This window comes from Pseudomonas sp. MHK4, assembly GCF_054600775.1.
Window position 1 is genome coordinate 1 of the sequence record NZ_BAAIAK010000019.1, and the last position, 52,691, is coordinate 52,691.

Consider the following 52,691-nt stretch of genomic DNA (forward strand, 5'->3'; position numbering starts at 1 on the left):
GGCGCGGTTGCAGGGTGATTTCGTAGCGGGCTTCGTCGCGGGAGCTGGACAGGCGCTGGAAGCTGTTGACCACCCCATACAGGCTGCGCAACGGCTTGTACTCGGGCGCTGGCAGGCCGGGGTAAGGGGGCTTTGGCGGCAAGGGATACAGACTGAAACGAGCGTCCTTGTTGAGTATTTGTTCGGCGCTGAGGTCCTGTTCGACGCAGGTGAATTCGATGCGGTAGGTGAAGGGCTGGCTCAGGTGTTCCTGGCCTTCGAAGGCCAGGACGTCGAAGGCGGCGTCGAGCCGGTGGATGGTGAATGTGTGGCGGCTGTGGTTGAAGAAGATGCGCGGTTGGGTGCTCATGGTCAGGCCTCCTCGACGATGCCCGGCATCGCTTCCAGTGTGTCGATGAACTGCAGCGTGATGCCTTCATCGTCGCTGTAACCCAAGGTCACCCCTCGGGTTCGTTGACGGCTCGCCTGGCGTTGCAGCAGTTGCTGGCTGAGCACCGGCAGGATCTGTTGATTGAGCAGGCTGTCGATGTTGCGCGCGCCGGTATCGGGCAGCAGGCAGGCGGCAACCAGGGCCTGGTTGAGAGCACTGTCGATCTGGCAGGTCAGGCCGTAGTGGCGTTGCAGGCGCGTGGCGACGCGGGCGAGTTTTTGCGCGACGATGCGCTGCAGGGCGTCGACTTGCAGCGGGCGGTAGATCAGGGTCTGGAAGCGCGCGAGCAAGGCCGGCTGGAAGTGTTCGCGCAACAGTGGGCGCAATAGCTCCTGCAGGGTGCTGTCCGTTGCGTCGGGGTGGTGATGCAGGCAGGTTTGCAGCTCGTCGCTGCCCAGGTTCGAGGTCATGAGAATGACGGTGTTGCGAAAATCGATTTCGCGCCCCTCGCCATCGCGCATGAAGCCGCGATCGAAGACCTGGTAGAACAGATTGAGGACGTCGCGGTGGGCCTTTTCCACTTCGTCGAGCAACACGACGCTGTAGGGACGCCGGCGTACCGCTTCGGTGAGCACGCCACCCTGGCCGTAACCAACGTAGCCCGGTGGCGAGCCTTTGAGTTGGCTGACGGTATGGGCTTCCTGGTACTCGGAGAGGTTGAGGGTGATCAGCGACTGCCCGCCACCGAACAGGCAGTCGGCCAGTGCCAGGGCGGTTTCCGTCTTGCCGACGCCGCTGGTGCCGACCAGCAGGAACACACCCAACGGCGCCTGCTCCTCGGTCAGGCCGGTCTTGGCCGCGCGCAGGCGCTGGGCCAGTGCTCCGAGGGCATGATCCTGGCCGACGACACGTTCACTCAGCTGCTGCTCCAGTGCCAACAGGCTGGCCTGTTCGTCCTTGAGCAGGCTGCCCAGCGGCACGCCGGTCCAGTCGGCGATCACTTCAGCCACACTGCGCGGGTTGACGTCCAGAGAGAGCAATGGCTGGGCGCCCTGGACTTCGGCAAGCTGCTGTTGCAGTCGATTACAAAGGGTGATCTGCAGGGGGGCAGCCTGACGCGCATCAAGCAGTTGGTGGGTCAGGTCGAGCTCGTGGCGGTATTGCCGCACCAGCTCACTGTGCTGGCCTTGCAGGTCGACAAGTTGCGCATCGATCGAGGCAAGGCGTTCGTCAAGGCTACTGCCACCCAGTTGTGCATCTTCTTCCAGTGCTTCTCGTTCAAGCCCCAGGGCCGCCTGCCCGGCCTTGTTTCTGACCAGTGCCTGGGGTTCGCAGTCGAGCCCCATGCGCACCCGTGCACTGGCGGTGTCGAGCAGGTCGACGGCTTTGTCGGGCAGCTGTCGCCCGGTCAGGTAACGCCGCGAAAGCGTGACCGCCGCCTGGACCGCCGCATCCTGAATGTGCACGCCATGATGGCTGGCGTAACGCGCCTTCAGGCCACGCAGCATGAGACAGGCATCGTGGTCATTTGGCTCGTCGACCTTGACCTGCTGGAAGCGTCGTTCCAGTGCGGCATCGCGCTCGAAGTATTGTTTGTATTCGCTCCAGGTGGTGGCGGCGATCGTGCGCAGCTCGCCACGGGCGAGTGCGGGCTTGAGCAGGTTCGCCGCGTCGGCACCGCCCGCCTGGTTGCCGGCGCCGATCAGGGTATGGGCTTCGTCGATGAACAACAGCACGGGTCTTGCCGACTGCTGCACGGCATCGATGACGTTTTTCAGGCGCTGCTCGAATTCACCCTTGACCCCTGCCCCCGCTTGCAGCAACCCCAGGTCGAGGGTACGCACGCTGACCGGCTTGAGGCTGTCCGGCACATTGCCCTCGGCAATGCGCAGCGCCAGTCCTTCGACCAGTGCGGTCTTGCCAACGCCCGGTTCGCCGACCAGCAGCGGGTTGTTCTTGCGCCGGCGACTGAGGATATCGATGACCTGGCGGATCTCATCGTCACGACCGAACACCGGGTCGATCCGCCCCTCCCTGGCCTTGGCGGTGATGTCCTGGGTGAACCTGTCCAGCACGGCCTGCAAGGCCTCGTGGTGGCCGGAAGCGGATGAAGGCGTCGCCAGCAGATCAGACGACACTTGTGCCTGATCAATGGCAGCCGCTTGCTGCACCTGGGGACGCTCTTCAGAATGTTGATCAAGCAGCGAAAACAAATGCTGCAACTGGGTTTCGCTGACACTGAATAGCGGCCAGGCGGCTTCACAAGCCAGCAGGTCGGGAGACTCCAGCAGTGCGCCGAGCAAGTGGGCCGAGCGCAGGTGGTCGTGGCTGTCCAACGATGCACGCAGCCAGGCGTTGCTGATCAGTTGCTGTAACTTGCCACACAGCTGCGGCTTGCCGTGCACACTGCGCGGCAATGTATCCAGGTGTTCAAGCAGTCCGCGCCAGAGTGCGTCCATATCCCATTCGTAACGACGGGCAATGAGTGTCAGGTCGCCCTCGCCCTGTTCGAATAATTTGAGCAGCCAGTGCTCGATACTGATGTAGCCATGGGCGCGACTTTGGCACAACGTCGCCGCCGCGCTCAGCGCCTGGGCACAGTAGGGATTGAGACGGCGAAGCAAGCGGGAGGCGTTCTGTACCATGGGGGTACGTCCTTGTTGAGTGTAAGACGGGTAATCGAGGAGCTCGATGGGGCTGGTTGAGTGCCCGCGAACGGACACTCAACACGCAACACCGGAACCCGCAGGCATGAATGCCTACAGGCTCAATGTGTTAAGCGGACTGACGTTCATCCCAGGCATCGGTGTGGCTGATGTTGCCCTCTTCGAACTTCCAGGTGACCTTCTCGTAGCGCAACTGGACGTCTTCCAGGTGATTGTGTTTTTCCTTGGTCGGGTCCTTGACGTCGTACATTTTCGTCATGACGCTTACGACTTTTACGTTCTCGAGCAGAACGGTGTAGTAAACGACCTCCTGGCCTGCTTCATTGATGCGATACCACTTGAACTCGGCGCTCTTGAAGGTCTGTCCCTGGGATGCGCCCTTAAGCAGGTAGACGCTGGCGGCATCGATTTCCTTGGTGAACATGAACGGAGTGTGAATCCGTGTGCCTGTCAGCTTGCCGGTGTTGTTGTCGGTGGGGATGGTCAGGCCATGATCCTGGGCCAGCACTTCGATGCTGCCCTCACGCCCTTGAACATCCACCGAACCCTTGATGTCGGCGTCGCCGTCATTTTTCAGCCACAGGTAAACGGGAATTGCCATGTGAAGCTCCTTCTGAACATGAATGCCGCGTTATGCGACAGGGGGTTGCAAATCCGGCCCCGCAGCGGGGAACACGCAAGCCCCCGGCTCCGGCACCAGACGAATATCGACTCGGCGATTGGCGCTGCGCCCGGCATCGGTGTCATTGCTGGCGATGGGCTGGCTGGCACCGAAGCCCTGCACCGCAAAGCAACTGGCGGGGATACCGCCCATGTGCTGCATCCAGTCGTGCACGGCGGCCGCCCGAGCCCGGGACAACTGCAGGTTTTGCTCGGCGCTGCCGGTGGCATCGGTATGGCCGCTGATCACGATCAGCCAGCCAGGCTGGGCCTTGATGTCGACCAGGGCGTCGATCAGGACTTTGGTCGAGCCGGGCTTGAGCCGGGCGCTGCCGGTACTGAACAGCGACAGGCTGTCCAGGCGCACCGGCTTAGGATTGCCCGCAAGCCTTGGGGCCAGCGACGGATGACGGTGACCGGCAATCGTCGACTGCAGCCTGGCGCGCAATCGCTCGCCTCGGTAGAGTCCCAGTCCCAGCGACAGGGGAGCGCCGTGTCGGTAGTAGCTGTCCAGGCGCAGGGCATCCTCGCGCAGCACCGCAAGTGCCTGCTCGCGCAAGATGAATTCAGGCCGATCCGGTTGTCCTGTCACGGGGATGGCGTTGTAACGACGCAAGTCGTCGCTGACCTGACGGACCAACAGGGTGTTCTGCCAGGCCGAACTGGCCAGGGCCGTAGTCCCGGCAATGGCGAACATCCACAACGCGATGCCGCTCGCGCGGCGCAATGGAGCGCGTTGAGTCTGCGACGGCAGCAGCGCCAGCAAGGTGTCGGGAAAAGGCATTGACGTGCCCTGCCCTGGCTGCGCCTGCCTGGTGTCAAGCAGTGCTGCCTTGTTGCGCAGCCATTGCTGCCACAGGTTGCCCGCGATTGACTGCGCGAGCGCCGGTACGAAGGTGATGGCACAGACACTCGGCAGGCCATCGGGATCGCGCACATCACGGGGGGCCAGGTGGGGCATTACCGCGTGATCCAGCCACGCCACGACACTGTCGAGTTTTATGCAGGTGTGCATGCGGGCTGCGCGCGTTGCGCTGTCTGAAGGCTGGCTTTGCCAGTCGTCAAGGCTGGTGCAGGTTCCGGCCTCGCGCACACTGGGGCTGACTTCACCTGCCTCCCAACTGAACCAGGGGCCTTGTGCGGCCGAGACTTGCACATAGCTCGTCAACAATAGCGGCAACGCAACGCCGCCCTTTCGAATGAGGCCGACCTGATAGCGCAGTGCTCGCGCCTGTCCAGCCAACACGGCGGTGTCGGCGTGTTCAGCCGGGTTGACGATGAACATGACGCTGAGCTGCCCACTCCATTCAGGACGCAGCGTCATCAGACTGGCGGTGACCGCAGGCAACTGCTCAAGCCCGGGTACCCGCACGTAACAACCGTGGCGGGTCGTGCGCAATGCCAGTTGTTCCACCGGCGTCGCGCCGAACAATCCCGTCAGGCCATCGCCACAAACCAGGACGACCGGTTGACGGTAGGCGGCCGGGGGCAGCGAGGTATTCTCGGCCAGGGTCAATAATGCGCACGCCCGGCGCCCGGTCCGGTTCCAGGCCATGGTCACGACGCCCACAACGACCAGGACGGCCATGGCGCGCAGGCTCCAGGTCAACGGAACGACAATCAGCAACGCCAGTAAGAGCGCACCCGCCCATAACCAGAGTCCGCGCATCAGTGTCGGCGTCATCGGTCCCACCTCAAGCCTCACCGGGCAAAACCGAGCTGAGGAGACTGGTCAACAGGTGGTCAAGCCCCCACCAGCAACCGACAAACAGCAGACCCACAAGCAGACCATGAGCCAGTGGCGAATGCGGCCATAGCGCAATGCGCAGTCCCTGTCCGAATGTCTTCTTTGTCGCCAAGGTCTGGCTGAGTGCCAAGGGGGCGACCTGCGCCTGGAACGCGCTCAGCAACTGTTCGCGCTCAGGGTCGTCGGCATCGCGGTAACGCCCCTGGAAGCCCAGCATCAGCACCCGATGGAACGCCGTCAGCACCAGTGGATCCGGAGCGGGCTCGCGCAAGACTTCGCGCATGTCTTCATACAGGAACTCGCCCGCCTGGTGCCGATTGAAGAACTTCGCTTGCAAAGGCTCTTTCGTCCAGGCATCGCGAGCCTGCTTATCGACACGCAGTACGGTTTCATCGAGCAGGGCGCACTGGGCATGGCTGATGTGATCGATGCTGCGCGGACTCAGGCCGGCATGCTCAAGCATCTGGCGTACATGTTCGACCTGCTTTACGCAAAGGTCCTTCAGCGTCGGGCCATTGTGGGCCGATGCCCCCTGGCACAGTTCCACTACCAGCAGGTAGCTGTCCTGCAGCAACGCGTCGATATCCACCGCAGGTGCGGTGGGTTTTCTTGAGGTTTTCAGGTTCATGTGCGCAACACCGCAAACAGTTCAAGTTTCACCTCGGCCAGCGTGCTCGGGACGTAGAAGACGCAGACTCCTACGTCCATCACCGCCTTGCCCTTGGCATGGTCGAGATCGAGGGCGAAATACTGGTTCTCCAGCCGCAGCGGAATGGCTGCCGGTACATGGCTGAGCGACTGCAACGGCACGCCATCGAGCGCGGCGTTGATCAGTTGATCGACATCGTCCGGCGTGCCGATCTTGCACAAGCGCGGGAACTGACTCTGCACCTGTGCTGCCGGCAAGCGGCAACGCACTGACAGATAAAAATCAGCGCCCTCACGCTCGCGCAGACGTGGATCATTGAGGCTGACCTTCCAGCGGTTGGCGCCGTTCTCCTCCATCTCAAGGGCAATGACCCGCGAAGGCAGGCTGGCCTCAAGCAAGGTAGAGATCAGACGCAACAGTGGGGGAAAAACGCTTTCGAGCTGCTCATGTCGATAAGCCGGAATCTGCTCGATATCGTGTTCCAGGGAAAAGGTCAGCAGGCCGCCGGCCAACTTTGCCAGTTCCCGATACACCGGCTCGGGATGCCGTGCCGGGTGGGCCTTGAGATCAGCCAGGATCGGCTGGTAGGTGTTCAAGACATTGAGCAGCCAGAACAGCGACACATCGGCCACGGCAAAATCGGCCATGCGCTGGTTGCTTTCACGACGCATGCCCATCAGCCGTTGGCGCTTGGCAGCCAACTGGGTCAGCAGATTGTCCAGCTGCGCCAGCATCCCCGGGTGAGCCGCGAAGTCGAGCAATGGCGGTACATAAGCGTTATCCAGACTCCATGCGCCCTGCCCGTCCCGTATCAGGCGCGCGATCGGGCAGGTCAGGTAATCGGCATTGTCGTCGTGGGCAAAACGCAGGCTCAGTACGTGTTCCAGCACGCCAATCTGTTGCGCCTCGCCATCGTACAAATCCTGCACGTTGCGCCAGTCCTGGCGATAGCGCGTCGGGCGCTCGACCTTGCTGTTATCGAGCAGGCAGTTGTTGCCATTGGCCTGTTCCAGCGGCAGGGCCAATAGCACCGTAGCGTCCTGCATGTCACTGGAAAGCAGGTGGTTTAACTCCAGCGCCGAGGGCAGACGATCCACCTGATCGGTATCGATCAAGGTGCCGTCGGGCATGCGCAGGCACAATCTTGTGGCCTTGAGCTTGCCCAGTCGCAGGGTCTCCTGGTCAAACGCCACTGCCTGGATACCCCAGGGATGCACCAGTGACAGATGAGCCAGGCGTTGATTGGACCAGGCTTCCCAGCGTGCCTGTTGCTGGAACTGCTGGGGGCACAGCAGCGCCCCCGCAGACCATACGGGACGGTCGATTTTCAAGACCTGGATTCCGCTTTGAGCTTGGGCATCTGCGAAACCAGCGACAAATTGACGTCCATGCCTTCCACCTGGAAGTGCGGCACGGCATACAACTTCACACGGAAGAAACCCGGGTTGTCCTCGATGTCTTCCACGGTCACCTTGGCATCACGCAGCGGATGCGAGGCCTGCAGGTCGTCGCCCGGATCGGTCATTTCGGTGACCAGCCCGCCGATCCACTTGTTCAGTTCCAGCTCCAACAAGCGCCGGTCCTTGGTGGTGCCGATGTTCTCGCGCTGGATCAGCTTGAGGTAATGGGCAATGCGCGACAGCAGGAAAATGTAAGGCAGGCGTGAGTTGATCCGGCTGTTGGCAGTCGCATCGGCGGTGTCATACAGGGCCGCTTTCTGGGTGGAGTTGGCCGAGAAGAAGCACGCGTAGTCGCGGTTCTTGTAATACGACAGCGGGATGAAACCGAGGTCGGCGAACTCGAATTCGCGAGTTTCCGGAATCATCACTTCCGAAGGAATCTTCACCTGGTTGCCGGTGCCCAGGTCATACAGGTGGATCGGTAGATCGGTGACCGCGCCCCCTGACTGCGGCCCGCGGATCTGCACGCACCAGCCATTGGCGATGAAGCTCTTGACCATATTGGCGGCAAAGGCGAACGAGGCGCTGGTCCACAGGTATTTGTCGTGGTCAGGGCCCTTGACGCTCTCGATGTAGTTGAAGCTACGCACCGGGACGGTGTCCGGACCATAGGGCAGGCGTCCGAGGACTCGGGGCATGATCAGGCCGATATAACGGGCGTCGTCGGTGTCGCGGAACGACTTCCACTTCAGGTATTCAGCGCGGTCAAAGTAGTTGCCGATGTCCTTGATGGCGGCCACTTCTTCCATCGAGCGCTTGCCGAAGAAGGCCGGGCCGACGGTGCCGATAAATGGCATGTGCGCGGCCGCGGCGACTTTGGAAATGTTGCGCAGCAGGGCTATATCTTGCGGATTGCGATCGAACTCATAGTTGGAGATCGCGGCGGCAATGGGTTCACCACCCGGTGTGTCGTACTCCTGGGTATAGGTATGCACGTACAGGCCGCTTTGGGCGATTTCCGGAGCGTCGTCGAAATCCTGGACCAGATGATCCTTGCTGATATCGAGCAATTCGATGCGAACGTTCTGGCGAAAATCGGTTTGGTCGATCAGCGATTTGACCCCGCGCCAGGTTGACTCGACACGCTGGAAATCGGGGTGGTGCATCACGGCATCGAGTTGCCGACTGATTTGAGCATCCAGGGCTGCAATGTGTTCATCAAGCAGGACTTTGTCCAGGCGTTCGACTTTCTGTGAAGACTGCCCGAGCAGTTTCAAAAATACACTGACTGCCGCCGTCACTCGCTCATCGGTAGATACCTCGGAAAGTGCCTCGGTATTTTGAAATATCTCGATACTACTTAGGCTGTCGACCGGACTAAGGTTGATTTTTCCAAACAGTGCGCCATATACGCCTTTATTTCCTTCGGACAACACTGTAGCGCCGCGCGATTGCGCGTTAGAACTTTCGATGGACATGAAGGTAACTTCCCTTTAAACGAACCGAAGTGGATTAACGATTTTCTTCCGGCGCCAACGCGGCCAATTCGGCTCGCAGTTCGTCACTTAGCGCATCGTCCTTGAGGATGCGCTCCAATTCATGACGGAAGGTGGCATTGTCCAGCAGGTTCGACTTGAGGTCGCGCAACAGGTTGCGCATGGCCAGCAGCGCACGCAGGTGAGGGATCTGCCGTGCCACCTGCTCCGGCTCGAAGTCCTTCATGCGCTGGAAATTCAGCTCGACGGAGGTGTCGCCACCATCATCGACCAGGGTATTTTCCACGGCCACTTTCAAGACCGGCGAAAACTCCGCCAATACACTATCGAAGTTGTTTTTGTTGATTGAAACCTTGCTGCGAGCGGATAAAGGACGCCGCTCCTTGCCATTGCTGTAATCCCCCCATCACCATCAGCTTCAGTGGTAATTCGACTTTTTTCTGCGCACCGCCGGTATGCAGATCGAGCTTGATATTGACCCGGGCCTTGGGCACTTCGTTTTGAAAACTGCTTGAAGACATAACACCTCCCGATTATTTTGCGATAGCCAACGCCATCGCTAAAACCTGTAGGACAGGAACTCGAAACTCTAGCCAACAGAATAAAAGTTGCCGTACTACAACCTGTGAATTCCATGTCAAAATGAGTGAATTAATACACCTACGGGAACTATGTCTGTTCTCCTACAACGACAATGAACTATCTCACTCGCACATTCCACCCCCCTCCTGAACTTTGGGAAATTTCTTACTTATTTCCGGAAACGCCCTACAAGAAACCCCTGGAAACAGTCATTTTGCGGGACGCAATCCGACGCTTTTCTTCTCCGACCGGGCTGCACCCTCTCCTCCAACCCGCCCGGTCAAACCCCTCTGCATCAATTATTTATACTCAAATGCCAGCTTAATAATATTTTACCGATATCCGGCTGATCCCTAGTCTTGAGCCCAGGAAATGGCAGGTCGACACCGACCGTTAACCAACTTCGAAGGGCAAGCAGATGACCATTGAAAAAACAATAATAGATACCTTGATTGTCGGCGCCGGCCAGGCCGGCGTAGCCATGAGTGAACACCTGAGCAAGCTCGGTGTGCCGCACCTGGTGCTGGAGCGCAACCGTATCGCCGAGCGCTGGCGCACCGGTCGCTGGGATTCGCTGGTGGCCAATGGTCCGGCCTGGCACGACCGTTTTCCAGGCCTGGAATTCGACGATATCAGCCCCGATGGTTTTGCCCCCAAGGAGCGCGTGGCCGATTACTTCGAAGCCTATGCTCGCAAGTTCAAGGCGCCGATCCGCACCGGCGTGGAGGTGAAGAAGGTCGAACGCAACGTCGGTCGCCCGGGCTTCACCATTGAGACTTCCCAAGGCGTGATCGAGGCCAGCCGCGTAGTGGCTGCCACGGGCCCGTTCCAGCGTCCGGTGATCCCGCCGATCGCCCCCAAGGATGCACAACTGCTGCAGATCCACTCCGCCGACTATCGCAATCCCGGGCAATTGCCCGAGGGTGCCGTGCTGGTAGTGGGCGCAGGTTCCTCGGGCGTGCAGATCGCCGATGAATTGCAGCGCTCCGGCAAGCAGGTCTACCTGTCGGTGGGCGCCCACGATCGTCCGCCCCGCGCCTATCGCAACCGTGATTTCTGCTGGTGGCTGGGGGTGCTGGGCGAGTGGGACCAGGCCGCGATGAAACCCGGCCGCGAACACGTGACCATCGCCGTCAGTGGTGCCCAGGGTGGCCGCACCGTGGACTTCCGTGGCCTGGCCCATGCCGGCATGGTGCTGGTGGGCCTGACTCAATCGTTCAACGGCAGCGTGGCGACCTTCCAGGCGAACCTGGCGGACAACCTGGCCCGGGGCGATGAAAACTACCTGGCCCTGCTCGATGCCGCCGATGCCTACATCGAACGCAACGGCCTGGACCTGCCGGAAGAACCGCAAGCGCGCCATACCTTCCCGGAACCGGACTGTGTCACCAAGCCGATTCTGGAACTCGACCTGGCCAAGGCCGGCGTGACGTCGATCATCTGGGCCACCGGTTTTGCCGTGGACTACAGCTGGCTGCAGGTCGACGCCTTCGACGACAACGGCAAGCCGCAACATCAGCGCGGCGTATCCAGCGAGGCTGGCGTGTACTTCCTCGGCCTGCCCTGGCAGTCGCGCCGTGGTTCGTCGTTCATCTGGGGCGTGTGGCACGACGCCAAGTATGTGGCCGACCACATTGCCATCCAGCGGACCTACCTCGAGTACCGCGATGCCGACCAACGCGAGGCCCAAACCGCCCCGGCCGCGCACAAGACCACTGTCAGCGCTTGATACCCGCACGGCGCGTACACCGCGCCGCCCCCCTATTTAAGGAGTTTCAAATGACCACGCCAACCCATACCCGCATTCGCATGTTCAACACCAAGGAAACCTACCCGAACCAGAGCCTGGACAACGACCTGTGCCAGGCCGTCCGTGCCGGCAACACCGTGTATGTGCGCGGCCAGGTCGGCACCGATTTCGAGGGCAACCTGGTTGGCCTGGGCGATCCGCGGGCGCAGACCGAGCAGGCCATGCGCAACGTCAAGCAACTGCTGGAAGAAGCCGGCAGCGACCTGAGCCACATCGTCAAGACCACCACCTACCTGATCGACCCGCGCTACCGCGAACCGGTGTACCAGGAAGTGGGCAAGTGGCTCAAAGGCGTGTTCCCGATTTCCACCGGGCTGGTGGTGACGGCATTGGGTCAGCCGCAGTGGCTGATGGAGATCGATGTGATTGCGGTGATTCCCGAGTAGGAGCGAGCTTGCTCGCGAAGGCGCCAGCAAGAACACCACTTCCCCCAGGCTAGACAAGGACCCGCCCCATGACCTTTTCCATCGCCGCCCGCTGCCCCGACACCGGTCAATTCGGCATCGCCATCAGCTCCTCGAGCATCGCCGTCGGCGCCCGCTGCCCCTGGCTGTTGCCCGGTGTGGGCGCCGTCTCCACGCAAAACATCACCCTGCCCTCCCTGGGCCCGGAAACCCTGGCCCTGATGGAGCAGGGCCTGGCACCCGCCGAGGCCCTGGACAAGGTGCTGACCCGCAACGGCTACAGCCAGTACCGGCAGATCACCGCCATCGATCACCTCGGCCGCACCGCGCATTTCAGTGGTTCGCAAACCCTGGGCAACCACAATGCCGTGTCCGGCGAGCAATGCGTGGCGGCCGGCAACATGCTCGCAAGCCCTGCGGTGATCGAGGCCATGGTCCGCGCCTTCGAACAGGCCGAAGGCCAACTGGCCGACCGCTTGCTGGCGGCGATGCAAGGTGGCGTGGCGGCCGGTGGCGAAGCCGGGCCGGTGCATTCGGCCGCGGTCATGGTGGTCGGCGAGCTGACCTGGCCAATCGTCAACCTGCGGGTCGACTGGGCCGATGAAGACCCGATCGGCCAGCTGCAAAAACTCTGGCAGGCCTACCGTCCGCAGGTCCAGGACTACATCGATCGCGCCCTCGCGCCCGACCGGTCCCCTGGCTACGGCGTCGCCGGAGACGATCGATGAGCGCCAGCCGCGATCTGCTCGCAACGCTGGTGGCGTTCGACACCACCAGCCGCGAATCCAACCTGCAACTGATCGAGTTTGTCCGCGACTACCTCGCAGGCTTCGATGTGCCGTGCCAACTGGTCTACAACCAGGAACGCAGCAAAGCCAACCTGTTCGCCACGATCGGCCCGGCGGACAGGCCGGGCATCGTGCTCTCGGGGCACACCGACGTGGTGCCGGTCGACGGCCAGCCCTGGACCGTTGCGCCGTTCCAGCTCACCGAGCGCGAGGGCCTGCTGTACGGTCGCGGCACGGCGGACATGAAGGGCTACATCGCCTGCGTGCTCGCCCTGGTGCCCGCGCTGGTGCAGGCGTCGTTGCGCCTGCCGGTGCATATCGCCCTGTCGTACGACGAGGAAGTCGGCTGCCTGGGCGTGCGCTCCCTGCTCAAGGCCCTCGAACAACGTCCGGTCAAACCGCTGCTGTGCATCATTGGCGAACCCACCGAACTCAAGCCGGTGCTGGGCCACAAGGGCAAGCTGGCGATGCGCTGTGACATCCACGGTCACGCCTGCCATTCGGCCTACGCCCCGCTCGGGGTCAATGCCATCGAATACGCGGCCGAGCTGATCGCTGAACTAGGGCGCATCGGCCAACGGCTCAAGGCCCCGGAGCAGCATGATCCGCGTTTCGATCCGCCGTTCTCCACCGTGCAGACCGGTGTGATTGGCGGCGGCAAGGCCTTGAACATCGTGCCGGCCGACTGCCGTTTCGACTTCGAGGTTCGCGCCCTGCCCTCCCACGACCCGCGCCAGGTGGCAGAGGAACTGCAGACCTATGCCGAGCAGCAGCTGCTGCCGCGCATGCGCGCCGTAAGTGAGCACAGCGAGATCCGGTTCAGTGAGTTGTCGGCGTATCCCGGCCTGGCCACCGATGCCCGCAGCGAAGCCGCTGAACTGATCGCTGCATTCTCCGGCTCCCGGGAATTCGGCACGGTGGCGTTCGGGACCGAGGGCGGTCTGTTCGATGCGGCGGGAATCCCGACGGTGGTGTGCGGCCCGGGCAGCATGGAGCAAGGCCATAAGCCCGATGAGTTCGTCAGCCTGGAACAACTGCACGGCTGCGACGCCATGCTGCAACGGATGCTGTTGGCGATCAGCAACTGATCCCTGGCCCGACTCAGGTGTAGAGTCGGGCCAGTTCTTCCTGGCAGTAATCGACGAACAGCTGCACCGGTTTGGTCAGCTGTGCCCGGCGCAACCACGCCGCGGACAACCCCGAGCCGGTGACGTTTTCGGCCAGCGGCACGCACACGACTTTTTGCCCGTCATAGGTGTATTCGGAAAACGGTTTGGTCACCAGGATCGAGAAGCCGAAACCCCGGCCGACCATCCCGCGCACCATCTCGATCGACGGCGAGCTGAACACGATGTTCGGCGTCAGCCCGCGCTCTTCGAAAATGCTCACGAAGTAGGTCCGGCTGGGCACCACGTCCAGCAAAATCATCGGCTCCAGCACCAGGTCGTGCAGCGAGACTTTCGCCTGCTGCGCAAAGCGATGGTCGGCGGGCAGCAAGGCGTAGGGTTGCTGGGCCGGCATCAGCGCCACGGTCTCGATGGTGCTGTCCAGGTCATGTTCGTAGACCATGGCCATGTCGATGCTGCCGGCGGTCAGTGCCTGCACCAGCTCCTGCTGTTCACCGTCGCGAATGCGTATTTCCACCCCGGGCCAGCGCACCTTGAAACCTGCGATCAGGCGTGGCAGGTACAGCGGCGCCACGGTTTCAAAACAGCCGATGTCGATCTGCCCCGCCACCACGTCATTGTCCGCCAAGGCATTCTGCTCGAACTCATGGGCGACCCGCAGCAACTCCTGGGCCTTGCGGTAGAACCGCGAGCCGCTCGGCGTCAGCGACACCCCCTGGGCGTGATGGCGGATGAACAGTTGCACGCCAAAACTCTCCTCCAGGTGCTTGATCGCCGTCGACACCGATGGCTGCGCGATATAGAGCTTGCGCGAGGCCTCCGCCACGCTGCCGCAGTCGGCCGTGGTGACGAAATACCTGAGCTGGCGCAGGTTGTAGGCGGCCATGGGAACCTCCGGAAAACAGAACATCAGGGTCAAGGGATCGGCAGCGCACACAAGGGTTTTGTGCCGGCCTGCGGTCAAGGCTGAACATACCGGAGGCGACCGCCGGCGCGGCATATATTTTTTAAGGTTTGAAGCAACAAACTTACTAATTTATCTATCCCGAGCCATTGCACATGATCGCTCCAACAAGAAAAGCGTCGTTCGCGCGACGCTCACCGAAGTACGTCCACGTACTCACTTTGCCTTGGAGTTCGTCATGGTAACTACTGCAACAACGAGCGCTCCGCTCATCGAGAAACACACGATCGGCTACGTGCCGCCGCAAGATCGTCATGGCAAGACGCGCGACCTGTTCACCCTGTGGTTCGGTGGCAACATCGCGCCCTTGCCCATCGTCACCGGCGCCCTCGGCGTGCAGCTGTTTCACCTGAACCTGGTCTGGGGCATCGTCGCCATCCTCGTCGGCCATCTGGTCGGCGGCGTGCTGATGGCGCTGCACTCGGCCCAGGGCCCGCAGATGGGCATCCCGCAGATGATCCAGAGTCGCGCGCAGTTCGGCTCCCTGGGCGCACTGCTGGTGGTGCTGATCGCGGGCGTGATGTACATCGGCTTCTTCGCCTCCAACATCGTGCTGGCGGGCAAATCCCTGCACGGCGTGGTCGACAGCGTCCCGGTGCCCGTCGGCATCGTCATCGGCGCCCTGGGTTCGGGCATCATCGGCATCATCGGCTATCGTTTCATCCACGTGCTCAACCGTATCGGCACCTGGGTGCTGGGCATCGGCATCGTGCTGGGCTTCGCCTACATCCTGACCCACGTGCAGACGGACGACTTCCTCACCCGTGGCAGCTTCAACATCTCCGGCTGGCTGGCGACCGTGTCCCTGGCTGCGCTCTGGCAAATCGCCTTCGCGCCCTACGTGTCCGACTACTCGCGCTACCTGCCGGCCAACGTGCCCGTTGCAGCGACCTTCTGGACCACCTACCTGGGCACCGTGCTCGGCTCCAGCCTGTCGTTCGTCTTCGGCGCCGTCGCCGTACTGGCCACGCCCGTCGGCATGGACACCATGGACGCAGTCAAACTCGCCACCGGTTCCATCGGCCCGCTGATGCTGGTGCTGTTCCTGCTTAGCGTCATCAGCCACAACGCTCTCAACCTGTACGGCGCGGTACTGTCGCTGATCACCCTGGTGCAAACCTTCGCCTACCGCTGGATCCCCACCGCCAAGAGCCGCGCCGTGCTCTCGGTGATCGTGCTCGGTGCCTGCTGCTTTGCCGCGGTCGGTGCCTCCGCTGACTTCATCGGCCACTTCGTCGACATGGTGCTGGTATTGCTGGTAGTGCTGGTGCCGTGGACGGCGATCAACCTGATCGACTTCTACGCCATTCACAAAGGCAAGTACGACATCGACTCGATCTTCCACGTCGATGGCGGCATCTACGGGCGCTACAACCCGCAGGCGCTGCTGGCCTACGCGATCGGCATCGCGGTGCAGATTCCGTTCATGAACACGCCGCTGTACGTCGGACCGATTTCCGAGCACATCAACGGCGCGGACTTGTCCTGGTTGGTGGGCCTGCTGGTCACGTCGCCGTTGTACTGGTGGCTGGCCAACCGCGACAGTGCCTACAAGCGTCGGTTGTCGAGTGGAAAACTCGCCGCCAGCCTGTAATCAGATCCACAAGCCTGCTCGCGACAAGGCCCTGACAATGACCAACTGTCAGGCCTTTCGCGAGCAAACACCGTTTGAATAGAACCACACTTGATACCTTGCTGATGCATCCCCCCGATTGCGCTGTTTCCCGCGCGTCACCTCACCGCCCAACTTAGCCGATGCGCTGCAGGAACCTGGAGTGAAGCCCTGGCAGGCAAATGCGCTGATAGCCACCTGACATCCGACGAACGTTCGATTCTGATCTGCAAAACCTGTAGGACATTTCCCTTTGTGGTGAGGCCGCTAACCGTCGGCGCACTGCGAAGTGGCTGTAATACCTACACACCCATTTCCTAGGACACACCCTATCCCCATACCCTCAAACCCGCGCCACCCCACAAAACCGGATACATCACCACAAAACCCCGCGCCACCCCGCACCTGGAGCTGCCAAAGGCTGCGATCTTTTGACCTTAAAACGCCAAACCCCGTCCTACACCCCCGATTGCAGCCAACAAAACCACCCCCTATATTCGGGCCCGTCGCTGACAGAAGTTGGCGATAGGGTTTCGCAGCCCTTAAGATTGATACTTTGTTCCGTCAAGCACGGCCGGCTCCCGGCTGAGTATCGTTTTATGGCGGTTGTGCGCGGGAGACCTTCGGTCTGCCGGGACATGGTGTTAATCCTCCGGTCTGCGAACCCGTGCATAGCTGCCACCCATTTGTTTCGCAGCAAAAAGGTGGCGATTCTACTTTTTATTAGGATTGACACCATGACGACTGAAAACCCGCCACGCCGCTTCATCCCCATGACCCAATTCGCCACCAGCTACCCCGTCCTCCTCATCGACAACCAGGCCCCAATCCGCGAACTCCACAACTGCGTCAGCGAACGCCTCAACGCCGTCCTCCAATACATCAACCTCATGGCCTGCACCAGCCTGCCCGACTACGCCGAAAACGACATCAACACCGTCACCAACATCGCCCGGATTCTGCTCCAGGATGTACGGGATGTGTTTGGGGTGATTGAGCAACGGGGGTTTGAGGTGCCTAAGGTGCAGTGATCAATTTTCAGCTCGAGAACCCGCGTTTAATGCGGGTCCTTCCCTTGTCGTGGTCTTGATTCCCACGGCGATTGCGGCTTGATTCGTTGACGACGTGCAGCAGGAAACTGGCGTCCAATCTACTTGTTTCCGGGAAACATGGCTGTCACTAGTGGCTGACTGATTCGGCAAGGAGCGGACTCTGCAAATAGTCTATAGAATCAGGCCCAATTGAGAAGAACACGGCATGAGCACTGATTTCGGGCACCTGACCTCAAGAGTTTCTGGGCCGGAAATACTGTGACAGAGGAAAGCTGAGGATTAGCGATGAAAATTGAATACCTCGAGATCACGGGCTTCAAGAGCGCGGCACATGTTGTCCTGAATGACGTACCAGCCTTTACGGTTCTGGCCGGCTCGAATGGTGCTGGCAAGAGCAATATCACTGATGCGCTCGATTTTTTAGGCGCGGTAGTAAAGCGAGGCGCCACTCAGGCAATCCGGGATTTCGGTGGATTTCAACAAATTCACTGCTTCAAGCACCGAAAGGAAAAACGCACGACCATTTCCTTCACCCTCAGAATAAATCTTGAGGAAGTGGCATTCGACTACAACCTGTCGATATCCGAAATACACCGCGAGCCTCGAGTACTTGAAAGCCTAAAGGTTAATGGTGTTCAAGTTATTGACCGCAAGAGCAGCGATCAGACACGTATCGCCTTGACTGACAGCGAAAACCTGCAGCACTTCCCTAAATATGCGCAGGACATGAGTGCACTGATGCTGCTAGGCAATTCGCCGATATATCGAATGCTTACCAACATCCAGGTATTTCGAATTAACCCTACAGAAGCCAAGGAGCCAGATAGCTCGACAGCAGATGCTACGACTCTTGATAGTCATGGTCGGAACGTGGCCACCATGCTGTCAATTCTGGAGAAGAACGAGCACCTTCGAGAACAGGTTCTCGAGTGGATCGAATTGATCGTTCCCGGGATGGAGAACGTATCCACCGAGAAACAGCGACTGGATGGTTCTACAGTCATCACCTTCAAAGAAGAAGGAACGAAAGCTCGCTTCCCGGCGCGTCTGATTTCAGATGGGACAATTTATGCTCTCTGTATCATGACTGCTGTACTTAGCCGAGCAGGGAAATCCGGCATAACAATCATAGAGGAGCCAGAACGGGGCATTCATCCGAAGGCTATTGGCGAACTTGTACAGTTGATGCGTGAAAATGCATCAGTTGATCACCCGGTTTTCATCACCACTCATAGCGAGTCTGTGGTACGCAACCTTGATCTTGAAGAGCTTTGGCTGGTGAATAAAGACGATGGCAAGACCAAAGTCAAACGTGCTTCAGAGTCGTCCGTAAATAAAAAAGACATTCCGCTTGATACGGCGTGGCTTACCAATCTTTTTGATGGGGGTCTGCCATGGTGAGAGTCGGATTCATCGTTGAAGGTGATAGCGAAAAAATCGTTGTCGAATCGGCGGACTTCCAAGCGTTCTTGCAAGAAAACGAGTTTTTGCTGGTTAACCCTGTAGTCAATGCCAAAGGTGGCGGTAACCTCTTGCCGCAAAATATCGATGCTTATCTAAACCGTCTGGATCAGCAGGCGGTAGACATCATCGTTGTGCTGACCGATCTCGAAGACGAAGAGTCAGTTGATCTGGTGCGAGAACGCATCTCAAATCCACGGATAAACATTATTTTCGTCGCAGTCAAAGCTTTGGAGGGATGGTTTCTAGCTGATTCGGTTGCAATGAACAAATGGCTAGGCATTGATGACTTCAATGAATTGCAACCTGAGCAGACACTCAACAAGCCATGGGATCGTTTGAAGGAACTATCAAACGCGCTGGGCAAGCAAGGGCCAGGCAACAAAACCGCATTCGCAAAAAAGATGACCAAGCACTTCGGTTTCAGCATCCGTCAGGCTGCATCGCACCCACAGTGTCGAAGTGCGCAGGAGCTTGTTCACTTTTTCACAACACAGCGCTGAGCGGCCTGGCTTAGTTCCAGCGCCCGATCCCCGCCGGGAAAGGCGGTGGAATATTCCCCGAAATCAAGCGCCCGGGAGCACGTTGACTGCGCTGATTATCCGTCTCCCATTTTCGCAACCGCAAATTAAATGAACCCTGCGTGCACCTGCCCACCTAACTGAAAGACTATCAGGAGGTGACTACATGCAGATCGAAACGACGTGGATTGTATTGGCAGCCGTTCTTCTGCTGATCGAGTTGTGGGCCATCAACCGGGTGCGCAAAAGCGCGGGGAAAGCGAGCAGCAAAGGTGTGTGGATGGTGGTGATTGTGTTCGTGCCGCTGATCGGGCTGATCCTGTGGGCATTGGCGGGGCCCAAACACATCGCTCATCACCCGGATCCAGCACAGGCCAGACAATAAGGCCGGGGCAATGCGTTAACGCTCCCTGACTGAGCGAAATGCATGGAACCACAGGCCACATCGGGGTTTCGAAACTCTATCAGCGCTGATCCTGGATCAAACAAGGCGCCATTGGAGAGGAAATCCCGATGAACACTAGGCTTCTGCTCTTGCTCGCTAGTCTCTGCCCTGCCCTTGCGTTCGCCGAAGGCTGCGACGTGCTGACCCGATCCCAAAGCGCTTCCATCCCTGCGGTCGAAAGTCATAGTTGCTATGAATACGAAGGCATGCCGGTCAATTCCATCGACTGGTCATGCAGTAACGAGAGCAAGGAGATGCTGACCAGCACCAAGAAGAAAGTCGAACATTGTGACGATCATTACCAGGCCACCTGCATCGCCACCCTGACCCAGGAATCGTTGGCCAATCCTCATTCAACCAGCAAGGACAAGAACAGTCAGTCGGTCAACATTCCCGACAATGCCCAGGTCACGACCTATTACTACGGCGCCGAGCACATCGCCCAGGCCAAAATTGATTGCGAGTCGGGCGGTGGTCACTGGAAGGCCAAATAAAAAAACCGATGCCTGAGCGGGCATCGGTTTTTTATCAAGCGCCATGGATGATGCGCCGCCAGATCACGTCACGCCGTTATCAGAAGTTCGCCGGCGTGTTCGCGCTGATGATTTCCGCCTCATCCTGGCCGATATTGCGAAACTTGTGCGGCAAGGTCGTCGGAAAGTAATACCCGTCCCCGGCATTGAGCACGCTGATCTGCCCGTCCACCGTCAGCTCGACGGTGCCACGGGTCACCAGACCGCACTCCTCGCCTTCGCAATGCACGATCGGCTCTTCTCCGGAGCTGGCGCCCGGTGCGTATTGTTCGCGCAGCAGACGCATCTGCCGGCTTGGCACGGAGGCGCCGATCAGCAGCAGGCGCAGGCCGTGGCGGCCGAGGTCAGGCTGTTCGTTGGCGCGGAAGACGTATTGGTGTTCGCGCGGCGGTTGATCGAAGGTGAAGAAGTCGGCCAGGGACATGGGAATGCCCTCCAGCAGCTTTTTCAGCGAGCTGACGGAAGGACTGACGCGATTCTGCTCGATCAGGGAAATGGTGGCATTGGTGACGCCGCTACGCCTGGCCAGCTCGCGCTGGGACAGTTTGTAGCTTTCGCGTACTAATTTGAGTCGTGAGCCCGTGTCCATGACAGCCTTATGTGTTTGGTACGCAAGGGTAATGGGGGTGGATAGCAGGCGTGGATCGCGCCGTTTTCCGGTCCCGGAAACGTGAAAGGCGGCTATTAAATCACGTTTGCTGGTGTTGCTGTAGGAGCCGGCTTGCCGGCTCCTACAGGGGAACCTGGTGTTTCAGGTAAAAAGCCGGCAGTACCTGATTGGGGTGCCTGCCGGCGAGGTAAAGCTTAGATCCCGAAACGGTCGCGCAGCGAGTAGTACACCGCGCCCAGGGCAGTCAACGGCGCCGAGAAGGTGCGCCCGCCGATCATCGGCATGTGCGGCAGCGAGGCGAAGGCGTCGAAGCGTTCGGCGTCGCCGCGGATCATTTCGGCGATCAGTTTGCCCGCCAGGTGCGAGCAAGTAACGCCGTGGCCGCTGTAGCCCTGCATGTAATAGGCGTTTTTCTCGATACGGCCGAATTGCGGCATGCGCGACATGGTCAGCAGGAAGTTGCCGGTCCAGCGGAAGTCGATCTTCACATCCTTCAATTGCGGGAAGGTCTTGAGGATTTTCGGGCGGATCAGTTGTTCGATGTCGTCCGGTTCACGCGCGCCGTAGACCACGCCGCCGCCGTAGAGCAAGCGGTTGTCGGCGGTCAGGCGGTAGTAGTCGAGCAGGTAGTTGCAGTCTTCGACGCAGTAGTTGTTCTTGATCAGGCTGCGGGCCTGCTGTTCCGACAACGGCTCGGTGACGACGATCTGCGAACCACAAGGCATGCTCTTGCTGGTCACGCGGTTGTCCAGGCCCTGCGGCAGGTAGGCGTTACCGGCGATCAGCAGGTACTTGGCCTTGACCACGCCTTTGGCGGTGCGCACGGTGATCGGTTCGCCGTAGGTGATTTCCACCGCCGCCGATTGCTCGTAGATCTTGCCGCCCAGGCCGATGATTGCCGAAGCCTCGCCCAGCGCCAGGTTCAGCGGGTGAATGTGCCCGCCTTGCATGTCCAGCAGGCCGCCGACGTAGGCGTCGGAGCCCACTTCGCGCTTGATGTCATCCTTGCCAAGCATCGTCAGGTTCTTGTTGCCGTAGCGTTCCCAGCCCTTCTTCTGCTCGGCCAGGCCCTTGAGCTGCTTCTTGTTCATCGCGGCAAAAATGCCGCCCGGGCGGTAGTCGCACTGGATGTCGTAGTGCTGTATGCGCTGGCGAATGATGTCCGCGCCTTCGAAGATCATGCTGCCGAGGACTTCGGCGGTCTTGTCGCCATAACGCTCTTCGATGACGTCGACGTCGCGGCTGTAGGAGTTGACCAGTTGGCCACCGTTGCGACCGCTGGCGCCGAAACCGACTTTGGCGGCTTCCAGCACGGTGACGCTGTAGCCCGCTTCGGCGAGGAACAGTGCCGAGGACAGGCCGGTATAGCCGGCGCCGATCACGCAGACGTCGCAATCCACCGCGCCCTCAAGTACCGGGAAATCGCCGGTGAAGTTGCGGGTGGCGGCGTAGTAGCTGTTTACATGTGCTTGTTTCATACGATTCTCCGATGGCCGCCGCAAAGAGCCGGCGACCGCCGCTTTATTGTTATTAGAGCTTGATCCAGGTCGCCTTGAGCTCGGTGTACTTGTCGAACGCGTGCAGCGATTTGTCCCGGCCATTGCCCGACTGCTTGAACCCGCCGAACGGCGCGGTCATGTCGCCGCCATCGTACTGGTTGACCCAGATGCTGCCGGCACGCAAGCCACGGGCGAAGGTGTGGGCCTTGCTCAGGTTGCTGGTCCACACACCGGCGGCCAGGCCGTAGATGCTGTCGTTGGCAATCGCCAGGGCTTCTTCAGTGGTGTCGAAGGTAATCACCGACAGCACCGGGCCGAAGATTTCTTCCTGGGCGATGGTCATGGCATTGGTCACGCCATCGAAAATCGTCGGCTCCACGTACTGGCCACCGGTGTCTTCGAGGGTGCGGCTGCCACCGGCGATCAACCGGGCGCCCTGCTCCTTGCCGATGTCGATGTAGCGCAGCACGTTGTCCAGTTGACGCTGGTCCACCACCGCGCCGACGGTGGTCGCCGGATCGAGCGCGTGCCCCGGTTTCCAGCCTTGCAGGGCTTCCACCAGCAGCGGGATGAACTGCTCGCGGATCGAGCGTTCCACCAGCAGGCGCGAGCCGGCGGTGCAGACTTCGCCCTGGTTGAAAGCAATGGCACCGGCGGCGGCCTGCGCGGCGGCGCGCAAGTCCGGCGCATCGGCGAACACCACGTTGGCGCTTTTGCCACCGGCTTCCGCCCAGACGCGTTTCATGTTGCTTTGCCCGGCGTAGATCATCAGTTGCTTGGCAATCGCCGTGGAGCCGGTGAAGGCCAGCACGTCGACGTCCATGTGCAACGCCAGCGCCTTGCCCACGGTGTGGCCGAAACCTGGCAGCACGTTGAACACGCCCTTGGGGATGCCCGCATCCAGCGCCAGCTGCGCGATGCGAATGGCCGTCAGCGGCGACTTTTCCGAAGGCTTGAGGATGAACGAGTTGCCCATCGCCAGGGCCGGGGCGAATTTCCAGCTGGCCATGATCAGCGGGAAGTTCCACGGCACGATGGCCGCCACGACGCCTGCCGCTTCGCGAGTCACCAGGCCCAGCTGGTCGTGGGGTGTGGCGGCGACTTCGTCGTAGATCTTGTCGATGGCTTCGGCAGTCCAGCGGATCGCGTTGGCGGTGGCCGGAATGTCGATGGCGATCGAATCGCCGATCGGCTTGCCCATGTCGAGGGTTTCGAGCAGCGCCAGTTCTTCCTGGTTGGCCAGGATCAGGTCGGCGAAGCGGATCAGGATGCGCTTGCGCTCGGCCGGGGCCAGCCTGGACCAAACGCCGGATTCGAAGGTGCGGCGAGCCACGGCGACGGCCAGGTTGGCGTCGGCTTCGTCGGTGCTGGCGACGTTGGCCAGGAAGCGACCGTCCACCGGGCTGATGCATTCGAACGTCGCGCCGCTGGCGGCTGCGCAGTATTGGCCGTCAATGAATGCACGGCTTTCGATTGTCAGGGACTGGAAGCGTTGCTCCCAGTCGCTGCGAGTAGTTGTCATGGTTGTGACTCGACGCAGGAAATAGGTGATTGCTGGACCGATGCCAGTCAACTCAGGATTTGTAATGCGGTCCCCTGTGGGAGCGAGCCGGCTCCGGGCGGCGATCCGACGATGACGGAGTGTCAGACGACATTGATGCTGACTGATCCACCGCTATCGTCGGATCGCCGCCCGGAGCCGGCTCGCTCCCACAGGTTTTGCATTTGGCTTCAGGCCGTCAGACGGTATGCAAGTACCAGTTGTACTCAAGGTCGGAGATGGAGTTCTCGAACTCGGCCAGCTCGCTTTCCTTGCACGCCACGAACACGTCGATGTACATCGGGTCGATGTACTTGGCCATGACTTCGCTGTCGTCCAGCTCGCGCAGGGCATCTCGCAGGTTGTTCGGCAGGCTCTGCTCGTTCTGCTCGTAGCTGTTGCCTTCCACCGGTGCGCCCGGCTCGATCTGGTTGACCAGGCCGTGGTGCACGCCGGCCAATACCGAGGCCATCAACAGGTACGGGTTGGCATCGGCACCGGCCACGCGGTGCTCGATGCGCACGGCATCCGGGGAACCGGTGGGCACGCGGACCGCCACGGTACGGTTGTCGACGCCCCAGCTCGGCGAGTTCGGCACGTAGAACTGCGCGCCGAAACGACGGTAGGAGTTGACGTTCGGGCAGAGGAAGGCCATCTGCGCCGGCAGGGTCTCGAGCACACCGCCGATCGCGTGTCGCAGCGCGGCGTTCTGCTCGGGATCCTCGCTGGCAAAGATGTTGTTGCCTTCCTTGTCGAGAATCGAAATGTGCACGTGCAGACCGTTACCCGCCTGGCCCGGATACGGCTTGGCCATGAAGGTGGTGTCCATCTCGTGGTCGTAGGCGATGTTTTTCACCAGACGCTTGAGCAGGACGGCGTAGTCGCATGCCTTTATAGGGTCGGCCACGTGGTGCAGGTTGACTTCGAACTGCGCCGGGGCGCTTTCCTTGACGATGGCGTCAGCCGGGATGCCCTGCTCTTTCGCGCCTTCGAGGATGTCCTGCAGGCAGTCGACGTACTCGTCGAGGTCGTCGATCAGGTACACCTGGGTCGACATCGGTCGCTTGCCGGACACCGGCGAACGTGGCGACTGCGGACGACCGTTCACGTTGTCCTGGTCGATCAGGTAGAACTCCAGTTCAAACGCGGCGCAGATGGTCAGGCCCATCTCGTCGAACTTGCGCACGACATTGGCCAAGACTTCCCGCGGGTCGGCGAAGAACGGCTGGCCTTCGAGTTCGTGCATGGTCATCAGCAGTTGCGCGGTTGGGCGCTTCTGCCAGGGCTCGATGCTCAGGGTGCCGGGGATCGGGTAGCAGATCCGGTCGGAGTCGCCGATGTCCAGACCCAGGCCGGTGCTTTCCACCGTGGAGCCATTGATGTCCAGGGCAAACAGGGACGCCGGCAGGTTGATGCCTTTCTCGTAAACCTTATGAAGACTGGTGCGTTCGATGCGCTTACCGCGCACCACACCGTTCATATCCGCAATCAGAAGGTCGACGTACAAAACCTCAGGATATTTCTTAAGGAATGCGTTTGCTTCGTTGAGTTGAACGGTACGCAGAGGGACCGACATGATGCACCTATTTTTTACTGTTAATTATTATGTTCACCGCCCTTTCACGTAGCCAGTCAATCCGAAAGGCAAAGTGAAGTCAATAGCGAACACTTGGCCTTTCAACGTTTATTTTCGGGCCTCCCAGAGGCACGGGAGTGCCAAATCATCCCTGGAACACAGGTAAATCCTCAGTTTCAGACGATCGACGTTTAGAATTTTTTACATGAGAGTTGTTAATTAAAATCAACAAGGCTAAGCTCCGGAAAAGCTCGTTCAAGTGTGAAACTTCGAGGTGATAAAAATGGCATTCAAGCCATTGATCGGCGTTACTGCATGCGTCAAACAGATTGGCCTGCACCCCTACCATGTCAGCGGCGACAAGTACTTGCGTGCTGTCAGCGTTGCGGCGCTGGGGCTGCCTGTCGTCATTCCTTCCCTGGGCGAACTGACCGAAATCGAGGACCTGCTACCGCAGCTCGATGGTCTGTTGCTGACCGGCTCGCCGTCGAATGTGGAACCCTTCCACTATCAAGGCCCCGACAGCGCGCCCGGCACGGAACACGATCCCCAGCGGGATCGCACCACCCTTCCCCTGATTCGCGCAGCCATCGCCGCTGGCGTTCCGGTGCTCGGCATCTGCCGCGGCTTCCAGGAGATGAACGTGGCGTTCGGTGGCAGCCTGCATCAGAAGGTCCATGAACTCCCTGGCTTGCTCGATCATCGCGAGGCCAACCATCCGGACCTGGCGGTGCAATACGCACCGGCGCATGACGTTAATGTGCAGCCGGGCGGTGTGTTCCAGGCGCTGGATATGCCGCCGGCGTTCCAGGTCAATTCGATTCACAGCCAGGGCATCGACCGGCTCGCTCCCGGCCTGCGCGCCGAAGCGCTCGCGCCGGATGGCTTGATCGAAGCGGTCTCGATGGAGAACAGCCAGGCGTTTGCCCTCGGTGTGCAATGGCATCCGGAATGGCAGGTGCTGGACAACCCGCCCTACCTGAAGATTTTCCAGGCGTTTGGCGACGCGTGCCGGCAACGGGCGGCGCTGCGTAACTCGCGCTGACTTAACACTCGATTAACCCATTACTGCCCCCGTGAGTCTGGCGGGTGCGCTTGCGCGCATCCGTGACGCACGACAACAACACACTGCAATAACAACAAGCACTACCAGGCAGCCAGGATGGCGGCGCCGAATTAACCCGAGCCAGGTGCGCGGATCTGTAGGAGCTGGCTTGCCAGCGATGGCGGTCTGTCAGCCAATATGATGTCGACTGTCAGGGCCTCATCGCTGGCAAGCCAGCTCCTACAGGGGGACCGCACCCGGCAAGGGTTTGCAATCAACTATTAAGTCAGGCCGCGTTGGCCCGACGACTGAAACCTGTTGGGAGTTTCACATGGCAAACGCCTCCAGCATCTACAGGAAGGCTCTTGAAGGTCACCAGGCACCGAAAAAGGTGTTGGTGAAAGTCGACCGCGTCACCAAGAAGTTCGACGAGACCACCGCCGTGGACGATGTGTCCCTGGAAATCCATCAAGGCGAAATCTTTGCCCTGCTCGGTGGATCCGGTTCCGGTAAATCGACGCTGCTGCGCATGCTCGCCGGCTTCGAGCGCCCGACCGAAGGCCGGATCCTGCTCGACGGCGTCGACATCACCGACATGCCGCCCTATGAGCGGCCGATCAACATGATGTTCCAGTCCTATGCGCTGTTCCCGCACATGACAGTGGCGCAGAACATCGCCTTCGGCCTCAAGCAGGACCGTTTGCCCGCCGCTGAAATCGACGCCCGCGTGGAAGAGATGCTACGCCTGGTGCACATGACCCAGTATGCCAAGCGCAAACCCCATCAGTTGTCCGGCGGCCAGCGCCAGCGTGTGGCCCTGGCCCGCTCCCTGGCCAAGCGTCCGAAGCTGCTGTTGCTCGACGAACCGATGGGTGCACTGGATAAAAAGCTGCGCTCGCAGATGCAGCTTGAGCTGGTCGAGATCATCGAGCGCGTCGGCGTGACCTGCGTCATGGTGACCCACGACCAGGAAGAAGCCATGACCATGGCCCAGCGCATCGCGATCATGCACCTGGGCTGGATCGCCCAGATCGGCAGCCCGGTGGACATCTATGAAGCGCCGGTCAGTCGCATGGTCTGCGAATTCATCGGCAACGTGAACGCCTTCGAAGGCACCGTGGTGGAAGACCTGGAAGGCCACGCGATCATTCACAGCGCAGACCTGGAGCAGAAGATCTACGTCGGCCACGGCGTCAGTACGTCGGTGCAGGACAAGTCGATCACCTACGCCATCCGCCCGGAAAAACTGCTGGTCAGCACCACCAAGCCGGACGCCCGCTACAACTGGTCCAGCGGCAAGGTGCATGACATCGCCTACCTCGGCGGCCACTCGGTGTTCTACGTCAAGTTGCCTGGCGGCAAGGTCGTGCAATCGTTCATGGCCAACGCCGAACGCCGGGGTGCACGTCCGACCTGGGACGATCAGGTCTACGTGTGGTGGGAAGACGACAGCGGCGTGGTACTGCGCGCATGAGAACCTTCAATCAGCAATTGCTGCGCCTGGTGCCCAGTGGGCGAAAACTGGTCATCGGCATTCCGTTCCTGTGGCTGTGCCTGTTCTTCATGTTGCCGTTCTTCCTGGTGATGAAGATCAGCTTCTCGGAAGCGGCCCTGGCCATTCCGCCCTACTCGGAGATCTACACCTACGCCGAGCAGAAATTCAACCTGTTGCTCAACATCGGCAACTACACCTTGCTGGGCGAAGACGAGTTGTACCTTTCGGCTTACCTCGGTTCGTTGAAGGTCGCGCTGTTCAGCACGCTGGCGTGCCTGGTGATCGGTTTCCCGATGGCCTACGCGATCACCAAGGCGAGCAAGGAAGCGCAAAACGTCCTGATGTTGTTGATCATGATGCCGACCTGGACCGCGATCCTGATCCGCGTTTATGCGTGGATGGGCATCCTCAGCAACAATGGCTTGCTCAACGGCTTCCTGATGTGGACCGGCCTGACCTCGCACCCGATCGAGATCCTCAACACCAACACCGCCGTGTATATCGGCGTGGTGTATGCGTACCTGCCGTTCATGATTTTGCCGCTCTATGCCAACCTGGTGAAGCACGATCAGAGCCTGCTGGAAGCCGCATCGGACCTGGGTTCGAGCACCTTCAACAGCTTCTGGAAGATCACCGTGCCGCTGGCCAAGAACGGCATCATCGCAGGCTGCATGCTGGTGTTCATTCCAGTGGTGGGTGAGTTCGTGATTCCGGAACTGCTGGGCGGCCCGGAAACCCTGATGATCGGCCGCGTGCTGTGGCAGGAGTTCTTCAACAACCGCGACTGGCCGGTGGCGTCCGCCCTGGCGGTGGTGATGCTGTTAATCCTGATTGTGCCGATCCTGCTGTTCAACCGCAGTCAAGCCAAAGAGATGGAGGCACGGGGATGAAACGCTTCGGATTTTCAAAGTTCATGCTGATTTTCGGCCTGTCGTTTATCTACCTGCCGATGCTGATCCTGGTGATCTACTCGTTCAACGCTTCGAAACTGGTGACGGTGTGGGGTGGCTGGTCGTTCAAGTGGTACGCGGGCCTGCTCGACAACACGCAACTGATGGGCTCGGTGGTGCGTTCTCTCGAGATCGCCTGCTACACGGCGATTGCCGCCGTTGCACTGGGCACGCTGGCCGCGTTCGTGCTGACGCGCGTCACCCGCTTCAAGGGCCGCACGCTGTTCGGCGGACTGGTGACAGCGCCGCTGGTGATGCCGGAAGTGATCACCGGTCTGTCGCTGTTGCTGCTGTTCGTGGCCATGGCGCAGATGATCGGCTGGCCGATGGAACGTGGCATCGTCACGATCTGGATCGCCCACACCACGTTTTGTGCCGCCTACGTTGCAGTGGTAGTCTCCGCCCGCCTTCGCGAGCTGGACCTGTCCATCGAAGAAGCGGCCATGGATTTGGGTGCGAAACCGTTCAAGGTGTTTTTCCTGATCACCATCCCGATGATCGCGCCGTCATTGGCGGCCGGCGGCATGATGTCGTTCGCCCTGTCGCTGGATGACCTGGTGCTGGCGAGCTTCGTCTCGGGTCCGGGCTCCACCACCCTGCCGATGGAAGTGTTCTCGGCAGTACGGTTGGGCGTGAAGCCTGAGATCAACGCCGTGGCCAGCCTGATCCTGTTGGCCGTGTCGATCGTGACCTTCATGGTCTGGTACTTCAGCCGCCGTGCCGAAGCCAGCCGTAGACGGGCGATCCAGGAAGCGATGGACCAGACGGCGAGCGAATCCTGGCAGCAACCGAAAAAGCAAATGGTAGAAGCGACGGCCTGATACCGCTCCCCCCCCTGTAGGAGCGAGCTTGCTCGCGATGGACGTCAACGATGACGCGGGCAGCCTGAATAAACGCGGTGCCCTTAAGTTCTTCGCGAGCAAGCTCGCTCCTACAATGGGTGTGCAAGTTCGCACGCAACAAATGTTTGCCGTGCGATTGTGAATAAAAAGAGAAATGGAGTTGTACCGATGAAAATGTTTGGCAGGACTCTGCTGACACTGTCCTTATTGGGCGCGATCGCCTCGGGCGCCCAGGCCAATGACAAGGTTCTGCGCGTCTATAACTGGTCGGATTACATTGCCCCGGACACCGTCAAGAAGTTCGAAGACGAGACCGGCATCCAAGTGACCTACGATGTGTTCGACAGCAACGAAACCCTGGAAGCCCGCCTGCTGGCGGGCAAGTCTGGCTACGACCTGGTCGTGCCATCCAACAGCTTCCTGGCCAAGCAGATCAAGGCCGGGGTCTACCAGGAACTGGACAAGTCGAAGCTGCCGAACTGGAAAAACCTCAATCCGGTGCTGCTGAAAAACGCCTCCGCCAGCGACCCGGACAACGCCCACGCGTTCCCGTACATGTGGGGCTCGATCGGCATTGGCTTCAACCCGCAGAAGGTCAAGGAAGTGCTCGGCGCCAACGCCCCGACCAATTCCTGGGACCTGCTGTTCAAACCGGAAAACGCCGAAAAGCTCAAAACCTGCGGCATCAGTTTCCTCGACTCGCCAACCGAAATGATCCCGGCTGCGCTGCACTACCTGGGCTACCCGGTGAACGATCAGGACAAGGCGCACATCGCCGAAGCCGAAGCGCTGTTCATGAAAATCCGTCCGTCGGTGGCGTATTTCCATTCCTCGAAGTACATCTCGGACCTCGCCAACGGCAACATCTGCGTGGCCGTCGGTTATTCCGGCGACGTACTGCAGGCCAAGGCCCGCGCCGAGGAAGCCGGGGACAAGGTGAAGATCGACTACAGCATCCCGAAGGAAGGCGCCGGCAGTTTCTACGACATGGTCGCCATCCCGCGCGATGCCGCCAACGTCGACAACGCCTACCTGTTCATGAACTTCCTGATGCGCCCGGACATCATCGCCGAGATCACCAACAGTATCGGCTACAGCAACGCCAACTCGGCCGCCACGCCGTTGGTGGATGAGGCGATTCGCAACGAACCGGGTTCGTATCCGCCAGAAGCGGTGATGGCCACCTTGTATGCCGTTCCTGACCAGCCGATTGCGGTGCAGCGGATCATGACCCGGGGTTGGACCAAGGTGAAGTTGGGTAAATAATCGCTGAATTTGCAATCGCCTTCGCCGGCAAGCCGGCTCCTACAAGGGTTCCCGGCAAACGTGCACCACTGTAGGAGCCGGCTTGCCGGCGAAGAGGCCAGAACATTCAACGTACAATCCAGATTCTTTTTTTCGTTCATGCAGCGCCTTACCACCGCTGCATCACTCACCTGGCTCCTCGGTTAAGGTGAAGTTTGGCGCCCTCGGGCGCCTTTTTTGTTTTGCCTCAAGCACCGCCCAACGGCCACTCGGCCAACGCCCGATAGCGGCCCTTGTGCGATTCGAACAAGGTGAAGCGCTCGGCCCGCAGGATAAATTCCGCAGGCGTTGCGGACTCCGGCACCGGTGCCCGGTAGTCACGCGCCAGGGTCAAATGCGGGCGAAATTCCCGGGGTGCGTCTTCCAGGCCAAACGGCAACAGGGCCTGCTCCAGGTCATACACCAGTCGCAACAACGCTGGCGATGCCTGCTCGGGCGCCAGCACCAGTACCCCTGCCCTGCGCCAGACATCCAGGCGATCCAGCTCCACGGCCAGGCGTTCACCCGGCGTGCGCACCGACGCGGCAGCGCTGCAAATGTCGGCGATTTGCGCGATCCCGACCGCCCCGAGGAACTTCAGGGTCAGATGAAAATTCTCCACCGGCACCGGGCGCCCGCTGCGCAGTTGCAAGGCGCTGCGCCATTGGGCGATGGCCTTGCGTAGTGGCGGTGCACAGTCCAGCGCGAAAAACAGCCGTTTCAATGGTTCGTTGGATTCGTCGCTCATTCGTGGCACCTCCTGACATCCAAGTTATAGTTCATGCAAGCGATTGAACTGGAGGGGGCCATGCGAGAAATCATCAGCAAAGAGCCATGGTGGGCCGTGCCACCGAAACCCGGTCAAGACGAGTTCGAGCTCGAATGGGGCTGGCTTGTTCACTACAACGAAGGTGAGCCGCGCTTCGAGTTCGTCAAGGAACGGCCTACAGACACCGAAATTCAAAATCGCAAGAGTTGCAGGATCACCCCGGCGGCGGAGTGATCCTGTGATTCAAGTTCAAGCCTTCACGATCATTTCAAACCCGCCGAAAATCATCCTTTGACCATCGAACGGCATGGGATTGACGTCGGGCTGCACCCGCGGGTCGGTCATCAGTTTCGTCATCCCGGCGTCACGGGTGGATTTATCCGGCCAGACGATCCAGGAAAACACCACGGTTTCGTCCTCCTTGAGTTTCACCGCCATGGGAAACGAGGTCACCTTGCCGTCGGGGACGTCGTCGCCCCAGCACTCGGCGAGGCTGAGCGCGCCGTTCTCGATGAAAATCGCGGCAGCCATTTCGGCGTGCTGCCTGAATTTTTCCCGGTTGGCGGTGGGTACGGCAATGACAAAACCATCGACATAAGACATGAGTGTTCTCCTTGGGTCATGGGTTGAGCTGCTGGTTAGTCGACTGGGTCGGGCTCCAATCGACAGCCCCCCCGTCCGGACCGACCGACGGTTGCGCGCTCTGCGCCAGGTTGCCTTCTATCTGTGAGGCCATGTACAGGGTGCTCGCCATGACACCGGTGGTCGGGTTCTGCAGCAGCTTGGTCCAGGCCTTGTCGAAGGTGTTGCCCAGGCTGCTGCGAATCAACGCTTCGCTGTCCGGCCGGTCGTTGGCCTGGATGATCGCCCGAACGCCCGCGACGCCGACGGAGATCAACGCGCCGGCGAGCTTGCCGGCGGCCGCCGCCACCGCACTGGCTGCTCCGCGCGGGGCCATCTCCGCTTCAATGCGCTGACTGGCGCGCTTGGCCACCGGCGCCATGGCGGTGTCGGTGGAGCCCACGCCCTTGTCGCCACCGGCCTTGTGGACCTTGTCGACCAGCGCGGCGTACGCCGGCAACGCGGCCAACTGTTCAGTGCTCACCACCTGGAACAGCGAGGCGTCCCGGGCAGACGGCGGTCCGAGGGCAATCGCAGGAATTTTGCGGACCCGACCATTGAGCTGGGCCATCGGCACGCCATGGCGCTGGGAAATCTTCTGCAGTTCTTCCTTGAGGATGTCCACGTAGAACGCCGCTGCCAGGGTGAGGATCGCGTCCGGATCGACCTCAAGCGCCGCCGGGGCCAGCACTTTTTCCTGGTACTTCTCCAGCAGGTAGGCCGCCAGGCGCTTTGCCGAGGCATCTTGCTCGTCCTTGTTACTACTGATGGAGTACCAACTGACCTTCATCGACAGCCATTCCTGGGTCCAGTAGCTGCTGAACCAGGGAATGAAGTTTTCTTCGGTCAGCTGGTAGACCCGCGTGCGCCAGTAATCCATGGCCCCACGCGCGTAGATTTTTGCCTGATCGGTGGCCGATTGCGAGGCATCGATGATCTCCCGGTCCACTTGCTGCCAAGTGCTGGGCGACACCATGACCTGCGGCACTTCCACCGGGGCACGCGGGGCCGTGACGCATCCCGCCAGCACCACCAGCACGGCGACGATCAGCGAACGCAGGTTCAAGATCGCGGTTTCCTGAAAGTGTGAGCCGAACGGGAGGTTCGGCGCTCAAAGGCCCTGGTTTGAGTATAGGTCTGATGGTGCTCTTAAGGCCGCCATCGCCAGCAGGCTGGCTCCCACAGTGGATCGGGTTGGAACACCATTGCTGTGAACACCCGAAACCCCTGTGGGAGCCAGCCTGCTGGCGATGGGGCCATCAAAAACACCCACAAAACCTGACCATCACTCCCATCGATATTCACCATCGCCACGATTGCCTTCCGCCCACCGACCGTCAGCGTAGGATCAACTTCAACCCAACACCAAACCCTGTAGCGGAGGGTCGAACCATGCTGATTCATCTCCTGACCTGCCTGGCCCTGACGGCCTTCACGTTGAGCGCATTCGGCTGGTTCGTCCTTTCCGAGGAGCGCACGTCATGATCATCACCGTCACCCTGGCCGTGAGCTTCCCGGTGTTCGGCAACAACTACTACTCGCAGCAATACGAGTCTCGTAAGGTATTGACCCTGATGTTCGACGAAAAATTCGAAGCGCTGCTGATTCCGGCCGCCGGTCATCACTTCAGCAACGAAGTGGTCGGGCTCAACGATCAGTTCCGCTTTCTCAACGATGTGCTGGCCGAACATTTGCTGGCGACCGAGTTCGCCGCTACCGCCCGTCGTAATCACTTCTGAGGGCGCAAACATCCCTGAGGCAGCCCCGCAGCCAGCGGTGCACCGGGTCGGCATCCAGTCGCGGATGCCAGATCATGGCCACGGTAAATTCCGCCAGTGACAATGGCAGCACAAAGCTGTGCATGCCGGCCCGCAGATTGGCGGTATGTCGCTCGGGCACACAGGCAATCAGGTCGCTCGCTCGAGCCAGCGCCAGCGCGGTCGAGAAACCGCCGACCATGGTTGCGATGTTGCGCTGCAAACCGAGCGCCTCCAGGGCTTCATCAATCGGTCCCTTCTCCAGTCCCCGCCGTGACACGCCGATGTGACCCTGCGCAGCAAAACGCTCAGGCGACATCTCGCCGTCGCACAACAAATGCCCCACGCGCACCACGCCGATCAGGCGATCGCGGAATAACCCCTGGGTACGCAGTTCCGGGCTCGCCGTCTTGCCCACCACCCCGGTTTCCAGATCGACCGTGCCGTCGCGCAGTGCCGTGCTGTCCTTGTCGGGTTTGTGCATGAAGCGCAACCGTATGCCCGGCGCCTGTTCGGCTACACGGGCGATCAGCGCGGCGCCGAAGTTTTCGACAAAACCTTCGCTGCTGCGCAAGGTGAAGGTGCGCGACACTTGCAGGAGGTCGGGTTGCTCGGCCGGGCGCAGCACTGCTTCAGCTTCCCGCACAAGTTGCGCGACCCGCTCACGTAACGCCTGCGCGCGGGGCGTAGCCACCAAGCCGCGACCGGCCCTGACCAGCAATGGATCGCCCGTGGTCGCGCGCAACCGCGCCAGCGCCCTGCTCATCGCTGATGGACTCAGGCGCAGGCGCTTGGCGGCACGGGCAACACTGCCTTCTGCCAACAGCACATCAAGGGTGATCAGCAGGTTTAGATCAGGTGTGGACATGCGTGACCCCAAGGTCGGTTGGTAAGGCGTTGCATGCACGTATCAAGTGCAAACCATGCGCCTTCCGCCATGTTAGGCCCCAGCGTAGATTTCTGAAAGCTCCAGTCAGGCGCGCTCAGATAAAGGGGAACAACATGAATGCAGGCGCGGTGGTTGCCCAACAGAAGACGTCGGTCAAAGGTGCGCTGGCCAGCCTGTCGTCGGCGATGTTGTTGGCCTCCCTCGGCACGAGCATCGTCAACGTCGGCCTGCCATCCCTGGCGCAGGCCTTCAGCGCGTCCTTTGAACAGGTGCAGTGGGTGGTCATCGCCTACCTGCTGGCCATCACCACCTTGATCGTCAGCGTCGGCCGGCTCGGCGACCTTGTCGGTCGGCGCCGCCTGCTGCTGTCCGGCATTGCCCTGTTCACCCTGGCGTCGGCCCTGTGCGGCCTGGCGCCCAACCTCGGCCTGCTGATCGCCGCCAGGGCGCTGCAAGGCCTGGGTGCGGCGGTCATAATGGCACTGACCCTGGCGTTTGTCGGTGAGACGGTGGCCAAGGACAAGACCGGTGGCGCCATGGGGCTGCTGGGGAGCATGTCCGCCGTGGGTACCGCGATGGGCCCGGCGCTCGGGGGTGTATTGATCGGTGGATTCGGCTGGCGCTGGATTTTCTTCATCAGCGTGCCCCTGGGCCTGCTGACCTGGCTGCTCGCGCAACGTTACCTGCCCGAGGATCGCCAGGGGCAAACCGGGCGTGCGGATTTCGATTCGCTGGGCACGTTATTACTGGCCCTGTTGCGCGAGAGCCGACTCAGTGGCAGCCTCGCCATGAGCCTGCTGGTGACGACCGTGATGATGACAACGCTGCTGGTCGGGCCGTTCTACCTGGCGCAGACCCTGCGGTTGACGGCGGTGGAGATCGGCCTGGCGCTGTCGGTCGGGCCGCTGGTCGCTGCATTCACCAGCGCGCCCGCCGGGCGCATGGTCGACCGTTGCGGTGCCCTTCGCATGACCCTCGCCGGGCTCCTCGGCATGGCGCTCGGCTGCTGCCTGTTGTCGATAGTGCCTGAAACGTTCGGCGTCGGCGGCTACCTTGCCCCCATGGTCGTTATCACCCTGGGGTATGCGCTGTTCCAGACCGCCAACAACACCGCCGTGATGCTCGACGTATTGCCCGATCAACGCGGCGTGGTATCCGGCCTGCTCAACCTGTCGCGCAACCTGGGGCTCGTCACCGGGGCCTCGGCGATGGGCGCCGTGTTCGCCCTGGCATCCAAAGTGGACATCGGCACCGCGCAAGCGCAGGCCACTGCCACCGGCATGCGCATGACCTTTCTGGTCGCGCTGGGGTTGATCGTCCTTGCCTGCCTGATCGCGTGGCGCAGGCAGGCTGACCCGCAGTAGGAGCGCTTACTGCTCCAGTACCACCAGCGGTGTGTCTTTCTTGACGATGTAGGTCGCCAGTTCCGACGCCTTGCCCTCGCCGATGTTTTTCGCCACATGGGCGGTGCCGGCCGGAATGTACAGGGACTCACCGGCCTTGAGCGTCACGGTCGGTTGCCCTTCGAGTTGATATTCCAGGGTGCCGTCGGTGACGTAGGCCACTTCTACCCCGGGGTGCGAGTGTTTCGGCGATGTCACGCCCGAATCGAATTCAACGAGCACCTGAATTACTTCGCGCCCGGCAACATCAAGGTCACGGCGCACCAGGTCTGTACGCTTGAGGCCGGCTTGCCAGCTTTTCGCCGGCGGCTGGCCCGCTTCCTGGGCTTGGGCAAGGCCGGTGAAAGCGGTGAGAGTTGCAGTGACCAGGGCAACGCCAAGCAGGCCTGCCGCGTAGCGGGTGGGGGTTCGGGACATGGTGGTTCTCCAGTGAGCGCAAGGTAAAAGCCGTGGTGCGGCTGTTGCATTACGCACTCGTCGTGTATCGCCTGCGTGTCCCGCCACCAAGGTTTTTGTATGCCAACGTAGCTGGGTGAACGGTGGATACGTTGCGATACGCACTCATCGACTGGTAGCCGTCTTGAACTTGGTCCAGGTGCGCATGCGCGCCCGCATGTCCGCCTGGGGAATGTCCTTGCCGGGAATCAGCCGCGCATACGTGGCCTCGTCGAGGTAGATGTCGGGATTGTTGCGCATGCTCGCATCGACGTCCGCTCGCGCCTTGGCATTGGAGGTGGGATAGCCGGTGGTATTGCTGATGGCGGCCATGTTCTGCGGGCGCATGACGAAGTTGATGAACGCATAGGCGTACTCCGGATGCCGGGCATCGACCGGAATGGCCATGGTGTCCATCCAGACCGTCGTGCCCTCAAGGGGAATGCGGTACTGGAACATGGATGGCTTGCCGGCGGCATCGGCCGTGCGTTGGGCCTGGGTCATATCGCCGCTGTAGCCGAGCGACAGGCACAGGTTGCCATTGACCAGGTCGGTCACCGGCTGCGACTGGAACTTGCGAATGTAGGGCCGCAGCTTTAGCAGCAGATCGCTCGCCGCCTTCAGGTCTTGCGGTTTGGCACTGCGCGGCTCGCGGCCCAGGTAGTTGAGCACCACCGCCAGCACTTCGTCCGGCGAGTCGATCACCGAGATACCGCAATCGGCAAACCGCGCCGCCAGTTCGGGCTTGAACAGCATGTCCAGGCTGTTGACCGGCGCATCCGGCATGCGCTGTTTGATCTGCTCGGCATTGTAGGTCAGGCCGATGGTGCCCCAGGTGTAAGGGACGGTGGCCTGGCTGGAATGCGCGTAGTGGGCGCGCAGTTTTTGCAGGCCCGGTTCGATGTCGGCCAGCTCGGTGAGTTTCGAGCGGTCCAGCGGCTGCAGGCTACCGGCGCGCACCAGGCGTTCGGCGACGGTGTCGCCGGGGAAGATCAGGTCGTAACCACTGCCGCCTGCGAGCATTTTCGCCTCCAGGGTTTCACTGCCGTCCATGACGTCGTAGATCACCTTGATCCCGGTTTCGGCGGTGAACCGGCTCAGGGTGTCCTCGGCAAAATAGTCGGCCCAGTTGTACAGGCGCAGGGTTTTCTCCTCGGCGTGCAGCGACGGCAAGACGCAGCACAATGAAAAACCCAAGGCACTCAGCAGGCGTTTATGGGATGCGTGCATGTCAGGCTCCTTGGGTGTTCCAGCGTGGGTTGATGCGGCGACCGTCCTGGCTCAGCAAGGCGCCGTACATCTCCGGACGGCGGTCGCGGTAGATCCCCCAGCTCAGGCGCTCTTCACGCATGGCCGCCAGATCCAGGCTGTGCACGAGTACGCCGGTGCTGTCGCGGTCGGCCTCGGCGAGCAATTTGCCCTTGTGGTTGCAGATGAAGGACGAGCCATAAAAGCTCATCTGCAGGCTCGGATCGGTGGTCGCCGCTTCCCGGCCAACACGATTGGCCGCCACCACCGGCACCAGGTTCGCCGCGGCGTGACCGCGCATGGTCATCTGCCAGTGGTCGCGGGAATCCAGCGTTGCACAGCCAGGTTCAGAGCCGATGGCGGTGGGGAACAACAGCACTTCAGCGCCCATCAAGGCCAGGCAGCGCGCCGTCTCGGGGAACCACTGGTCCCAGCAGATGCCCACGCCGAGGCGCCCGAACGCCGTGTCCCAGACGCGAAAACCGGTGTCGCCGGGGCTGAAGTATTCCTTCTCCTGATAACCGATGGCGTTGGGAATATGGGTCTTGCGATACACACCCAGTAAACGCCCGTCGGCATCGGCGACGCTCAAGGAGTTGAAGAAGGCATTGCCTGACTGCTCGAACCAGCTCAGCGGCAGGACCACACCCAGCTCCCGCGCCAGTGCAGCGAAGCGCTTGAGCACCGGGCTGTCGCTGAACGCTTGTGCCAGCGCCAGGTGCTGGTGGCTTTGCTCGATGCAGAAATACGGTGTGGCGAACAACTCCTGCAGCAGGATGACCTGGGCACCCTTGGCTGCCGCCTCGCGCACCAGCAGTTCGGCCTGATCGAGATTGTGTGGCAGGTCCCAGGTGCAAGGCATCTGGGTCGTGGCAATCGTCAGCAGGGTCATGGCATCAACCCTCCACCGGCCAGGCCGGCTGTTGCTGGGTGATGCAATGCACCCCGCCGCCGCCATGGGCCAGGTGGTTGATCCGCACCGGCACCACCTCGCGTCCGGGGAATGCCAGCGCCAACACTGCGTTCGCCGCGTTGTCAGCCTCGATGCCGTAGGCCGGCATGATGATCGCGCCGTTGGCGATGTAGAAGTTGGTGTAGGAAGCGCAGAACACCTCGGCTTCGGTGTCCACCGCTTCGCTGGCCTCATACAACTCGATCAGTTCGAACGGGCGCCCTCGCGCATCGGTTGCCAGTTCCAGGGCCCGGCGGTTCTCGCGGGCCACCTCGGCATACGCCGACTGCCGGTCGTAGGTGGCGTCCACCAGCAGCACGCCAGGACGGGCGAATGCGCACACGCCATCGATATGGCCGTCAGTCATGTCACCGGTGACGAAATCCGGATCGCCAGGCAACCAGATGGTCTTTTTCACTCCCAGCAGGCGGGTAAATATCGCCTCCATCTCGGCCTTGCTGATGCCCGGGTTGCGATTGGGGTTGAGCAGGACCGACTCGGTGGTGATCAGCGTGCCCTCGCCGTCGACATGAATGGCACCGCCTTCGTTGCCCAGGGGTGTGCCGAAGCACGGCAACCCCAGGTGATTGAGTGCGCGGCGCGCCAGGCTTTCGTCCAGCTCATGGGCCGACTTGCCGCCCCAGGCGTTGAAGCGCCAGCTGACTCCCGCCAGGCCCTGTTGCGGGTGGCAAACGAAGGTCGGGCCGGAGTCGCGGCACCAACTGTCGTTCACCGCCAGTTCGATCAGTTCGATGTTGGCACCACACAAGGCCTTGGCACTGGCCAAAGCTTGCGGGTCGACGACCATTTTGACCGGTTCGAAACGGGCGATGGCATTGGCGACGCGAGCGAAATCCTGCTGTACCAGCGGCAGCGTGACGCCCCAATCCGACTCCCACAGTGCCTGGTTGTGCGGCCAGACCATCCAGGTCGCGGCATGCCTGACCCACTCGGCGGGCATCATCCAACCGCTGTTCAAAGATTCGTTGCGCTGCATGACGAAGACCCTTTCAGTTAAGTTATTGTGTTCAATGAAAAACACGCTGCTGGTGTCCTATGCATGCTACGGCGCTGAAAACAGCGCAACAAACGATGGATTTTGCGCACAACTGATTAGAGGAGCTTATCGATATGCTCAAACACTGGCCGCCACTGAGCACTCTGCGCGGCTTCGAGGCGGCTGCCCGGCTGGGCAGTTTCCACAAGGCTGCCGACGAGTTGCACCTCACCCAGTCGGCCATCAGCCAGCAGATCCGCAGCCTTGAGGCGTACCTCGAGCAACCGTTGTTTTTGCGCAGTGGACGCAGCGTCAGCCTGACCGATGCCGGTCACGACCTTCTCAGCACCACCCAGGCGCTGCTACAGCAACTGGCGGTGGGCATTCGGCGCCTCGGGCAGTACCAGAAACCCAACCAGCTGGTGCTCAACACCACGCCGGCGTTCGCCCGGCACTGGCTGCTGCCACGCCTGGGAGACTTCCGCCAACAGCACCCGGAGGTCGACCTGTGGATTTTCAGCACCGACGAAGTCCCGGACATGACCACCCAGACCATCGACCTGGCGCTGCGCGACGACATCAGCTCCCAGGCCGAGTGCAGCTTCAAGGTGCTGCACGCTGACCGTCTGTTTCCGGCGTGTCACCCAAGCCTGTTGGCCCTGCCTTGCGAACAGCGCACGACCCTTCACGGCGAGCGGGAAATGGACTGGAGTCACTGGGCGGTGGAAGCCGGTATCGATGTCGGCCAGCAGGATCAGGGGATGAACTTCTCCGATCCCGGCCTCTTGCTGGATGCCGCCTGCGCGGGGCTTGGCATTGCCCTGGTCAGCCAGTTGCTGAGCCGGCAAGCCTGCGACAACGGGTTGTTGCAACCTCTAGTGGAGCAAACCATCCGCGGGCCGAACTGGGCCCTGCTGACCCACCGCGACAGCGAGAACAACGCACACAGCTTCAGTGATTGGTTGATGCGCCATCTTCAACCCCTATAATCGCCGCACTTCGTCTACCCTCAAAAAGCGCGTGACTGCTATCCATGTGGGTCAGGCGCTGGCAAATACTTGCGCTAATGAACCGGAGAACTTTCATGCTCAAACGCACCCTGGCATTGGCTGTCGGCTTGACCCTGTCTATTTCCACCCTGCTGGCACAGGCCGCCGACGTCCTCAAGGTCAGCGCCATTCCGGATGAAGCCCCCACCGAACTGCTGCGCAAGTTCCAGCCCCTGGGCACTTACCTGGAACAGCAATTGGGCATGAAGGTCGAGTTCGTACCGGTCAGCGACTACCCGGCCGTGGTCGAGGCACTGGCCACCGACCGAATCGACATGGCCTGGCTCGGGGGGTTCACCTTCGTCCAGGCGCGGCTCAAAACCGGCAATGCCATTCCGTTGGTGCAGCGCGAACAGGACGCTCAGTTCACCAGCAAATTCATCACCGCCGACCCGAACGTCAAATCCCTCGCCGACCTCAAGGGCAAGACCTTTGCCTTCGGCTCGGTGTCTTCGACATCCGGCAGCCTGATGCCGCGCTATTTCATGCTGCAGGACGGCATCAAGCCGGAAACCTTCTTCAGTCGCGTGGGTTACTCCGGCGCCCATGACGCCACCGTGGCCTGGGTCCAGGCGGGTAAGGTCGACGCCGGTGTGCTGAACGCCAGCGTCTGGGAAAAACTGGTCAAGGCCGGCAAGGTCGACACCGACAAGGTCAAGGTATTCGCCACCACGCCGGCCTACTACGATTACAACTGGACCGTGCGCGGCACCCTCGACCCGGCCCTGGCGGCGAAGATCAAGGCCGCGTTCCTCGCGCTCGATCCGGCCAACCCCGAGCAGAAAGCGATCCTCGACTTGCAGGCCGCCAGCCGCTTCATCGAGACCAAGCCGGAAAACTACAAGGGCATCGAGGAAGCCGCACGCGCCGCCGACCTGCTCAAATGACCTTGCACCTGACCCGGGTCAGCCTCACCCACGCCAACGGCGTACAGGCGCTGCGCAGCCTGGACCTGCACATCGAAGCCGGTGAACAGGTCGCCATCATCGGCCCGTCCGGTGCGGGCAAGTCGAGCTTGCTCAACGTGCTTGCCACCGGCCTGCGCCCTGGCACCGGTGAATTGCAGGTGCTGGGGGAACACCCCTGGCACCTGTCGGCCCGTCAGCGCCAACGCCTGCGCGCGCGCATCGGCCTGGTGCATCAAGCGCCACCGCTGCCACCTCGCCAGCGGGTGATCACCGCGGTGCTGGCGGGAAAAATCGGTCAGTGGGGATTGGCTAAAAGCCTGTTGAACCTGCTGCACCCGCTGGATGTTCCCGGGGCTCGCGCGGCCTTGACCCGGCTCGACCTGCACGACAAGCTCTTTACCCAGTGCCAGCAATTGTCCGGCGGTCAACTGCAACGGGTGGGCATTGCCCGGGTGCTGTACCAGGCCCCCGAGGTCTTGCTGGCCGACGAACCGGTATCGGCCATGGACCCGGTGTTGGCCGGCCACACGCTCAAGGTCCTCTGCCAGCATGCGCGGGAGCACGCCGTGACCCTGGTCGCCAGCCTGCACGCAGTGGAACTGGCGCTGGCGCATTTCTCGCGGATCATCGGGTTGCGTGACGGGCAAATCCTCTTCGACCTGCCGGCCAGCGCCGTCGACCGCGCGCAACTCGACGCACTCTACGCGAACGAGCAGTTGCAACCCTCGCCAACTCCGGTTCCCTCCTTGAGCGTGCAGATTCCCCGATGCTGAGCCGTGCCACCCGTGATCCCGCCGCCCGGCCACGCCTGCTGCTCAGCCTGCTGGCGATCGCCCTGCTGTGGCCGGGCATCCACTTCAGCGAACTGGACCTGAGGGTGTTGCTGGCCAGTGACAGCCAGAGCGAGATGGGCCGCTTTGTCGCGACCTTCTGGCCGCCGGCCCATGGCACAGAATTCCTCCAGCTGTTGTGGCAGGCCACGTTGCAGACCCTGGCCATCGCCACGGCCGGCATGGCCCTGGCGCTGCTCCTGGCGATCCCCGCCAGCCTGCTGGCCAGCCGCGCGCTGTCACTGTCGGCGGCGTCCCGCGCCGGTCGCCCGAGCCAGTGGGGACAACTGCTGCGCTGGCCGGTGCGCGGGGTGCTGATCTTCCTGCGCAGCGTGCCGGAAATCGTCTGGGCCCTGCTGTTCGTGCGCGCCGTCGGCCTCGGTCCGACCGCCGGGGTCCTGGCCATCGCCATTACCTACAGCGGCATGCTGGGCAAGGTCTACGCGGAGATTTTCGAGTCGGTTGACCAGCGCCCCGCCCACGCGCTGCTGCAAGCCGGCAGTGGGCGGCTCGCGGCGTTCTGCTACGGGATCCTGCCCAATGTCGCGGCGGAGCTGTTGTCGTACACGGTGTACCGGTGGGAATGCGCGATTCGCGCCTCGGTGGTGATGGGCTTCGTCGGGGCCGGCGGCCTGGGCCAGCAAATCGACCTGTCGATGCGCATGTTCGCCGGCGGTGAGGTGGCCAGCCTGTTGCTGACCTTCCTCGTCCTGGTATTGCTCGCCGATCAACTGAGTCGCCTGCTGCGCTGGAGGCTGGAATGAGTCGCCTGGTCAACCTGCTGCTGGTGCTGTGCATCGGCGCCGCGGTGTTTGCATCGTTCCGCTACCTGGGCATCGACCTTGGAGAACTGGGTGGCAGCGGCAACCTGAAACAGATGCTCGCCTACGTGCAGCGCTTTCTCAACCCGGACCTGAGCGCCGGGCATTTGCAGGCCATTGCTCGCGGTGCGCTGGAAACCATCGCCATGTCGGCACTCGGTACGCTGTTGGCGACGGTGTTCGGCTTGTTGCTGGCGCTCCCGGCGGCCGGTCGATTCGGCTGGCCGATGCAGGGTTTGTCGCGCCTGGTGCTCAATGCCTTGCGCGCGATTCCGGAGCTGGTGTGGGCGGTGCTGATGGTCCTGGCCGCCGGGCTCGGCCCCAATGCCGGCACCCTGGCATTGGCGCTGCACACCACCGGCGTGCTTGGCCGTCTGTTTGCCGAAGCGCTGGAAAATACTCCACCGGAACCTGCCAACGCGATCCGCCTGCAGGGCGGCAATGCCGTGTGGGCGTTCTGCTACGGCACCCTGCCCAACCTGTTCCCGCAGCTGCTGGCCTACATCCTGTACCGCTGGGAGAACAATATCCGCATGGCCAGTGTGCTGGGTTTTGTCGGTGCCGGTGGTTTGGGACAAATGCTTTACATGAGCCTGAGCCTGTTCCAGGAGGCCCAGGCCAGCACGGTCATTCTCGCGATGCTGGTGTTGGTTTTTGCGGTCGATACGCTGAGCAGCTGGAGTCGCCAGCGTTGGGTGAAGGCCTGAGATCGATGGCTATGAGCAGACAAACAAATGCCCCGGAAGTCGGGGCATTTGATCTTGGCGAGCTGCATATGTTCAGCTGCACAAGGCAGGCTTCAAAGAGCCAAGTAGGTGGCCAGCGCTGGTCTCTGGCTTACGAGGTTTATCAGGACTCTCACAGCAACAACAATAAGCGCTGTCCTGCTTCACACGGCATAAGGGCTGGATCTCAGCGCGGAGATCTTTCTAACCGTGTACCCTTCGGAGCGCGCCCCACGCGTCCTCGCTATCCGCTTGCGCATCAGTCTGCGTTTTCACCTACAACTTCAGATTAGCAAAACACTCACGGTGTGGGCTGGTATTTTTAGATCGATTTCGCCCTGTAAAAAAAGGTGCAGGACGGAAAAATAATATGTCCGCCCAGCCCTTCGCTGCGAATCTGCCTGTTACGCTGCAATAACGCAGCACTCGGTCTTCACGGCCTCGCGCCAGGCCCCCTGTGCACTGGCTTTTGAGTTGGCATGCGATATGCCCTTACCAGACTGCCCTGGCATTCTGTGCCCAGGTCCCATTAGCCGAATCGAGCCGATCCACGAATGGATATCCTGAATTTGCTGGTAAACAAAGCCCAGCCCCTGACCAGTTCCGTCGGCGCCGACGGACTACTGCTCGGCCTGTCCTTGAGCCTGAGCGACCAATTGGGCTATGCACCCGAGGAGCTGCTCAATCAACCGATCGAGCGGGTATTGAGCATCGAGTCGCTGCGCACAGTGCAGGCGCTGTTTGCCAATCCGCCCGCCGACGAACTGATCCATAGCCTGGAGCTGACCCTGATTCGCCACAACGGCGGCCTGCTGCATGTGATCGCCAGCGGTGTGCTGGAGTGGCGCAATGTGCAGCCGGCACGCCTGCACCTGCTGAAGATTCCCCTTGGCACGCTGGGGCATCGGCTGCGGGAAATGCACAACGCCAATGAAGTGATGAACCAGATGCTGCAGAGCGCCAAGGTCGCCTACTGGTGCATCGAATTCGCCGAGGCGGTGGACATCAACCACTCCCCGGATGAGATCGTTCGCCAAGTTTTTGAAAACGACTCCCACTGGCGCCTGTGCAACCGGGCCATGGCGGAGGTGTACGAGATGCCGTCGGATGTCGATTTCAACCAGCAACCGGTGCGCCTGTACTGGCCGCGCAGCCCGGCCAACGAAGAGTTCGTGCGGCGCCTGATCGAAGCCCGGTTTCATGTCGACGGTGCACTGTCGGTGGATCGCCGCCACGATGGTTCGCCGGCCTATGTGGAAAACGACGTCAGGGCCACCATCGTCAATGGCCAGCTGTTGCGCATGTGGGGCAGCATTCGTGACGTCAGCCAGGAATTGCGCATGCAGCACGATGCCGAGCAACGCATCGATGCCTTGCGCCGGGTCTTCGATGCCGTGCCCGACGCGGTGCTGGTGATCGATGAGCACCTGCAACCGCAGTGGCGCAACGCTGCCTTCGAGGACACCTTCGGCATCACCCATGGCGCCGGCATCGCCCGCTTGCTGCTGGACACGGCCTTGCCCGAACGCACCTGGCACAGCCTGCCCCTGCCTGACCTGAGCGGGCGCGACCTGAACTTCAACGTGCATTGCTCGCGCATCCTGATTCGCGAAGGCGTGGCCTGGCGCGTCGCGGTGTTCCGTGAAAGCCAGGGCGTTCGCACCCCCCAAGAGTTGCACCCATGAAAGACTCCAACCTGCCACCCACCTTGCAGATGGGCATGCGCTCTTCGGTCAATGTCAGCAGTGAAGTGCTGGGCGCGCTGCTGGAAACGCCTGCCTTGCATGCCTTGCTCGACAGCTTCAGCGAAGCGCTGATCATCACTGACGGTGAAGGCCGGCTGCGCTTCATCAACCTGGCCGCCGAACGCGTCAACCGCCTGTCGAAACAGCAGGCCATGGGCTTGTCCGAGAGTGATTTTTTCCAGCGTTCGGCGTTGAACTACGACGACTTCCTGGCCGCACTGAACCGCGGTGGCAACAGTGCGTTGACCCGCTCCCGGGAAGGCCGGGTGCTGCTCAGCAGTACCCATGCGATCCCCACCGGCGCCTACGAAAAACCGTTCAGGATGCTCACCCAGAAAGACTTCGATGCCAGCCAGCCGCAGCGCCGGGCATCGCTCAACAACCGGCCGCTGGAGCCCCAGGGCCTGCGCGATCCCCAGGACAACGCCCTGCACCTTTCGCCGCAGCTGTCGAGCATCGCCGACACCGGCGTGCGGGCGTTCCGCCGGCGCGCGCGCCTGTTGCTGCTGGGTGAGCCGGGGGTCGGCAAGACCGCCATCGCCCGGCACATCCATCGTGCAGCCGGCTGGGGCGATCGTCCGTTCATCCACGTCAACTGCGGGAGCATCCCGGAGAGCCTGTTCGAGTCCGAGATGTTCGGCTACGAGCGCGGCGCCTTTACCGGCGCGCTGCAGGGTGGCAAGCAGGGCTATATCGAAGCGGCGTCGGGCGGCACCCTGTTCCTCGACGAGATCGGCGAGATCCCGCTGCACGTACAGGCCAAGCTGCTGAAATTTCTAGAGGACAGCACCATCCAGTCGGTCGGCTCGCCCCTGAGCAAAACCGTGCAGGTACAGGTCATCGCCGCCACCAACAAGGATTTGCGTCATCTGGTGGACATGGGTGAGTTTCGCGCCGACCTTTATTATCGTCTTGCCGTGCTGCCGGTGGAGATCCCGCCGCTGCGCCAGCACCGCGATGACTTGCCGTTTCTCATCGACATCCTGCTCAGCCGCATCAATGGCGACCGCGTACCCTCCCTGAGCCTGTCCGCCGGCGTTCGCAAGCGCCTGATGGGCTATGACTTCCCGGGCAACATTCGCGAGCTGGTGAACATTTTCGAACGTTTGGCAGTGCTCGCCGACGATGAGGCGCAGGAGCATCATCTGCCGGCCGAACTTCTGGAACCGGTGCGCTCCCGGGCCAATTCGGTCGTGCAGGAACAAGCGCCGGAAGAGTCGGAGCAGAACCTCAAGCTGCAGGTTCAGCATTTCGAACGCCAGGTCATCCTTCGCGCCGTGCACCTGTGCGGGAGCAAGCGCAAGGCTGCGCAGCATCTGGGGATTGATATCGGCACGCTGATTCGCAAGTTGCAGCGCGACTGACTGCGGGACCGGGCTTGGCGACCCTATTCTTTCGGCGTACATATCCATTCCTGCGGTAACGGCCATCCACGGTTTGCCTCTTACCTGTAGGAGCTGGCTTGTCGGGTCGCCGCATCGCAGCGAAGGTCGTCAACGATGACGCGGGGATCCTGACACCCCGTGTCATCGTTGAACTCCATCGCGAGCAAGCTCGCTCCTACAGGTTTTCCCCAAGGCCCTACAATAAAACGCTGCAAAAACGCCTATAACATTGTTATTTCTGCTTACACTTTCCTTCTCGAATAATATTTACTCTTTTAAAATCAATAGCTTAGGAATTTGGCACGCCCTGTGCTCCTGCTATCTGCAACCCACCACCGTTGGGCTCCGATAGCCAGGAGGAATAACAAGAATGTTGATCACCGGGATCAAAAGTCGGCCGGTCTACGACCGGTTGCAACCTCTGCCGGGAGGTATCCGGCACATCATTGCCGGGCAAGGCAGTGGCGGTCGTGCCATGTTGCGTTTGCTGGAGGAGATGGCCGGGCTGGATCGTCCCGTGACCTTGCTGTACGCCCAGGAGTCATTTTCCGGTCAGGATTTCCTGCCCCAATTACAGCAGCACTCAGGTCACCAACTGCGCGTGTACGCCAGTAACCAGGCCTTGATCGACGACCTCGATAACCTGCTCGGCGACGCCAGGATGGGCACCCGCCTCTACCTCGCCGGTTCCGAAAGCTTCCTCGGCAGCGCCATGCAAGTGGCCACCCGCTTCGACCTCAACCGCGACGAAGTGCTTCGCGAGCACTCCGGCACGCTGGTGCGCCGGGTCTGGTGCGTGCACTGCGACACCTACACCGAAAACGTGACCCAACGGGTCTATGACTGCCCCGGTTGCAGCCTGACGCTGGTGGTGCGCGACCACTATTCCCGGCGCCTGGCGGCCTTCCAGGCGGTCAAGGCGGATGCCGAAGTACCGGGCGAACTGCCCCCAGCCGAGGAGCTCGATACATGAGCCAGAACAACGGGACTTTGAATTTGCGGGTGGCCCGCATCGAAGCGGTGACCCCAGAGATCAAGCGCTTCACCCTGGTATCGCCGACCGGTGCACACCTGCCGGCGTTCTCCGGTGGCAGCCACGTGGTGGTGCTCATCGCCAACCCGAACAATACGCTGCGCAACCCCTACTCGCTGCTGAGTTCGCCTTATGACACCAGCAGCTATCAGATCGCCGTACGCCGAGTGGAAAGCGGTCGCGGTGGTTCGATCGCGCTGCACGACAGTGTCCGTGAAGGCGACCTGATCGAGGTCACGCCACCGGTCAATCTGTTTGCGCTGATCAAGCAGGCACGCCTGCACCTGTTCATTGCCGGTGGCGTCGGCATCACCCCGGTGATCTCCCAGCTCGAGGAATTGCGCCTGAGCAAGGTGCCCTTCGAGCTGCATTACGCGGTCCGCGGCGATGAGCACGCACAGCTCGGCAAAGAGTTGCAGGCCACCTACGGCGAGCAGGTCCACCTGTATCGCAAAGGCATCGAGGCGCGCATGGACATCGGGCAGATCCTCGCCGATCGCCCGCTGGGCAGTCACGTTTATGCCTGCGGCCCGGACAGCATGATCGACGCCACCCTGGCGTGTGCCCGCGACCTGGGCTGGACCGACAGTCACGTGCACTTCGAGCGCTTCCTCGAGCAAAGCAGCGGCGGCGAAGCCTTCAGCTTCACCCTCGGTCGCAGTGGCGCAACCATCGAAGTCTCGCCGGACCAGACCATGCTCGAAGCGGTCGAGGCCGCGGGCTACAGCATGCCTTACCTGTGTCGTGGCGGCGCCTGTGGCCATTGCGAAACCGCGGTCCTGGAGCTCGACGGCGAACTGCTGCACAGCGATGACTGGCTGTCGGACGACGACAAGACCAGCCGCAAGAAAATCATGCCCTGCGTATCCCGCGCCAAATGCAATCGCCTGGTCATCGACCTCTGATCGACGGAAGACATAACAATGAATATCCAGTTCAATCCCGACGAAACCTACCGCGACGACTACACCTTCGCCAACAGCCCGGAGACCATCGCCCGCGCCCCCTTCCCGTTCCCCGATGACGACTACATGTACTCGATGAACCTCGAGCCCCATGTCCCGGTCGGCGACGGCGCCTTCCGGGCCGCGTTCGATATCGACGAGCACTACATCAGCGAATGCCGGGACCGCGCCATCACCTTGGAAAAAGACCCAGGCATGCACTACGTTTCGGCGCCGCACATGATGGAGGCCCAGTGGGACCTGCTGGAACTGATCATGGAGTCCTACGCCCGTGACTACCCGCAGTACTTCACCCTCTCCCGTGAAGGCCGCCAGTGGCACTGGGTCAACCGCCTGCTGGACATCGACGACCACTTCACCTTCGGCGACCCGACGACCCTGCCGTATGAGCCGATGGAGTACGTGACCCGCCAGGCCCAAGGCGACTGGGTATTGCAGGAAGAACGCGACGGTACGCTGTACTGGGGCGCCGGGATTGCCACCCAACGGGCCGACTATTCGCTGCGCTTCAACCTCGGCATGAGCTGGGAAGAATTCCACGGCCCGGTGCCGCTGGTGAAGGAAATCGGCATGCTCGACCGTGCCCTGAAGTTCCTCCTGCGCCTGCGCACCGGCCACCCGGTACGGCGCCTGAACTGGTCGCTGACGGTCAACCCGCGCCTTGAGGTCTCGGCCGAAAGCCTGCCCGAATGGGCCCCGGACCGTACCATGGTGACGGCCGAAAACGCCGGCAAACTGGTGTACCTGCGCATCGAGCTGCAACCGCTGCACCGCCTGCCGCGCAGCAACGCCATTGTCTTTCCGATCCGCACCTACCTGCTCAGCCTCGAAGACATCGCCACCAACCCGGCATGGGCGCGGCGCATGCACCGGGTGCTGCGTGATTTGAACCAGCAACTGGTCGATTACAAGGGCTTCAGCCGGTACCGCGATGCGGCGGTCGAGTGGCTGTCGCAGTACGACGACGAAACCAAAGCCTGACGCAATCCACTGTGGGAGCCAGCCTGCTGGCGATGGCGGTCTTGAGGGCGCCATCGCCAGCAGGCTGGCTCCCACAGGTTCAAGCACCCGCAATCCACTGCCATTGATAATGAGGAAATAACATGAGTGGCTCATCCAACACGCGTGCAAGCAGCGCCGATCAGGACGCCGAACAACTGCGCGCCCTCGGCTACAGCTCGGATTTCAATCGCAGCATGAGCCTGTGGGAGAACTTTTCCCTGGGCTTTACCTACCTGTCGCCAGTCGTCGGGGTCTATACCTTGTTCGGCCTGTGCCTGGCCGCCGGCGGCCCGCCGATGTTCTGGTCCTACCTGCTGATCGGCGCCGGGCAAATGCTGGTTTGCCTGATTTTTGGCGAAGTGGTGTCGCAGTTCCCGATTTCCGGTGGTGTCTACCCCTGGGCTCGTCGCCTGGTGGGCAAGCGCTGGGCGTGGATGGTCGGCTGGGTCTATGCATGGGCGTTATGCGCAACCATCGCCGGGGTCGCGGTGGGTGCCGGGCCGTACCTGGCGATCATGCTGGGCTTCAATCCCGGCCCGGATGCCAACATCGTCATCGCCCTGGCGATCATCCTGCTATCCACCGCGCTTAACCTGGTGGGCACCAAGTTGCTGGCGCGGGTGGCGATGTTCGGCTTTCTCTGCGAGCTGGTCGGCGCGATCCTGGTCGGTGGCTACCTGCTGATCTTCGAGCGTCATCAACCGATCAGCGTGCTGTTCGACACCTTCAATCTGGAAGTCAATGGCTCGTACCTGCCGGCCTTCCTCGCGGCCTCCCTGGCGGGCCTGTTCCAGTACTACGGGTTCGAGGCCTGCGGCGATGTCGCCGAAGAAACCCCGAACCCGGGCAAGCGCATTCCCAAGGCCATGCGCATGACCATCTACATCGGCGGCGCGGCAGCGATGTTCGCGTGCCTGGCGTTGATTCTCTCGGTGCCGGACATGGCCAGGGTACTGGCCGGTGAAGACACCGACCCGGTCGCCACGATCCTGGCCAATGCCTTCGGCCCGGTTGGTTCACGCCTGGTGATGGCAGTGGTCATGGTCTCGTTCATCTCCTGCGTGCTGAGCCTGCAAGCGGCGGCCAGCCGCCTGTTGTTCGCCTATGCCCGGGACGAGATGATCGTCGGCAGTTCACTGTTCAAGCGCCTGTCGGCCAACCAGGTGCCGTCGTTCGCGCTGCTGGTCAGCGGCCTGGTACCGGCGGCGATTGTCTGCCTGGGGATGTTCATGGCCGATGCCGTGGCCACCATCGTCGGTTTCGCGGCGATCGGCATCTACGTGGCCTTCCAGTTGATCGTGGTCGCCGCGCTGATCGCCCGCGCCAAGGGCTGGCGCCCCAACGGTCAATTCACCCTCGGCGCCTGGGGCCTGTGGGTCAACCTGGCGGCGCTGGTGTATGGCGTGTGCGCCATCGTCAACATGGTCTGGCCACGCTCGCCGGATGCCGCCTGGTACATCAATTACTCGATGATCCTCACGACCCTGGTGGTGATGGGTGCGGGCCTGGTCTACATGCTGCTGGGCAAGCCTTACGACAAAGGCACGGCGCCGGCGGGGGATGCGTGGAAGTTTTCCAAGCCGCGTGCCAAAGGGGCTGAGCTTTCCGGGGCTGCAGTAAACAAACCAGCGATCTGATAACCCACTGTGGAAACCCAACCCTGTAGGAGCCGGCTTGCCGGCGAAGGCGGTGTGTCAGCCAACATCGATGTTGCGTGTGATGACGTCTTCGCTGGCAAGCCAGCTCCTACAAAAACCCAACCCTGTAGGAGCCGGCTTGCCGGCGAAGGCGGTGTGTCAGCCAACATCGATGTTGCGTGTGATGACGTCTTCGCTGGCAAGCCAGCTCCTACAGGGAATCCGGTTCCTACAGATAAAAATAATAGTTTTGAAGAGGCAAGAACATGCAAACCCAATTGCTGATCAACGGCCAACTGCAAAACGGCGAAGGCCCCGCCCAACCAGTGTTCAACCCGGCGCTGGGAAGCGTGCTGGTGGAAATCAACGAAGCCAGCGAAGCCCAGGTCGAT

At 61.3% G+C, this 52,691-nt stretch carries 49 protein-coding genes and 1 pseudogene; 29 read left to right on the plus strand and 21 right to left on the minus strand.

Annotated features, from left to right (window positions below; translation table 11 throughout):
- The 8 genes and pseudogenes from ACYP2Q_RS29300 to tssB form a co-directional block, all read right to left on the minus strand.
- Positions 1-349 (minus strand): contractile injection system protein, VgrG/Pvc8 family (locus ACYP2Q_RS29300; protein ID WP_459733654.1); only part of this gene is annotated, 349 nt, incomplete at its 3' end.
- A 2-nt stretch (positions 350-351) separates the two neighbouring features.
- Complete coding sequence (gene tssH / locus ACYP2Q_RS29305; protein WP_459733655.1) at positions 352-3,015, minus strand: type VI secretion system ATPase TssH; 2,664 nt, start codon at positions 3,013-3,015, stop codon at positions 352-354.
- A gap of 130 nt (positions 3,016-3,145) precedes the next feature.
- Entirely contained in the window at positions 3,146-3,637 is a 492-nt protein-coding gene (locus ACYP2Q_RS29310; protein WP_459733656.1) for an Hcp family type VI secretion system effector, read from the minus strand.
- 30 nt (positions 3,638-3,667) lie between these two features.
- Entirely contained in the window at positions 3,668-5,380 is a 1,713-nt protein-coding gene (locus tag ACYP2Q_RS29315) for an OmpA family protein (protein ID WP_459733657.1), read from the minus strand.
- A gap of 10 nt (positions 5,381-5,390) precedes the next feature.
- Complete coding sequence (gene tssL, locus ACYP2Q_RS29320) at positions 5,391-6,071, minus strand: type VI secretion system protein TssL, short form (RefSeq protein WP_459733658.1); 681 nt, start codon at positions 6,069-6,071, stop codon at positions 5,391-5,393.
- The gene (tssK, locus tag ACYP2Q_RS29325) at positions 6,068-7,423 is read right to left on the minus strand and encodes a type VI secretion system baseplate subunit TssK (protein WP_459733659.1); all 1,356 of its coding nucleotides are present in this window, start codon (positions 7,421-7,423) and stop codon (positions 6,068-6,070) included. Before tssK ends, tssL begins: the two co-directional genes overlap by 4 nt.
- Positions 7,420-8,970 (minus strand): type VI secretion system contractile sheath large subunit, encoded by a 1,551-nt coding sequence (gene tssC, locus ACYP2Q_RS29330; protein ID WP_459733660.1) that lies wholly within the window; start codon positions 8,968-8,970, stop codon positions 7,420-7,422. The genes tssK and tssC overlap by 4 nt, the downstream gene beginning before the upstream one ends.
- Positions 8,971-9,004: 34 nt before the next feature.
- Positions 9,005-9,509, minus strand: a pseudogene (gene tssB / locus ACYP2Q_RS29335) (type VI secretion system contractile sheath small subunit).
- A gap of 479 nt (positions 9,510-9,988) precedes the next feature.
- Between tssB and ACYP2Q_RS29340 the strand changes: the two are divergent.
- From ACYP2Q_RS29340 to argE, 4 genes are all read left to right on the plus strand, one after another.
- Positions 9,989-11,299 carry a flavin-containing monooxygenase gene (locus ACYP2Q_RS29340; protein WP_459733661.1) on the plus strand — a complete coding sequence of 437 codons (1,311 nt, stop codon included), beginning with the start codon at positions 9,989-9,991 and terminating at the stop codon, positions 11,297-11,299.
- 50 nt (positions 11,300-11,349) lie between these two features.
- Positions 11,350-11,766 carry a RidA family protein gene (locus ACYP2Q_RS29345; protein WP_008058648.1) on the plus strand — a complete coding sequence of 139 codons (417 nt, stop codon included), beginning with the start codon at positions 11,350-11,352 and terminating at the stop codon, positions 11,764-11,766.
- 68 nt (positions 11,767-11,834) lie between these two features.
- Positions 11,835-12,512, plus strand: coding sequence for a DUF1028 domain-containing protein (locus ACYP2Q_RS29350; protein ID WP_459733662.1), 678 nt, complete (start codon positions 11,835-11,837; stop codon positions 12,510-12,512).
- Positions 12,509-13,660 (plus strand): acetylornithine deacetylase, encoded by a 1,152-nt coding sequence (argE, locus tag ACYP2Q_RS29355; protein ID WP_459733663.1) that lies wholly within the window; start codon positions 12,509-12,511, stop codon positions 13,658-13,660. The genes ACYP2Q_RS29350 and argE overlap by 4 nt, the downstream gene beginning before the upstream one ends.
- Positions 13,661-13,673: 13 nt before the next feature.
- On the opposite strand, the gene ACYP2Q_RS29360 is transcribed toward argE, so the two are convergent.
- The gene (locus ACYP2Q_RS29360; protein WP_459733664.1) at positions 13,674-14,585 is read right to left on the minus strand and encodes a LysR family transcriptional regulator; all 912 of its coding nucleotides are present in this window, start codon (positions 14,583-14,585) and stop codon (positions 13,674-13,676) included.
- A 256-nt stretch (positions 14,586-14,841) separates the two neighbouring features.
- Between ACYP2Q_RS29360 and ACYP2Q_RS29365 the strand changes: the two genes are divergently transcribed.
- From ACYP2Q_RS29365 to ACYP2Q_RS29390, 6 genes are all read left to right on the plus strand, one after another.
- The gene (locus tag ACYP2Q_RS29365; protein WP_459733665.1) at positions 14,842-16,257 is read left to right on the plus strand and encodes a purine-cytosine permease family protein; all 1,416 of its coding nucleotides are present in this window, start codon (positions 14,842-14,844) and stop codon (positions 16,255-16,257) included.
- A gap of 755 nt (positions 16,258-17,012) precedes the next feature.
- On the plus strand, positions 17,013-17,306 hold the full coding sequence (locus ACYP2Q_RS29370) for a fructose-bisphosphate aldolase (protein ID WP_459733666.1): 294 nt from the start codon (positions 17,013-17,015) through the stop codon (positions 17,304-17,306).
- A 306-nt stretch (positions 17,307-17,612) separates the two neighbouring features.
- Positions 17,613-18,728, plus strand: a complete 1,116-nt coding sequence (locus tag ACYP2Q_RS29375; RefSeq protein ID WP_459733667.1) for an AAA family ATPase — start codon at positions 17,613-17,615, stop codon at positions 18,726-18,728.
- Positions 18,722-19,291 carry a DUF4276 family protein gene (locus tag ACYP2Q_RS29380; protein WP_459733669.1) on the plus strand — a complete coding sequence of 190 codons (570 nt, stop codon included), beginning with the start codon at positions 18,722-18,724 and terminating at the stop codon, positions 19,289-19,291. Before ACYP2Q_RS29375 ends, ACYP2Q_RS29380 begins: the two co-directional genes overlap by 7 nt.
- A gap of 184 nt (positions 19,292-19,475) precedes the next feature.
- Complete coding sequence (locus ACYP2Q_RS29385; RefSeq protein WP_274077584.1) at positions 19,476-19,694, plus strand: PLD nuclease N-terminal domain-containing protein; 219 nt, start codon at positions 19,476-19,478, stop codon at positions 19,692-19,694.
- A 128-nt stretch (positions 19,695-19,822) separates the two neighbouring features.
- The gene (locus tag ACYP2Q_RS29390) at positions 19,823-20,248 is read left to right on the plus strand and encodes a hypothetical protein (protein ID WP_459733670.1); all 426 of its coding nucleotides are present in this window, start codon (positions 19,823-19,825) and stop codon (positions 20,246-20,248) included.
- A 79-nt stretch (positions 20,249-20,327) separates the two neighbouring features.
- Here ACYP2Q_RS29390 and ACYP2Q_RS29395 read toward each other — a convergent pair whose 3' ends face one another.
- From ACYP2Q_RS29395 to ACYP2Q_RS29410, 4 genes are all read right to left on the minus strand, one after another.
- Positions 20,328-20,876: a cupin domain-containing protein gene (locus ACYP2Q_RS29395; protein ID WP_459733672.1), complete on the minus strand. Its 549-nt coding sequence runs from the start codon at positions 20,874-20,876 to the stop codon at positions 20,328-20,330.
- A 215-nt stretch (positions 20,877-21,091) separates the two neighbouring features.
- Positions 21,092-22,375 (minus strand): NAD(P)/FAD-dependent oxidoreductase, encoded by a 1,284-nt coding sequence (locus ACYP2Q_RS29400; RefSeq protein ID WP_459733673.1) that lies wholly within the window; start codon positions 22,373-22,375, stop codon positions 21,092-21,094.
- A gap of 52 nt (positions 22,376-22,427) precedes the next feature.
- The gene (locus ACYP2Q_RS29405; RefSeq protein ID WP_459733674.1) at positions 22,428-23,918 is read right to left on the minus strand and encodes an aldehyde dehydrogenase; all 1,491 of its coding nucleotides are present in this window, start codon (positions 23,916-23,918) and stop codon (positions 22,428-22,430) included.
- A gap of 217 nt (positions 23,919-24,135) precedes the next feature.
- Positions 24,136-25,512: a glutamine synthetase family protein gene (locus ACYP2Q_RS29410; protein WP_459733675.1), complete on the minus strand. Its 1,377-nt coding sequence runs from the start codon at positions 25,510-25,512 to the stop codon at positions 24,136-24,138.
- A gap of 283 nt (positions 25,513-25,795) precedes the next feature.
- Here ACYP2Q_RS29410 and ACYP2Q_RS29415 point away from each other — a divergent pair, with 283 nt between their 5' ends.
- The 5 genes from ACYP2Q_RS29415 to ACYP2Q_RS29435 all read left to right on the plus strand — a co-directional run bounded on the left by ACYP2Q_RS29415 (position 25,796) and on the right by ACYP2Q_RS29435 (position 31,110).
- Positions 25,796-26,557, plus strand: coding sequence for a gamma-glutamyl-gamma-aminobutyrate hydrolase family protein (locus ACYP2Q_RS29415; protein WP_459733676.1), 762 nt, complete (start codon positions 25,796-25,798; stop codon positions 26,555-26,557).
- A 331-nt stretch (positions 26,558-26,888) separates the two neighbouring features.
- Complete coding sequence (gene potA / locus ACYP2Q_RS29420; protein WP_459733677.1) at positions 26,889-28,031, plus strand: polyamine ABC transporter ATP-binding protein; 1,143 nt, start codon at positions 26,889-26,891, stop codon at positions 28,029-28,031.
- A 29-nt stretch (positions 28,032-28,060) separates the two neighbouring features.
- Entirely contained in the window at positions 28,061-28,942 is an 882-nt protein-coding gene (locus tag ACYP2Q_RS29425; RefSeq protein WP_459733702.1) for an ABC transporter permease subunit, read from the plus strand.
- Positions 28,939-29,823 (plus strand): ABC transporter permease subunit, encoded by an 885-nt coding sequence (locus ACYP2Q_RS29430; RefSeq protein ID WP_459733678.1) that lies wholly within the window; start codon positions 28,939-28,941, stop codon positions 29,821-29,823. Before ACYP2Q_RS29425 ends, ACYP2Q_RS29430 begins: the two co-directional genes overlap by 4 nt.
- A 189-nt stretch (positions 29,824-30,012) precedes the next feature.
- Positions 30,013-31,110 carry a polyamine ABC transporter substrate-binding protein gene (locus ACYP2Q_RS29435; protein WP_459733679.1) on the plus strand — a complete coding sequence of 366 codons (1,098 nt, stop codon included), beginning with the start codon at positions 30,013-30,015 and terminating at the stop codon, positions 31,108-31,110.
- Between the two features lie 226 nt (positions 31,111-31,336).
- Here the strand turns inward: ACYP2Q_RS29435 and thpR are convergent, their stop codons facing one another.
- Positions 31,337-31,876, minus strand: a complete 540-nt coding sequence (gene thpR, locus ACYP2Q_RS29440; protein ID WP_459733680.1) for an RNA 2',3'-cyclic phosphodiesterase — start codon at positions 31,874-31,876, stop codon at positions 31,337-31,339.
- A gap of 60 nt (positions 31,877-31,936) precedes the next feature.
- On the opposite strand from thpR, the gene ACYP2Q_RS29445 reads away from it, so the two are divergent.
- Entirely contained in the window at positions 31,937-32,131 is a 195-nt protein-coding gene (locus ACYP2Q_RS29445) for a hypothetical protein (RefSeq protein WP_459733703.1), read from the plus strand.
- 15 nt (positions 32,132-32,146) lie between these two features.
- Here the strand turns inward: ACYP2Q_RS29445 and ACYP2Q_RS29450 are convergent, their stop codons facing one another.
- Together ACYP2Q_RS29450 and ACYP2Q_RS29455 are read right to left on the minus strand one after the other, a co-directional pair.
- Entirely contained in the window at positions 32,147-32,500 is a 354-nt protein-coding gene (locus tag ACYP2Q_RS29450; RefSeq protein WP_459733681.1) for a DUF1428 domain-containing protein, read from the minus strand.
- A gap of 16 nt (positions 32,501-32,516) precedes the next feature.
- Positions 32,517-33,584 carry a hypothetical protein gene (locus ACYP2Q_RS29455; RefSeq protein WP_459733682.1) on the minus strand — a complete coding sequence of 356 codons (1,068 nt, stop codon included), beginning with the start codon at positions 33,582-33,584 and terminating at the stop codon, positions 32,517-32,519.
- Between the two features lie 415 nt (positions 33,585-33,999).
- Here ACYP2Q_RS29455 and ACYP2Q_RS29460 point away from each other — a divergent pair, with 415 nt between their 5' ends.
- Positions 34,000-34,257 (plus strand): hypothetical protein, encoded by a 258-nt coding sequence (locus ACYP2Q_RS29460; protein ID WP_459733683.1) that lies wholly within the window; start codon positions 34,000-34,002, stop codon positions 34,255-34,257.
- On the opposite strand, the gene ACYP2Q_RS29465 is transcribed toward ACYP2Q_RS29460, so the two are convergent.
- Positions 34,232-35,143: a LysR family transcriptional regulator gene (locus ACYP2Q_RS29465; RefSeq protein ID WP_459733684.1), complete on the minus strand. Its 912-nt coding sequence runs from the start codon at positions 35,141-35,143 to the stop codon at positions 34,232-34,234. The genes ACYP2Q_RS29460 and ACYP2Q_RS29465 overlap by 26 nt on opposite strands.
- 134 nt (positions 35,144-35,277) lie before the next feature.
- Between ACYP2Q_RS29465 and ACYP2Q_RS29470 the strand changes: the two genes are divergently transcribed.
- On the plus strand, positions 35,278-36,528 hold the full coding sequence (locus tag ACYP2Q_RS29470) for an MFS transporter (RefSeq protein ID WP_459733685.1): 1,251 nt from the start codon (positions 35,278-35,280) through the stop codon (positions 36,526-36,528).
- Between the two features lie 6 nt (positions 36,529-36,534).
- On the opposite strand, the gene ACYP2Q_RS29475 is transcribed toward ACYP2Q_RS29470, so the two are convergent.
- The 4 genes from ACYP2Q_RS29475 to ACYP2Q_RS29490 form a co-directional block, all read right to left on the minus strand.
- A complete protein-coding gene (locus ACYP2Q_RS29475; RefSeq protein WP_459733686.1) occupies positions 36,535-36,984 on the minus strand; it encodes a cupin domain-containing protein in 450 nt (149 codons plus the stop codon).
- A 144-nt stretch (positions 36,985-37,128) separates the two neighbouring features.
- A complete protein-coding gene (locus ACYP2Q_RS29480) occupies positions 37,129-38,232 on the minus strand; it encodes an extracellular solute-binding protein (RefSeq protein WP_459733687.1) in 1,104 nt (367 codons plus the stop codon).
- Between the two features lies 1 nt (position 38,233).
- Positions 38,234-39,142 (minus strand): N-carbamoylputrescine amidase, encoded by a 909-nt coding sequence (gene aguB, locus ACYP2Q_RS29485; RefSeq protein WP_459733688.1) that lies wholly within the window; start codon positions 39,140-39,142, stop codon positions 38,234-38,236.
- A gap of 4 nt (positions 39,143-39,146) precedes the next feature.
- The gene (locus ACYP2Q_RS29490; protein WP_459733689.1) at positions 39,147-40,199 is read right to left on the minus strand and encodes an agmatine deiminase family protein; all 1,053 of its coding nucleotides are present in this window, start codon (positions 40,197-40,199) and stop codon (positions 39,147-39,149) included.
- Between the two features lie 134 nt (positions 40,200-40,333).
- Here ACYP2Q_RS29490 and ACYP2Q_RS29495 point away from each other — a divergent pair, with 134 nt between their 5' ends.
- The 11 genes from ACYP2Q_RS29495 to ACYP2Q_RS29545 all read left to right on the plus strand — a co-directional run bounded on the left by ACYP2Q_RS29495 (position 40,334) and on the right by ACYP2Q_RS29545 (position 52,299).
- Positions 40,334-41,188 carry a LysR substrate-binding domain-containing protein gene (locus tag ACYP2Q_RS29495; RefSeq protein WP_459733690.1) on the plus strand — a complete coding sequence of 285 codons (855 nt, stop codon included), beginning with the start codon at positions 40,334-40,336 and terminating at the stop codon, positions 41,186-41,188.
- A gap of 95 nt (positions 41,189-41,283) precedes the next feature.
- Positions 41,284-42,135, plus strand: a complete 852-nt coding sequence (locus ACYP2Q_RS29500; RefSeq protein ID WP_459733691.1) for a putative selenate ABC transporter substrate-binding protein — start codon at positions 41,284-41,286, stop codon at positions 42,133-42,135.
- A complete protein-coding gene (locus ACYP2Q_RS29505) occupies positions 42,132-42,929 on the plus strand; it encodes a phosphonate ABC transporter ATP-binding protein (RefSeq protein WP_459733692.1) in 798 nt (265 codons plus the stop codon). The genes ACYP2Q_RS29500 and ACYP2Q_RS29505 overlap by 4 nt, the downstream gene beginning before the upstream one ends.
- Entirely contained in the window at positions 42,923-43,750 is an 828-nt protein-coding gene (locus tag ACYP2Q_RS29510) for a PhnE/PtxC family ABC transporter permease (RefSeq protein ID WP_459733693.1), read from the plus strand. The genes ACYP2Q_RS29505 and ACYP2Q_RS29510 overlap by 7 nt, the downstream gene beginning before the upstream one ends.
- Positions 43,747-44,514 carry a phosphonate ABC transporter, permease protein PhnE gene (gene phnE / locus ACYP2Q_RS29515; RefSeq protein ID WP_459733694.1) on the plus strand — a complete coding sequence of 256 codons (768 nt, stop codon included), beginning with the start codon at positions 43,747-43,749 and terminating at the stop codon, positions 44,512-44,514. Before ACYP2Q_RS29510 ends, phnE begins: the two co-directional genes overlap by 4 nt.
- Before the next feature lie 572 nt (positions 44,515-45,086).
- Positions 45,087-46,217: a PAS domain-containing protein gene (locus ACYP2Q_RS29520; RefSeq protein WP_459733696.1), complete on the plus strand. Its 1,131-nt coding sequence runs from the start codon at positions 45,087-45,089 to the stop codon at positions 46,215-46,217.
- Positions 46,214-47,641: a sigma-54 interaction domain-containing protein gene (locus ACYP2Q_RS29525; RefSeq protein WP_459733697.1), complete on the plus strand. Its 1,428-nt coding sequence runs from the start codon at positions 46,214-46,216 to the stop codon at positions 47,639-47,641. The genes ACYP2Q_RS29520 and ACYP2Q_RS29525 overlap by 4 nt, the downstream gene beginning before the upstream one ends.
- A gap of 391 nt (positions 47,642-48,032) precedes the next feature.
- Positions 48,033-48,635 (plus strand): dimethylamine monooxygenase subunit DmmA family protein, encoded by a 603-nt coding sequence (locus ACYP2Q_RS29530; protein WP_459733698.1) that lies wholly within the window; start codon positions 48,033-48,035, stop codon positions 48,633-48,635.
- Positions 48,632-49,600 (plus strand): PDR/VanB family oxidoreductase, encoded by a 969-nt coding sequence (locus ACYP2Q_RS29535; protein ID WP_459733699.1) that lies wholly within the window; start codon positions 48,632-48,634, stop codon positions 49,598-49,600. Before ACYP2Q_RS29530 ends, ACYP2Q_RS29535 begins: the two co-directional genes overlap by 4 nt.
- Before the next feature lie 18 nt (positions 49,601-49,618).
- The gene (locus ACYP2Q_RS29540; protein WP_459733700.1) at positions 49,619-50,641 is read left to right on the plus strand and encodes a heme-dependent oxidative N-demethylase family protein; all 1,023 of its coding nucleotides are present in this window, start codon (positions 49,619-49,621) and stop codon (positions 50,639-50,641) included.
- A 122-nt stretch (positions 50,642-50,763) separates the two neighbouring features.
- On the plus strand, positions 50,764-52,299 hold the full coding sequence (locus ACYP2Q_RS29545; protein ID WP_459733701.1) for an APC family permease: 1,536 nt from the start codon (positions 50,764-50,766) through the stop codon (positions 52,297-52,299).
- The last annotated feature ends 392 nt before the right edge of the window (positions 52,300-52,691 follow it).

Bases quoted from the DNA above. Each gene is read 5' to 3' on its own strand.
- tssH (WP_459733655.1), bottom strand. From the start codon at position 3,015: ATGGTACAGAACGCCTCCCGCTTGCTTCGCCGTCTCAATCCCTACTGT.
- ACYP2Q_RS29310 (WP_459733656.1), bottom strand. From the start codon at position 3,637: ATGGCAATTCCCGTTTACCTGTGGCTGAAAAATGACGGCGACGCCGAC.
- ACYP2Q_RS29315 (WP_459733657.1), bottom strand. From the start codon at position 5,380: ATGACGCCGACACTGATGCGCGGACTCTGGTTATGGGCGGGTGCGCTC.
- tssL (WP_459733658.1), bottom strand. From the start codon at position 6,071: ATGAACCTGAAAACCTCAAGAAAACCCACCGCACCTGCGGTGGATATC.
- tssC (WP_459733660.1), bottom strand. From the start codon at position 8,970: ATGTCCATCGAAAGTTCTAACGCGCAATCGCGCGGCGCTACAGTGTTG.
- ACYP2Q_RS29340 (WP_459733661.1), top strand. From the start codon at position 9,989: ATGACCATTGAAAAAACAATAATAGATACCTTGATTGTCGGCGCCGGC.
- ACYP2Q_RS29345 (WP_008058648.1), top strand. From the start codon at position 11,350: ATGACCACGCCAACCCATACCCGCATTCGCATGTTCAACACCAAGGAA.
- ACYP2Q_RS29350 (WP_459733662.1), top strand. From the start codon at position 11,835: ATGACCTTTTCCATCGCCGCCCGCTGCCCCGACACCGGTCAATTCGGC.
- argE (WP_459733663.1), top strand. From the start codon at position 12,509: ATGAGCGCCAGCCGCGATCTGCTCGCAACGCTGGTGGCGTTCGACACC.
- ACYP2Q_RS29360 (WP_459733664.1), bottom strand. From the start codon at position 14,585: ATGGCCGCCTACAACCTGCGCCAGCTCAGGTATTTCGTCACCACGGCC.
- ACYP2Q_RS29365 (WP_459733665.1), top strand. From the start codon at position 14,842: ATGGTAACTACTGCAACAACGAGCGCTCCGCTCATCGAGAAACACACG.
- ACYP2Q_RS29370 (WP_459733666.1), top strand. From the start codon at position 17,013: ATGACGACTGAAAACCCGCCACGCCGCTTCATCCCCATGACCCAATTC.
- ACYP2Q_RS29375 (WP_459733667.1), top strand. From the start codon at position 17,613: ATGAAAATTGAATACCTCGAGATCACGGGCTTCAAGAGCGCGGCACAT.
- ACYP2Q_RS29380 (WP_459733669.1), top strand. From the start codon at position 18,722: ATGGTGAGAGTCGGATTCATCGTTGAAGGTGATAGCGAAAAAATCGTT.
- ACYP2Q_RS29385 (WP_274077584.1), top strand. From the start codon at position 19,476: ATGCAGATCGAAACGACGTGGATTGTATTGGCAGCCGTTCTTCTGCTG.
- ACYP2Q_RS29390 (WP_459733670.1), top strand. From the start codon at position 19,823: ATGAACACTAGGCTTCTGCTCTTGCTCGCTAGTCTCTGCCCTGCCCTT.
- ACYP2Q_RS29395 (WP_459733672.1), bottom strand. From the start codon at position 20,876: ATGGACACGGGCTCACGACTCAAATTAGTACGCGAAAGCTACAAACTG.
- ACYP2Q_RS29400 (WP_459733673.1), bottom strand. From the start codon at position 22,375: ATGAAACAAGCACATGTAAACAGCTACTACGCCGCCACCCGCAACTTC.
- ACYP2Q_RS29405 (WP_459733674.1), bottom strand. From the start codon at position 23,918: ATGACAACTACTCGCAGCGACTGGGAGCAACGCTTCCAGTCCCTGACA.
- ACYP2Q_RS29410 (WP_459733675.1), bottom strand. From the start codon at position 25,512: ATGTCGGTCCCTCTGCGTACCGTTCAACTCAACGAAGCAAACGCATTC.
- ACYP2Q_RS29415 (WP_459733676.1), top strand. From the start codon at position 25,796: ATGGCATTCAAGCCATTGATCGGCGTTACTGCATGCGTCAAACAGATT.
- potA (WP_459733677.1), top strand. From the start codon at position 26,889: ATGGCAAACGCCTCCAGCATCTACAGGAAGGCTCTTGAAGGTCACCAG.
- ACYP2Q_RS29430 (WP_459733678.1), top strand. From the start codon at position 28,939: ATGAAACGCTTCGGATTTTCAAAGTTCATGCTGATTTTCGGCCTGTCG.
- ACYP2Q_RS29435 (WP_459733679.1), top strand. From the start codon at position 30,013: ATGAAAATGTTTGGCAGGACTCTGCTGACACTGTCCTTATTGGGCGCG.
- thpR (WP_459733680.1), bottom strand. From the start codon at position 31,876: ATGAGCGACGAATCCAACGAACCATTGAAACGGCTGTTTTTCGCGCTG.
- ACYP2Q_RS29445 (WP_459733703.1), top strand. From the start codon at position 31,937: ATGCGAGAAATCATCAGCAAAGAGCCATGGTGGGCCGTGCCACCGAAA.
- ACYP2Q_RS29450 (WP_459733681.1), bottom strand. From the start codon at position 32,500: ATGTCTTATGTCGATGGTTTTGTCATTGCCGTACCCACCGCCAACCGG.
- ACYP2Q_RS29460 (WP_459733683.1), top strand. From the start codon at position 34,000: ATGATCATCACCGTCACCCTGGCCGTGAGCTTCCCGGTGTTCGGCAAC.
- ACYP2Q_RS29465 (WP_459733684.1), bottom strand. From the start codon at position 35,143: ATGTCCACACCTGATCTAAACCTGCTGATCACCCTTGATGTGCTGTTG.
- ACYP2Q_RS29470 (WP_459733685.1), top strand. From the start codon at position 35,278: ATGAATGCAGGCGCGGTGGTTGCCCAACAGAAGACGTCGGTCAAAGGT.
- ACYP2Q_RS29475 (WP_459733686.1), bottom strand. From the start codon at position 36,984: ATGTCCCGAACCCCCACCCGCTACGCGGCAGGCCTGCTTGGCGTTGCC.
- ACYP2Q_RS29480 (WP_459733687.1), bottom strand. From the start codon at position 38,232: ATGCACGCATCCCATAAACGCCTGCTGAGTGCCTTGGGTTTTTCATTG.
- aguB (WP_459733688.1), bottom strand. From the start codon at position 39,142: ATGACCCTGCTGACGATTGCCACGACCCAGATGCCTTGCACCTGGGAC.
- ACYP2Q_RS29490 (WP_459733689.1), bottom strand. From the start codon at position 40,199: ATGCAGCGCAACGAATCTTTGAACAGCGGTTGGATGATGCCCGCCGAG.
- ACYP2Q_RS29495 (WP_459733690.1), top strand. From the start codon at position 40,334: ATGCTCAAACACTGGCCGCCACTGAGCACTCTGCGCGGCTTCGAGGCG.
- ACYP2Q_RS29500 (WP_459733691.1), top strand. From the start codon at position 41,284: ATGCTCAAACGCACCCTGGCATTGGCTGTCGGCTTGACCCTGTCTATT.
- ACYP2Q_RS29505 (WP_459733692.1), top strand. From the start codon at position 42,132: ATGACCTTGCACCTGACCCGGGTCAGCCTCACCCACGCCAACGGCGTA.
- ACYP2Q_RS29510 (WP_459733693.1), top strand. From the start codon at position 42,923: ATGCTGAGCCGTGCCACCCGTGATCCCGCCGCCCGGCCACGCCTGCTG.
- phnE (WP_459733694.1), top strand. From the start codon at position 43,747: ATGAGTCGCCTGGTCAACCTGCTGCTGGTGCTGTGCATCGGCGCCGCG.
- ACYP2Q_RS29520 (WP_459733696.1), top strand. From the start codon at position 45,087: ATGGATATCCTGAATTTGCTGGTAAACAAAGCCCAGCCCCTGACCAGT.
- ACYP2Q_RS29525 (WP_459733697.1), top strand. From the start codon at position 46,214: ATGAAAGACTCCAACCTGCCACCCACCTTGCAGATGGGCATGCGCTCT.
- ACYP2Q_RS29530 (WP_459733698.1), top strand. From the start codon at position 48,033: ATGTTGATCACCGGGATCAAAAGTCGGCCGGTCTACGACCGGTTGCAA.
- ACYP2Q_RS29535 (WP_459733699.1), top strand. From the start codon at position 48,632: ATGAGCCAGAACAACGGGACTTTGAATTTGCGGGTGGCCCGCATCGAA.
- ACYP2Q_RS29540 (WP_459733700.1), top strand. From the start codon at position 49,619: ATGAATATCCAGTTCAATCCCGACGAAACCTACCGCGACGACTACACC.
- ACYP2Q_RS29545 (WP_459733701.1), top strand. From the start codon at position 50,764: ATGAGTGGCTCATCCAACACGCGTGCAAGCAGCGCCGATCAGGACGCC.